Here is a 57,671-nt window from a genome sequence, read left to right on the forward strand (position 1 = left end):
TTTTCTACCCGAGCGTTTGTTGCTCACTGGGGTGGCGATCAGCGCGCTGTTTGACGCTGTGCGCAGCGTAATGCTGGCGGGCGGCGACCCCCGCGGTCAGCAGGTTATCGCCTGGCTAGCGGGTTCCACCTACTACGTGGATATTACCAATGCGGTGGTGGTCGGAGTTGTTGCCGCCGTATTGGCACTGGTCACGCTGCCGTTTACCCGCTGGCTGGATATTCTCCCCCTGGGCGCGCCGACCGCACGCGCGCTGGGGGTGACGCTCAACCGTGCTCGCTTGGCGTTGCTACTGCTGGTGGCGCTGCTAACGGCCTGTGCCACCCTGGTGGTTGGGCCGCTGTCGTTTATTGGTCTGCTGGCACCTCATATGGCGCGCCTGGTGGGCTTCTCCCGCGCAGGGCAGCACCTGCTGGGGGCGGCGTTGATCGGCATGCTGCTGATGGTGCTGGCGGATTGGGTTGGCCGTCAGATTATTTTCCCTTATGAGATACCTGCCGGCTTGGTCGCCTCTCTGATTGGCGGGGCTTACTTTATGTGGGGGCTGCGGCGTCTTTAGGTCATTATAAGTAAAACTGATGCCTTATTAGCAGAATGATTTTTAGTTATTAAGGCTGCCCGTTATCTTAGTGCCAGATTAATCAACACGACGCTTAATTTGACACAGGGAGCTGGGCAATGTGGGAAAGTTATATCACCGGACTGGTGGTGTGCGGCGGGATTATCATGGCGATTGGGGCGCAGAACGCCTACATCCTGGGGCTGGCGATTCGTCGCGAGTATCACTGGTGGTCAGCGGGGCTGTGTATCAGCGCGGATATTATTCTGCTCACGGCGGGAATGTTTGGGGTGAGCGCCTTCCTGCTGACGATGCCCAGTGCTATGGAGGTTATGCGATGGGTGGGCGTGGTGTTTTTGAGCTGGCTGGCGGCGCAGGCGTTGTTCAGAGCCGTTAGTGGTCGGCAGGGGCTAAGCGCTGAAGCGGGCAAAGCGCGCAGTTTAACCAAAGTGATTTTCGCGACCCTTGCCGTCACCGTGCTCAATCCACAGGTCTACCTGGATACGCTGCTGCTGATACCCGCTATTGGCGCCCAGCAGGAGAGCGCCGGTGTGTTTGTGGCGGGGGCCTCTACCGCTTCCATACTTTGGTTTAGCCTGCTGGCCTGGGGTGGCGCCGCGCTCTCACCGTGGCTTTCAAACCCTATCGCGTGGCGCACTATCGATGGCCTGATTGGCTTGATGATGGCCGGGATCGCCGTGCATCTGGCGCTTAATGCCGGCTGAAATAGGCTTCCATTACCGCGATGACCTTATCGATATCCGCATCGCTAATATCTCGATGTGCGACAAAGCGCGTGGCGTAGAGTAGCTCAATCAAAATACCGTGCTCTTTAAGCCAAGTGGAAAGTGGCTGAACGTGTTGATCGGGGAAGTGCGCGAATACCATATTGGTTGCCTGGGAAGTAATTTCGACCCCTGGCAGCTTTACCAAGCCTTCGGCGAGACGCGCCGCTCGGCGGTGATCGTCGGCCAGGTCTGCTACGTGATGGTCTAACGCATGCTGGCAGGCGGCCGCGATAATGCCTGATTGACGCATGCCGCCACCGACGACTTTCCGCCAGCGCCGGGCGCTGTCGATCAATGCTTGCGAACCCACCAGTGCCGAGCCGATGGGCGCTCCCAGGCCTTTCGAGAAGCACAACGAGACGCTATCAAACGGCACGCACAACTGCTTGAGCGAAGTATCCGTGGCGACCGCCGCATTAAACAATCTTGCGCCGTCCAGGTGCGTTGCCAAACCGCGTTCACGGGCCAGTTCAGTGGCGTTTAGTACATACGCCTCGGGCAGCACTTTGCCGCCGATAGTATTTTCCAACGCTAGCAGCTTCGTGCGCGCAAAGTGAAAGTCATCGGCCTTAATAGCAGCGCTGATTTTCTCCAGCGGCAGCGAGCCATCGGCGGCGTTTTCAATTGGCTGGGGCTGGATGCTGCCCAAAACCGCTGCACCACCGCCTTCATAGCGGTAGGTATGGGCTGACTGGCCCACAATGTACTCATCGCCGCGTTCGCAGTGCGCCATGAGCGCCACCAGGTTGCTTTGCGTGCCGCTTGGGAAGAGCAACGCGGCTTCCTTGCCCGCCTGCTCGGCCAGATTTTCTTGAAACGCGTTAACCGTTGGGTCATCGCCCCATACATCATCGCCTACCGGCGCGGCCATCATGGCGTTGCGCATGGCGTCGGCAGGGCGGGTCACCGTATCACTGCGTAAATCAATCATGCGCATCTCCTTTTTTGTGTAAGGGCGACTACTTAAGCAGGCTTTATCAAGCAAGTTCACAGGAACCATCTATGGTTAACAGCATACTGCAAGTCAAACTGGCATAGGCAATCAGATGGATCTGAAAAGTGGTTACCCCTTTTGGGCGGTCAAGAATGGCCTACTTAAAACCTTTCCTCAGCTGACCCGCGATCACGAGAGCGAAGTGGTGGTGATTGGCGGTGGCATTACCGGCGCGCTAATCGCTGATGAACTGAGCCGTCACGGTCACCATGTAGTGGTGCTTGAGCGCCGGGATGTGGGGTGGGGAAGCTCTGCCGCTAGCACGGCCTTGCTGCAGTATGAAATTGATACTCACATGACCGACTTAGCAAAACGCTACGGGGAAGCCGATGCCGTACGTGCCTATCGCGCCTGCGCTGAAGCGATTGGTGAGCTCGAAGCCCTGGCTGCTGGGATGGGGAATGTGGATTTTGAGCGTCAGCAAAGCCTTTACTATGCCAGTAGCGATAACGATGTGGCGTCGCTTCAACAAGAGCTGGCGCTTCGGCAAAAGCATGGCTTCGAAGCAACTTGGCTTGAGCGCGAGACTGTTTTGGCGGAGTACGGTTTTGAGGCGCCGGGCGCGATTCTTACCCAGTTAGCAGCCAGCATGGATCCTTATCGTATGGCGTATCAGCTGTTTGCTCAGGTCTCCGAGCGTGGCGGCGAAGTGTATGACCGCACGCAAATGGAGAAAATTTCGAGTGACGAGCAAGGCGTCACGTTGACGCTTGCCAATGGCGCCACACTGCGTTGCCAGCATGTGGTGATGGCGGCAGGATATGAATCGCAGGCCTGGTTGCCCGAATCGGTGGCGGTTAATCGCAGCAGCTATGCGCTTATTACCGACCCGCTGCCGCCGGAGGCGCTCGGTAAACTTCGTCATACCATGATATGGGAATCTCAGCGCCCCTACCTTTACATGCGTACGACACGCGATGGGCGTTTACTGATAGGCGGCGACGATGATGAGGAGGACATTCCCGAGCGGCGGGATGCTCGGGTGCTGGAAAAAGCTCAAGGGTTGGCGCGCAAAGTAGAAGCATTGTGGCCTGACCTGACGATCAACCCAACGTTCAGTTGGGCAGGAACCTTTGCTGAGACCGAGGATGGCCTGCCCTTTTTTGGCCCCCACGATGCGCTCAGCGCGCGCGTACACTTTGCTATGGCCTATGGCGGCAACGGTATTAGTTACAGCATGATAGGAGCAAAACTGCTGCGCGCATTGATTGAGGGTAAAACGCATCCGTTGGCTGAGCTGTTTTCATTTAAACGCCATACACTAAACAGTCGGTAGGCGTTCACCTAGCTTTGCTTACTAGCTGACATCTATTACCTGTCGTAGGGAAGAGATCACCATGCGAAACACGCTGCATCTGCGGGCGCTAGAGCGCAATGATTTGCGCTTTGTGCATGAGCTCAATAATAACCAAAGCATTATGTCGTACTGGTTTGAAGAACCTTATGAGTCCTTCGATGAACTGGAAGAACTTTATAACAAGCATATTCACGATAACGCCGAGCGCCGCTTTGTGGCCGAAGACGCCAGCGGCAACCCCATCGGCCTGGTTGAACTGATCGAGATTGACTACATCCACCGCAGCGCGGAATTTCAGATCATCATCGCACCGAGCTATCAGGGAAAAGGCTTTGCGCGCACGCTGATTTACCAGGCGCTGCACTACTCGTTCACCATTCTCAACTTGCACAAGGTGTTTTTGATCGTGGCGGTGGAAAACGTTAAAGCCATTCATTTGTATCAACAAAGCGGCTTTGTGGAGGAAGGGCATTTGGTAGAGGAGTTTTTTATCAATGGTCGTTATCGCGACGTAAAGCGGATGTATATCCTACAAGAAGCCTTCTTAGCCCAGTTGACCGATACCGAGCATTCGGAACTCGCAGGGCTATAAAAAACGCCTCATTACGAGGCGTTGGGTGGCTAGCGCAAATAGGCGGCGATGGCCTCAAACGCAGCGTTCTGTTTCTCGGCACGTGCAGCCCATACGTTGAATACATCAACGTCGGCGGCGTTGTTGGGTAACGGCATGGCGTCAACTCCTGGGTGGGAAGGGAAGCGTGTTGTTATAGAAATAGCCGCTATATTGCTTAGCAATATGATTAGCGAGGAAACGATATTAAGGGCTTTTGACCGTTCAATCTAGTGCTTAAGATGTAGTCTTTATGCCTACGTTTGTAAGTATATGCTTACAATTTTGGTCTAAGGCACCCAGGTGTTTGAGCGGAAAAGCTTTTTATAAAATCAAAAAGCCGAGCAACAGCTCGGCTTCGATGACAATCTTTTGGTCTAACGAGGTTAGCAATACGTCAGTGACTCGCAGTAATCCGCGAGGGCCTCACTGGCCGCGCGCTGTAAGTGCGCACGTTGCGTCCAGAAGTTGAGCACTTCGCTATCTCGTGTCGGGCATAAATTGAATGAAGACATGTGTGTGGCCCTCCTATTCGGACAACATAACCAGTATAGCGCTTTTGCTGCGATGCAGCAAAGATTTTTCAAACGTTCGTTTTGGACTGCGGCATATATGGCGGGCGCGCTGTGTTAATGATGACTTGCTGAGTCATATTGAGTGCCGATATCAGTTACACCAGTATTGTATTCAAGCGTTTATCGACCAGATGAGCGCTGAGCTTAAGCATGGAGAAAGCGGATGCGCTTGCGCGTTTTATCAGACCTGCATTTGGAGTTTTTTAATGGCGACCGTGTTTTGCCGGAGGTGATGGCCGATGTAGTGATTCTGGCGGGTGATATTCATCGTCAATGTGAAGGCTTGGCCTGGGCTCGGCAGCGCTTTCCTAAAACGCCAATTATTTATGTACCCGGCAACCATGAGTTTTACGGCACGTGCTTGCCGCTGTTGCGTGAGGAACTGGCGCACGAAGCCAAACGGCTCGACATTGAGCTTCTGGACAATCGTGCCGTCACCCTTCATGGCGTGCGTTTCTATGGCACTACTTTGTGGACCGATTTTGCGTTGTACGCAGACAACCCAACGCGTAATCCAGAAGACACGTACGCCAAAGCGAAACGCTATATGCCTGATTTCCGTATTGTTGAATCAGCTCCCGGCACCACCATGACCCCGGAGGCAAGCAACATACTGCATCAGTACGCTTTACGGTGGCTGACAGAAGCACTTGACGATCCCTTTGATGGGCCCAAAGTGGTGGTCAGTCATCATGCCCCATTGCGCGAATGTATTCCTTCACAGTATGTGGGCGATGTGCTCTCGCCTGCGTTTGCGTCTCACCTTCCGCAGTTCATGGGCAAGATGAATCTATGGATTCACGGTCATGTTCATGAGCCAGTCGAACTCTGGCGTAATGGCACTAAAATCGTTGCTAATCCCGGTGGTTACCCCGATGAGTTTGTACCGCCGAGATTCAAGCCTGATTGGATTGAGAACGTGTAAGCGCTTGGTAATGAAGACAATGCGTCAAAGATAAAAACTGTCTAGACTCGAGTGAGGGCGCGAATCCGGCTGCCCACAAAGCGGGGTAAGGCACTTCCCGCCGCTGTTTAGTAACCTGGAGAGCATGGCCATGGAAATTCTTGAATCTATACTCGGCCCGCTGCGTGATGGCCTTTATGCCGTCATGATGCCGGTCAGCGACTTTATCTGGAGCTATATTCTGGTTTACCTGCTGCTAGGGGCTGGGGTGTGGTTTACGATTATCATCCGTGGAATGCAGTTTCGACTGTTCTCCCACATGGCTCGTGTCACGGTAACCGCCAGGGGGGCTGGTGAAGGGGTGAGCGGTTTTCAGGCCTTTGCCACATCGATGGCCGCGCGTATTGGTACCGGCAACCTCGCTGGGGTGGCACTAGCGCTATGGATTGGCGGCCCAGGGGCGATTTTTTGGATGTGGGTGACCGCGCTGGTGGGCTTCGCGACCGCTTTCATCGAATCGACACTGGCGCAAGTATACAAACACCGCAATGAAGATGGCGTATTTCGTGGTGGACCTGCCTACTATATTGAGCGTTGCCTGGGATGGCGCTGGCTGGGGTCGCTGTTCGCGGTATTTTTGATTATCGCCTACGGCCTGGCCTTCAATGCTGCGCAGTCCAATACCATTGCCCAGGGCATGAGCGGGGCGTTTGGCGTACCCAGTTGGTTAACGGGGGTGGTGATCGCCATCTTGGCGGGCTGTGTGATTTATGGGGGCCTTAAATCGGTGGCGCGTACCGCCGAAAAAATCGTGCCTGTCATGGCGATTGCCTATCTGCTGGTGGCGCTGTGGATTCTAATCGCCAACATCACCGCCGTGCCGGAGATGCTCTCGCTGATCGTGATGAGTGCCTTCGGGTTTGGCCCCGCCGTGGGTGGAGCTGCCGGCTACGCGATTAAAGCGGCGATGGAAAACGGCATCAAGCGCGGCCTGTTTTCCAATGAGGCCGGTATGGGTTCTACGCCCAACGCCGCTGCCCAGGCGACGGTGAAGCATCCCGCCGCGCAGGGGCTGGTGCAATCGTTTGGGGTGTTTGTCGACACCATCGTGATCTGTAGCTGCACGGCGGTGGTGATCCTGCTGTCCGGCGTATACGAGCGGCTGCTGTCTGAATCAGCGGGGGATAGCATCGAAGGCATTCAACTGACACAGGATGCTATGGTCGATCACCTGGGCGGCTTCGGGGAAATCTTTATCGCCTTGGCGATCTTCTTCTTCGCCTTCACCTCAATTTTGGCCAACTTCTCGTTTTCGTCGGTGAATATCGAGTACCTGTTCCGCCGCCATGCGCAAAAAGCGGTCAACGTCTTTAAAGTGATTATCATCGTCATGGTACTGATTGGATCGGTAGCAGAGCTCACCGTGGTGTGGGACTTCGCCGACCTGGCGATGGGGCTGATGGCCACCACCAACCTGTTTGCCATTCTCATCATGGGGCCCATCGCCGTGTCGGTGCTGAAAGACTACGAGCGCCAACGTCGGGACGGCATCAAAGAGCCGGTCTTCGACCCCTCGGTGCTCAAACGCCCCGAACTCGTTGATGACGATGTATGGCCGATCAAGCCAGAAGCGCCTTCAAATCCGCCAGCGCGGGATTCATAACGTTGTAGTAGAACCTCAACGTAATAATAACTTTTAGCGGCCTGCGGGCCGCTTTCTAGTTCACTCCTGGCCATCGGCCTCGATAAACGCCTTGGCTCTTGGATCCTGCATGTAAGCAACATTGAGGCGTAACCAAGAGGTGGCTTGATGATCTGGCAGAAATAAATGCCCAGGCGAAAGTGTAACCCCGCAATGCTTTGCTGTTGCCTCGATTGTATCGAGCCGCGAGGCAGGCGGCTTTGCCCAAATGAACATGCCGCCTGTTGGCTCGGTAAATATTTCCCATTGGGCCTGCTTCAACTGGGTCAGGGCGATAGACATCTGGTTGGAAAGCCGACTACGCAGCCGTTCAGTCAATTTTCGATAGCTGCCATTTTGTAGCATGGTGGTGACTACCTGCTCTGCAAAATGGGGCGCAGAAATGCTGGTTAGCATCTTGATGTCGACCAAGCGCTGAACCCAGGCGGCAGGTGCGGCAATGAACCCGACGCGCAGTGAAGAGGATAGACTTTTTGAAAAACTACCCAGATAGAACACACGATCAAGAGCATCCAACGTCGCTAAACGTGGTGTCGGCGTTTGCTGGAAATCGGCATAGATATCGTCTTCGATAATCTGAAAATCGTACTGGTCAGCAAGTTGTAAAACACGGTGGGCAATGGCGGGTGCTAATGTGCTTCCCGTTGGGTTATGAAACACACTGTTGGTATAGAGCAGCTTAGGGCGGTATTGCTTGAGTAGGTCGGTCAATCGCTCGATGTCTGGCCCATCGGTTAAGCGAGGGACGCCAATAACGCGAACCCGTTGCAAATGCAGCAAACCAAAAAAGTTGTAATAGCCCGGCGATTCAACAAACACTACATCGTCAGGCGCCAGCAATAATCGCACTAATAAATCAAGCGCATGGCTGCCACCGCCGGTGGTGACAACTTGCTGTTCGTTAGCATTAATCCCCAGGGTGCGAAGGCGCTCCTTGATCAAATAACGCAGTACCTGGGGCCCTTGCGGTGTGCTGTACTCGAAAATACCTGAACGGCTCTTGCGCGTGACTTGGCGAATGGCGTAAGTAAGGTCTTCTCCTTCGCGCCAATCGTTAGGTAACCAGCCGCAGCCCAGGTTCAATGACTGTTCATCGGTGTTAAACACGCCCCATAAGCCATTCGTCACTTCTTCCAATGGCGTTGATGACGCGGGTTGAACCAGTTTCAGCGCGTTATCTGCCACATAAAACCCCGAGCCAGGTTGCGAGCGCACAAGCCCTAATGCCACCAGCTGTTCGTAAGCTTCAATGACTGCATTGCGGCTGACGTTATGTGTTGCTGCTAAATGGCGTATCGAAGGGAGGCGACGCCCGCCTGTCGCTGCATGCTGCTGTATCCACTGGCGAATTTCCACCTCAAGCTGTTTAGCCACGGAGATGGGCGCACGGCGGTTAATCGAGAATCTCATAACAAACTTGTCCACCTAAACTGTTCATGAAAACGGCAAAACAGTGTCTTGGTAATTGCGGCTAAGTGTACCTTACTGCTAGCCAGCAGAGCTGCGAGCGTAACGGTTCGATTGATTGCGCCTAGAGGAATAATGCCATGAACCGTTACCCAGCGTTCTGCCTGTCGTTCGCGTTATGCATGATTACGACGGCGGTTAATTTACAAGCACCGCTTTATGACGCGCTGGCAGCGCAGGATGGCCTGGGTGTTGGGGCCACAACGCTTGCTTTTGCTTGTTACGTTGCTGGCATCATGCCGGTGTTGCTGGGGCTTAACGGGCTAGCCGACCGAGTGGGGCGTAAGCCGTTAATCCTTCTGACACTTCTATTGTGCCTAGTCGCTACCACGCTAACGCTAGTGACACCGGGGCTATGGGCGCTTGCTATTGCACGATTTCTGCTGGGCATTGGCACCGCTTTTACGACGGCTATCGCGTCTGGCTATATGCAAATGCTGGTAGGCCGTCACGCTCATCAGAAAGCCACGCATTATGTGACGGCCAGCACGGCATTGGGCTTTGGCTTGGGGGCAGCGGTGACCAGCGTGTTTATCCTTTTTGCACCAAGTGTCACACCACCCAGCCTGTGGCTTTACCTATGTGCTGCTGGCTTAGCGTTGGTGATGGTCATAACTCTGCCAGATGAAACAGTCCGCTCTAACGGGCGTGCCATGTGGCGTTTGCCGGCTTACCCGCACGGTACGCTAGGCTATGGGTTGGCGATTTTACTGGCTTGGGCAACGGTGGGTTTGGTGATCGCCATTTTACCTTCCACGCTTAACCAACACGGATTAAGCGCTTGGAGTGGTTTCGCTACTTTCGGCGTTTGCAGCGGTGGGGTGTTGTTTCAACCCTGGGCGAGAAAGCTTACGCCACATCGCGCGACAGCGCTTGGGTTATGTATTTTACCCTTGGCATATGGACTGATCGCATGGGGCGCTATTGAAGGCTATCTAGTAGCCGTATTAGCGGGCACGCTTGCGGCCAGCAGTGCTTGCTACGGGTTTATTTATTTAGGTGGACTAAGCGGCGTGCTGGCTGTCGCTAAAGACGTACCTAACGAGGCGAGCGCAGGTTATTTTTTAATGGCCTATATAGGATTTAGTCTGCCGGTGGTGGTCACGGGTGTGCTGGTTGATGCCACCGGTCATGCAGCCGCATTAACGCTGTTCGGTGGTGTGTTGCTGGCCGGTGTCAGCGTGGCCGGTTGGCTAGTCAAGCGGTCAGCAAGTCACGCGCATGAGCCGGGGTATGCGGATGGTTGAGTATTTTAATGGGATGTCTCAACCAACAGCCCGCAGGAGGGCGCGGCCCATCGGGTGTCGGCGGTAAATACCACGTCACAAATCACCGGTGAGTAGTAACGGCGCACGTGTTCGTCAATATGCGCTCGCAGGGCGTCTTGTTGAGTAATGGAGGCATTGGGCGACGTGTCGGGGAGCACCACATGGACCATGACATAGAGTAACCGTCCTGGGCGCACTATACGGACGCGCACTTCTTGCGTGTCAGTGTCGGCGAGTGCCCGTGCGACGGCTTGGCGAACCGGCTCGGCAATGGCCTCTTCAGGACTTTTATTGAGCAGTTCCTGCAGCGATTGAGATGCCATTCTCACCGGCACGCCGAGGCAAAGTAGTACGACAGCGATCACCAACACCGAATCCACATACGGCAGCACTGTGTGCCAGCCTAGCTGCTCGAACAGCATGACCAAACAGAACGCGGCGAGCACGGCCGCCGAAATCACGCTGTTAACCACCCAGTTGAGTTTATCCGCACTCACTAATGGGCTGTGTACATGTTGTTGGCTTCGATGCATGACCCAGGCCGTTAGCGAACACACCGCCGTGGCAAATAGCGCGTAAAGTACCGCTAACCCGGCAGCGATCTCACGCCCTCCGCTGAGGAGCGCCGCGATGGCATCCACCAGGGCAAAAATCGAGACGCCTAGAATCAATAGCCCCTTGCACAGGTTTACCAGCGACTCAAAGTAGCTATAGCCAAACGGGTAAGACTCGCTGTCCGGGCGGCTGGCTAATTTGCTGACCTTGATGGTGACCAGCGCAACGCTGAAATAGATAAGGTTGAATAACCCGTCCAGCAAAATGGCCTGGGAGTTGGAAGCCAGCGTCGCGGCGATGCCCGCACAGCCGATCAGCAGTGCCATCAAGGCGGAAAAGGCTAAAGTTCTGGATTCTGTCTTCACGAACGTTTCTGCTCCGATGCCTACCCAACAAAAGGTGGGAAAGCATAGCAATATCATGGGTTGTCTCAAAAGATGAAGGCTAAATAACCTCTTCTGGATGAAAGGCGCTTTTAAAGGCTGTTTTTGTAAGAGATTGCCGACACGGTTTGTAAGATATTAACCCTTTGTGCAGTGAAGGGGTTGCCTTGCTTTCTGGTGCCGCTACTCTGACCGTTTCTCATTAGCAGATAACGATCCAGGGAGCGGCATTATGTCTGTAAAGATGGGGGCGAATAAGACTGGCTTGCAATTCACCCTAACGCTACCTGGCGTTGACGACATCGCGGTGATCGACTTCACCCACCGCGAAGCGCTCTCCCAGCCTTTCGAACTGGCGCTGAACCTGGCCAGCCGCGATGGCAGCCTGGAAGCGTCTGAGCTGCTGGATCGTGAAGCGTCACTGACCATCTGGCAGGACGGCGAACCGCTGCGCAGAATACATGGGATTATCGCTGAATTTGGCCGCGGCGACCGCGGCCACCGGCGTACCTTCTACTCTCTGGTGCTTCGCCCGGCGCTCTGGCGGCTCTCGCTGCGCCACAAATCGCGGATCTTCCAGAAAGTCGATCCGCTCACCATCATCAATACCCTGTGCGACGAGCGCGGCATCCGCGACGTGGCCTTTGCAGTCACCCGTGAGCTCCCCGAACGCGAATACTGCGTGCAGTACCGCGAGACCGACCTCGCCTTTATCGAGCGCCTGGCCGCCGAAGAGGGCCTATTTTATTTTCATGAATTTGAAGCAAGCGACGGCGGCGCCCATCGGCTGGTGTTTGCCGACGACCCGCAGCTACTCACTAGCCTCGGCGAGCGCAGCTATCACAGCCGTGCCGGTGGCACCGCCCCCATGCGCCATGTGCGCAAGCTTAGCCACACCGCGAGGGTGGCGAGTTCATCCGCCACGCTGAAAGACTACAGCTTTAAAAATCCCGCCTATGCTCAATTGCACGACCACCTGGGCCGTGATGTAGAAGACCATGGACAGCAGGTGGATTACGAACACTACGACTACCCCGGCCGCTACAAGCAGGACGCTTCCGGCAAACCCTTTACCCGCATTCGCCTGGAGCAGCTGCGCCGCGAAGCCATCACCGCCAGTGCAGAAAGTGACCTGCCCGAACTGGCCCCCGGCCTGCGCTTTAGCCTGACCGACCACGACACCGATAGCCTCAACCGCGACTGGCAGGCCATTGAGGTGCTTCACCACGGCGAGCAACCCCAGGCGCTGGAAGAAGACGGTATCACTCAAAGTGATTCTGCCGGGATGACCCGCTACCACAATCAGGTCACGCTGATCCCCGGTGATGCCCCCTGGCGAGCAACGCCTAATCCCAAACCCCGCGTCGATGGCCCCCAGGTTGCCTTCGTGGTCGGCCCCGAAGGCGAAGAGATTCACTGCGACGAACACGGCCGGGTCAAGGTCCAGTTCCCCTGGGATCGCTACGCCGAACCCAATGACACCGCCAGCTGCTGGGTGCGGGTCGCCCAAGGCTGGGCAGGCGGCGGCTATGGTAGCATAGCCATCCCGCGCATCGGCCACGAAGTCATCGTCTCCTTCCTGGAAGGCGACCCGGATCAGCCCTTGGTCACCGGGCGCACCTACCACGCCGTTAATACCGCGCCGTATCCATTGCCGGAACACAAGACCCGCACGGTACTACGCACCCAGAGCCACAAGGTCGACGGCTTCAACGAACTGCGCTTTGAAGACGAAGCCGGCGAAGAGCAAATCTGGCTCCACGCCCAGAAAGACCTGGAGTTATTAACCCTTAACGACCGCACTGAAGAAATCCGCCGCGACAGCCACCTCAAGGTGCACAACGACCGCATCAGCGAGATCGATAACGACGATCACCACACGGTGCATAACAACCGCCACACCCAGGTAGACGGCGACGACCACCTGATGATCGACGGCACCCGCCATGAGAAAGTTGGCCGAGCGCACCTGCTGGAAGCAGGACGGGAAGTGCATCAAAAATCTGGCGGCAAAACGGTGATTGATGCCGGGGCCGAGATCACCCTCAAGGCTGGGGGCAGCTTCGTCAAACTTGATCCTAGTGGTATCACCATCGTCGGCGCTCAGGTCAAGATCAACTCTGGGGGTAGCCCCGGTGTGGGAAGTGGGCAGGCGGTAATAGATGCCCTATTGCCAGGGCATGTAGCAACCGAGCGCCATGAGCGTATTGCCCCCTTGCAGCAAGACCAACTGATGACGGCTGCCTTGCAAGGTGCCGCGGTGGTTGAGGTATGCCAACGGCTGAAGGACGGCAATAACGATAGTATTGATCGCTGTGCTTTGGGGGATCAATGCCCATGTCGCTAAGAACGCCGTCGCTATCGGTCTTTTATTTGATTGACTTAGCTCTCTATCCACAGCTGTTACAACAGATGTTCGAAATAGACGAACGCCCCGCCTACGAGCAGCTGTATTTGCAAACGGCCTACGCCCAGCATGCGCAACAAGGGCCAATCCTGATGAGCTTTTCAACGGCTAGCGCCCATGATGCCGCATCACGTTGGGTACAGCAGGGCGCCGCGATCGCACTGTATAGCGATGCAACCCTGGCGGAAGTCGCTGCGCATTACCGGCAATTAACTCATGTCGACCGCCAAGAAGGGCCTCCCGCCCTGTTTCGCTATGCCGATTCTCGGCTATACGGCGGATTGGCCGGGGCATTGACCGAGGGCGAAACGCACGCGCTGCTAGGGCCTATCAAAGCCATAAGTGGCGTTACCAACGGTGAGGCATGGCGGCTTGAGTCGCCAGTGCCTGGGGATGAACCGCTAGGCAAGTTCAGTTTGACAGCTGACCACGAACAGGCCCTGCAACGGACCCGTGATCAAGCGTTCTGCCAGCAGTTGGCCAGTGATCATGGCCTTTCAACTTCGCTCGCGCAGCAATGGCTCCAGCAAATGGAAGCGCTGCCTTTTACGACGGAATCTGCGCGCTGGGAAGGGTGCAACATCCTGGCTGCGTCTGACTATCGTACGCCGCTCTCGCCAAGCCATATGCAGCAACTGAAAGCACATAAGGGTTCCCGGCAAGCACTGCTGGATGAGTTGCAAACGCTGGTCAATGAGCAAGCTCCTTTAGCAGAAACTGATGGTGACCCCCGATGACCGAAACCCTCTCGCCCCCGCGATTACGGCCCAGCCGAACAAGCTTGTCAGGTGTCACGATGCCTGCCCACTGTAGCGTGGGCGTTACCGTCTTGATTGTGCATCGCGATACGCTGGGGCGTTATCTACCGGAAGGCACAAGCGTCAAGTTAGTTGATTCTGCCGGAAAGACCATCACCGCCACCATTGATGCCGAGGGCGTAAGTCGTCATGAAGGGGCAGCGCCTAATAAGGTCGCATGGCAACTAATGGATGCCCATTGTCAGCACCTGGTGGCGGTCGACGATAAGCCTCTGGATCCATGTCGAGCAGCGGCGGCGCCTCCGGAAGTCGATATTGCCATGGATGAAACGACGATCCAGGCCACCTACCTGCCTCCGCCTATCAGCCTCAATCTGCGCGATGAAATGACCTCACCCGAGGCCGACTTACTGAGCGACGAGCAACTGGAACAGCTGCGTTTGGCGGGCAACAACGCCACGCTGTTCTTGCATGGCTACAATGTCCCACTGGGTCAGTACGGGTCGTTTGCCTCCTGGGAAAAGCGCAGCGATATCAGTGCTAAACCGTTATTAACCACTGCCCATACGGCCAGCAGCGCCACCATTCTTCAAGATATCGACAAGGTAAATATCCAAGTACCTGTCACGAGAGGCAAGATAGCCAACAATCTCTATCATACGCCGACCGAAAATGGATCGGATGAATATCGTGAGGCGTATTGTAACGGCAGTGGTGCTTACAACTGGTTCGTTCACATGGAGCATCAGCTCAACCGTGCGGCGGGGATGACCGAAGAAGACTGGCGACCCTACACCCGCATGGTGGGCATCGCCTGGTTTGGCGATACGGGCAGCGTCGACTTCTTCCAGGCCGAACTCAATGCGATGGCAGCAGGGCGGCGGTTGGTCGCTTTGCTTGAACAGCTTGATGAAGCAGGCATTGCCATCAATATCATCAGCCACTCGCTGGGCGCGCGCGTGGTACTCACTGCACTCAATATTCTCGGTGAGCAGGAGCGCCACCAATGGATCGACAATATTTATCTGTGGCAGCCAGCGGTTGCCGATAACGCGCTCGTCAATGATTCCTCTCAGGACAGCCACCCGCTGGGCATGGGCGTCTTCCCCGACGCCCACAAGGCGGTGCGCAAGGTAGTGGTGTTGCACTCCGAGGAAGATGGCATCCTCGGGCCGCCGCCGCAGGATAGCCGCTCCTTCTGGCAACAGGTAGCTGAAGTCATCAGCCCCACCGCAGTGTGGGCACAAGAGCTATTCAGTGCCGATGATATGTTGGATGAACTCATCGGCTCGGCGGGAGGCGCCTACGGTAAAAAGTGGTGGGTATTCCCCGCTGGCCTGTCGACGCCCTTAATCCGCTACTACACCGATAAGGCACCGGACGATACGGTACAACCTCCTGTGCCTCCACCCATACCGGTTGGCCCTGATCCTTATGGCAAGGAGCACGCTGCACGGGCTTGGCAGGCATTCAGAAAGCTGGCGATTGAGGAGGCGCGTGAGGCAATCGCCAGCGCCGACCCCTTGCCCACTTATGACCTGTTGGCACCGCTCGCCCACCATGCCGTGGTGAGTGAAGAACGCGCCGCCTCCTATATCGATACCCTGGAGTGGCTGGTAGGCCGAAACTGGCGAGCGGGGAGAGCGCCGCGCGCAGCGTTGGGGAGTATTGGGTTTGCCGGGGTCAGAATCGAGAATAGCTTCGTAAGAAACAGGCTTGATAGAAAGGTTTTTGATTTCGTCAACCAGACTCTCTGGTTATTTGATCATTCGGGAATGAAAATCCCTAGCGATGAGGTGTTTGAGAAAAGCTATCAGGAAGGGATTGTTGATCGGATCAAGGAGGCATCGCGTTTTGGTCGCTATGAATAAGCAAAAAATTATTGCTCTTGTAATAGGTGTTGGCACTGTATTGGCCTTGGCGTATTACGGCGTACTGATGCTAACAAGGCTTGAACCGGTTACTTCATTAAGCGTGTCTAGCGATGGCCGCTATGTGATCTCTGCCCACGAAGACGGCGCGCTGGTGCTATGGGATATAGACGCCCAGAAGAGAGAGCAACTGTCTGATAATGCGAACCTTTATAGTGCTTATTTTGTCCCCGAAGGCGATGCATTCCTATGGCAGGATCAAGATGATGTAGTGTATGTACAGCGCGTCGATGGCGAGGTGATTGAGGAATTTGAGCACTTCCCGACCTATGGGCATGTGATGTCCGCTGATAGAGAGCACTACCTTTCCAGCAACGAGACCTGGAACATTTACCATGGGCATGGTGATGCGTTGCGCCCTGTTTTGCGCGATAGCCAAAGCCCCAGCTTTACCGGCACCGGGCAAGTCTTGAACCTTTCTATGGGCGAGGGGTTTTTCGTCTCCGGGGGCTCGGGAAGTCCTGGTGGCGAACTCGAAGACTCCTCGCCGGTACGGGAAGAGGACGATTTTCGTTTTTCCTCCAGCTACGGCGGGGTGACGTTATGGAATATTGATACTTTGGAGCCCGTGGCTAAATTGCCGGGCAACTCATCCAAAACCTACGCCACCATTAGCCCGGACGGGCAGTGGGTGGTCAGTGGTGATGAGAATGGTATTGGACTTTTCTGGGATACAAATACGCCAGAAAATCGCAAGCGTCTAGCGGATTATGATCATGGTATTTTTCTCGAAGATCTGCCAGAGGGCTTACCTGAGAACGAGTATAGGGATAAAAGCGAGTTAATCTCGGTGCCCGAGTCCAGCAAACCAGATAAATGGGGGAAAATTCGTTCTTTAGCCACTCCAACAACCATTGCATTGGCCTTTATCAATGGCAGCGAGGAGTTCCTGCGTATTGGTTACAGCCAGTATCGCAGTGATGGCTCCAGCCAAACCTATGCCGCCCTGTTCGAGGCAGGCAACCCCTGGCCCCAAGCGTATCTTGATTTGGGCACTGATCCTTTCCCGTCGGTCAATGATTACTCCCGCAACCTGAGTATCGACTCCGCACCTGACGCCAACTTGTTAGTCACCGGCCATGCCTTTGACGGTGGCATCACCGTGTACCGCTATGACCCGGAAGAGCGCACGCTAGCCAAGGAGTGGGTAGGGCAGTAATGCTGGCAAGCGTCATCGCGAGCGCTAGACACCGCCTCCGTGAGTTGGCCATTATCATGCTGGTGGTCATGGCCGCTGGTGCTTGGCTCTGGTTCACGCTTAGTCGCCTGGAGCCGGTGACCTCGCTAAGCGTTTCCAGCAATGGTCGCTATGTGATCTCTGCCCACAAAGATGGTGCGCTAGTACTGTGGAATATCGAGGACCAAAAACGGGAAGTGCTTTCCAATGAAGCCAATATCTACAGCGCTTACTTTATTGAAGGGGGAAATGCATTCCTATGGCAGGATCAGAATGATGTGGTGTACGTGCAGGGCGTCGATGGCGAGGTGATTGAAGAGTTTGAACACTTTCCCACCTACGGGCATGTGATGGACTCAACCTTTTCCGATTATTTAGCTTCCGATATTGACTGGAACATCTTCCATGGTCACGGGGGCGCCATGAAGCCGGTCATGCAAGATGGTGTCTCTCCCAGTTTTAAAGGGTCGGGAAAGATATTGAAACTAACGCTGTCTGAGCAGGGGCGTAAATTCGTATCAGCAGGGTTGGGAGATCGTGAAAGCCCAAGCGTCGACGAGGTGCCTGCGGTTGCACCTGAACGTCGATTCAGCAACTATACGGGCGTGACACTATGGGATCTTGACACGTTTGAGCCTATTTCCATGCTACCAGGGAACTCGTTTAAGGTAGATGCCGCTATCAGCCCTGACGGGGAGTGGGTAGCTAGCGGGGACGAGAACACTCTGGGCTTTTTCTGGAACACTGAGTTACCAAAAGAGCGCAATCGGATGGCAAGTTACGACCATGGCCTTTTTCGAGAAAATTTGCCGGAGGGTCTGCAGGAAGACGAGTATTGGGATGAAAGTGAATTAATTAATATCCCAAAAAATGGTAAGCCCGATGACCATGGCGTTTATCGCCCGCTAGCTACTCCAACGACCATTGCTATTGCATTTATCAATGGTAGTAAAGAGTTCCTGCGTATTGGTTACAGCCAGTATCGCAGTGATGGCTCCAGCCAAACCTATGCCGGTCTGTTCGAGGCAGGCAACCCCTGACCCCAGGCGTATCTTGATTTAGGTACGGATCCTTTTCCCTCAGTCAATAACTACTCTCGCAACCTGAGTATCGACTCCGCACCTGACGCCAATCTATTAGTCACCGGCCACGCCTTTGACGGTGGTATCACCGTGTACCGCTATGACCCGGAAGAGCGCACGCTAGCCAAGGAGTGGGTGGGGCGGTGACGTTGGCAAGCATTATCGCGAGCGCCAAACACCGCCGCCGCGAGCTAGCCGTTATCATGCTGCTAGTCATCGGAGTGGGTGCTTGGCTCTGGTTGATGCTCATTCTTCGTCTTTACGGCGGCTTTATGTCGGCTAAGCTGCTTGCCCAGTGGAAGTGATATGAAAACGCGATGAAGGAAGGCAGTTCTCTACCTTCCTTCTAATGGTTAGTTATCACGCTTTAATTAATACTTCATCGCCTTTGAAAGCGATCTCCCAGGTGCGTAGTTTGACGTCCTCATCCTCCAGGCACTGGCCATCTTCCAGACGGAAGTGCTGCTTATAGATGGGCGAGGCGACGACTGGGGCACCTTTTAGATCGCCGACAATACCCCGGGCAATGACGTTGGCGTTGGAGAACGGGTCGTGATGGTCGAGGGCGTAAAGCTCGTTGCCATGGCCTGGTAAATAGAAAATGGCCACCTGGGCCGGGGGTTCGCCGCTATCCAGCCAGGCGGCGACACCGGAAAACTCCACCAGGTCAGCTTTGTGACAGACTTTTTGCCAGGTCTTGCTGTTTTCAACACTCACGTTATCCATCTCTTTTTTCATTGCCGTTGCGGTCATGGGATGCCTCGTTGTTTGATCATTGTTTATTCAGTGAAAAGCGTCGCTTAATTAAGCAGGCCGAAGTTGGCCGCGCTCGCTGGTCATGATGATCGACGGGTCCGGGCGCTCGTCGTTGACGAAGCTTCTAAAGCGCTTGAGTTTTTCCGGATCGCTGATGGCATCGGCCCATTCGCACTGATAGTTGTCGATGACGGTTTGCATCTGACGCTCTAGCTCGTCGCCGATATCCAGGCTGTCTTCTAGAATCACCTCTTTCAGGTAATCCAGGCCGCCTTCGAGGTTTTCCCGCCATACGGACGTACGCTGCAGGCGGTCTGCGGTGCGCACATAGAACATCAGGAAGCGGTCAATGGTGCGGTACAGCTGCTCGTCGTCCAGGTCGGTGGCAAACAGCTCGGCGTGGCGGGGGCGCATGCCGCCGTTACCGCACACATACAGGTTCCAGCCGTTTTCGGTGGCGATAATGCCAATGTCTTTGCTCTGCGCTTCGGCGCACTCACGGGTGCAGCCGGATACGCCAAACTTGATCTTGTGCGGCGAGCGTAGCCCCTTGTAGCGATTCTCCAGCTGGATCGCCATGCCGACGCTGTCCTGCACGCCGTAACGGCACCAGGTGCTGCCCACGCAGGATTTCACCGTGCGCAGCGACTTGCCGTAGGCGTGGCCGGTTTCAAAACCGGCGTCGATCAGCTCGCTCCAAATATCCGGCAGGTCTTCCAGGCGGGCGCCGAATAAATCGATGCGCTGGCCGCCGGTGACTTTGGAGTAGAGGTCATATTTCTTGGCCACCGCGCCAAGCGCGATCAGCTTGTCAGGGGTGATTTCACCACCGGCAACCCGCGGCACCACCGAGTAGGTGCCGTTTTTCTGCATGTTGGCCATGAAGGTGTCGTTGGTATCCTGCAGCGGCACATGCGCCGCGTCGGTGATCGGCTCGTTAAAGCACGACGCTAGAATCGAGGCCACGGCGGGTTTGCAGATATCGCAGCCCAGGCGGTGGGTCTCAGGATTGCCGTGCTTGTCGATCAGTTCGCTGAAGGTTTTAATGCCTTCTACGCGCACGATGTCGTAAAGCCCCTGGCGGGTATGGGCGAAGTGCTCGCAAATCGATTTATCGACTTCCACGCCGCGGGCTTCGAGTTCGTGATCCACGACACTTTTGAGCAGCGCCGTGCAGCCACCGCAGCCGGTGCTGGCTTTGGTCTCGCCTTTCACACCCGCCAAATCGACCGCGCCGCCGTCAATCGTGGCGCAAATATCGCCTTTGGTGACGTTGTGACAGGAGCAAATAGTGGCGGTTTCCGGCAGGGCATCGGGGCCAAGCGCCGGGGCGGCACCACTGCTTTGCGGCAGTATCAATGAGGCTGGCTCGTCGGGTAGTTCGATGCCGTTTGAATAGTACTGCAACAGCGTGTCGTAGGCGCTGTTATCGCCCACCAGCATGGCCCCCAGCAGCTTTTTGCCGTCGCTGGAGACGACCATCTTGCGATAAACCTGGGTAAGCGGGTCGAGGTAGCGGAACATGCGCGCGCCCGGGTTCTGATTGCCGTGGGCATCGCCAATTGAACCCACGTCCACCCCGAGAAGTTTGAGCTTGGTGCTCATATCCGCGCCGCCAAAGCGTTCGTCGCCATCGGTTAATGTGGCCATTGCTGCTTTGGCCATTTGATAGCCGGGGGCCACCAGGCCAAAAATGCTCTGGTTCCATAGCGCCACTTCACCAATCGCGAGGATGGCGGGGTCGCTGGTTTGGCATTGGTCGTTGACCACCACGCCACCGCGCTCACCAATCTCAAGGCCGCAATCGCGGGCCAACTGGTCGCGGGGGCGAATACCTGCCGAGAACACAATCAGGTCGGTTTCCAGCACCTTGTCGTCTTGGAATACCATACGGTGGCGGCTCGCGTCGCCGTCTTCGATACGTTGGGTTGCCCGCTCGGTAAGCACCTGCACGCCCAAGGCTTCGATTTTTTCACGCAGCAATTCGCCGCCTTCATTATCCACCTGCATGGGCATCAGCCGCGAGGCAAACTCCACCACGGCGGTATCCAGGTTCAAACCGCGTAGGGCATTGGCGGCTTCAAGACCCAGCAGGCCTCCGCCGACCACCACGCCGTTGGTGGCGTTTTCGGCCGCCGCGCGGATGTCGTCCAGATCATCCAGCGTACGGTAGACCAGGCAGCCGTCGCGGTCGTTGCCGGGAATCGGCGGCACGAAGGGATAGGAGCCGGTGGCCAGTACCAACTGGTCGTAGGGGTAGCGCCCCTGGTCGGTCACCACTTCCTGCTGGTCGCGATCAATGTGCGTCACGGCTTCGCCGGTGCGCAGCGTGACGCCACTGGTGGCGTAGTAGTCGGCGTCGCACAGGGCGAGCGACTCGGCATCGCGGCCGCTAAAGTATTCCGAAAGGTGGACGCGATCATAGGCGCGATGACGCTCTTCGCCAAACACGGTGACCTGATAGCGATCAAGAGCGCCGTTATCTACGAGCTGCTCGACCAGGTGGTGGCCGACCATGCCGTTACCAATAATAATAAGCTGCTGTTGGGTAGACATGCTTAAGCCGCCTCCGACGTTGTATGAGAAGAGTGTTTAGAAGAGGGTCCAGAAGGATCAGGGAGCAGTTGAGATGCCGCTTCACGTAGCACCTCGACATCCGCGGCGCCGAACAGCAGCGCCTGACGACAGGCACTCAGGTCGTTCCCCGCCAGCGCCTGCTCGAAGTACCAGGGGCCGTGTTGGGTGTCGCCATAGAGCACGGCTCCTTCAATGCGGCCGTCGCGCAGTAATAAGCGCCGGTAGTCGCCCCGTTGTGGGTCGTGGTAGCGAAGCTCGTCATGCTCGGGCGAGGCCTCGGTAGGGCCAAACGCGAAAAGCGAAACGCCGCTGACTTTGAGCTTGGTAGCGGTGGGTGCCTCGCGGTAGCCGTCGCCCGCGTCGCCACAAAGCACCGCTGCCAATACCTTGACCTGATGCCAAATGGGCTCGACCAGCCCATAGGTGTGCTGCTCAAACTGGCAGCATTCGCCCAGGGCAAAAATATGCGGGTCGGAGGTGGTGAGATGGCGGTCGACCTTGATCGCACGGTCGGTGGTGAGCCCTGCTGATTGCCCCAATTCGGCGTTGGGGGTGATGCCAGCGGCGATAATCACGCTGTCGGCAGGCAGTCGACGTCCGTCATTCAGCACGGCAGCGCAGACGCGGCCGGTAGGGTCGCCTTCGAGTTTTGCCAACTGCGCTTGGGTGACAATGTTGAGCCCGCGCTCAACGAGTGAGGCTTTCAGCAGGTTGGCGGCGGTGGCGTCCAACTGGCGGTTCATTAGCCGGTCGCTGCGCTGTAAAACGCTAACGTCTAGCCCCTGGCCGCGTTTGCGTAACCCCTCGGCGGCTTCCAGACCCAGCAGGCCACCGCCAATTACCAGCGCATGGCCGCCCTGTTGGGCAATGGCTTCAAGCGCAGCGGCGTCGTCTAAATCACGAAAACCGTGCACGCCATCTAGCGCTATGCCCGGCACCTTGGGAAGCGTCGGACGCGAGCCGGTGGCCAGCACGAGGCGATCATAGCGTATGGTGTGCCCGCCATCGGTTGTCAGTGTACGGTTCTCACGATCGATGGTTTCGACGCGCTCGCCGAGACGTAGCGAGATACCGTTTTCCCGGTACCAGTCAGCGTCGCGCAGGGTTAGCGCATTGTGCTGCATGTCGCCAGCTAACAGTGGGGAGAGCAGAATGCGATTGTAGGCGGGCACCGGCTCTTCCCCAATCACGGTAATTACCTTAGGGCGTTGGGGGGCATTGACCAGGGCTTCCACCAATCGGTGACTGGCCATGCCGTTGCCGATAATGACCAAGTGGTCATCGAGTGAGCACCGGGGAAAGGTTTCCATGGGTGGCTCCTATTCATCTTGCGTGATAGCGATTTGCTCCAAACAAAAACGCCCCTGACACATGCGCTTCCTGCAAGCAGGATGAACAAGGTCAGGGGCGTCGTTGCCCGGTAACGTTGGTTAACGCGTGGCCGCCGCCATTGGCCGCCAACAAGTTATATACTCAATAGCTGCAAATCGACGGCCAATCCTGGGATATTGTTTTTTTTGCTTTATTTTTCATGTCTTTGAATAGAAATTTATAAGAACCTGGTTAGACACTTCCCCGAGCCTATGCACGCTGTTGGTGCGCATGGGGTGTTGGATTGCACTCTCAGCACACAAGCGCGGGGCGTCAGCGGCGTAGCAAATGTCTGAGATGGGCTGTGGTTTTTATTTAAAATATTGTTTTTTAATAATTATTTGTGATTTTTTTGAATAACGGCTTAGCGTTTGCAGTTAACCAAGTACAAGGAACAATCGCGCATTGTATTGCGTTCATTAAAAGCAATGGCAGCGAATAACCCCAAGAAAGCCGTTAAACAATAAGTAGCCGTTAAAAAATACGTTTGGCACCTTTGACGGTGCTCGCTGTGGCAACGACGTCCAGCCTGCTGATCGACTTTTGCGAATTCTGCGCAAGCGATTAGCAGCCTGGGCGTTTTTTTATGGGCGGCGTTTGCAATCTGCCAAGGAGTGATCATGCATCAAGCCAAAACGACCTGTCCCTACTGTGGTGTCGGCTGCGGCGTTAACGCGACCGTGGCGGATAACGGCAAGCTGAGCGCTGTGGAGGGCGACCTTGAGCACCCCGCCAATTATGGGCGGCTGTGCGTAAAAGGCTCGGCGCTGCACGAAACGCTAGGTGATCAAGGCCGCCTAACACGCCCCCGCGTGGATGGCGAGGAGGTCTCGTGGGATCAGGCATTAAGCGCTACCGCCGACCGGTTAACCAGATTGCGCAATGAGCACGGTCATCACTGTGTGGCAGCGTATCTCTCCGGCCAGTTACTGACAGAAGACTATTACGTTGCCAATAAACTGTTTAAAGGCTTTTTGGGCACGCCGCATCTGGATACCAATTCGCGGCTGTGCATGGCTTCGGCGGTGGCAGGATACAAGCGCGCCTTCGGTGCCGATGCGGTGCCCTGCAACTATGAAGATCTGGAAGAGGCCGAACTGGTCGTGTTGGTAGGCTCCAACCTAGCCTGGAACCACCCGGTGCTCTACCAGCGCATCAAGGTCGCCAAAGAGCGTAACCCGTTGATGCGTGTGGTGGTGATCGATCCGCGGGTGACTGATAGCTGCGAGATAGCCGACCTTTACCTGGGCATCAAACCCGGCAGCGACGCGGTACTGTTTAACGGGCTTTTGGCATGGATGGCGGCCAAGCGCAAGCTGGACCACGTCTACCTGGAGCGTCACACCCAGGGGTTTGACGAGGCATTAAAGACTGCGCAACAAACGGTGGGCTCCATCGTCGAGGTCGCGGCAGCCTGCGATGTGGATGTCGAGCGTCTGGAAACCTTTTATTACTGGTTTGCCAGCCAGCTACACGTGGTGACGCTGTATTCCCAAGGGGTCAACCAGTCTTCAAGCGGTACCGATAAGTGCAATGCGATCATCAACTGCCACTTGGCGGGAGGCAAAATCGGCCTGCCCGGCGCAGGGCCGTTCTCGGTCACCGGCCAGCCCAATGCCATGGGCGGGCGCGAAGTGGGCGGCTTGGCCAACCAGCTAGCCGCGCACATGGATTACGATACCCCCGGCGCGCGTGACTTAGTCACCCGTTTTTGGGCTACCGATAACTTGGTGCCCGAACTGCCAGATGGCCCCGGCTACAAAGCCGTTGAGCTGTTTGACGCCATTGAGCGCGGCGAAATTAAAGCGCTATGGGTGATGGCCACCAACCCTGCGATAAGCCTGCCCGATGCGGCCCACGTGCGCGCGGCGCTTGCAAAATGCCCGCTGGTGATTGTCTCGGAGTGTGCGGCGCATACCGATCTGCTGCCCTACGCCGATATTGTGCTGCCGGCTTCCGGGTGGTCTGAGAAAGACGGCACGGTGACTAATTCCGAGCGGCGTATCTCTCGCCAACGTGGCATGTTGCCGCCACCCGGTGAGGCTCGCCACGACTGGCAAATCATCTGCGATGTTGCCAAGCGGCTAGGGTTTACAGAGGCGTTTGATTACGCTCACCCGAGCCAAATATTTGACGAGCACGCACGCCTTTCCGGCTTTGAAAACGCCAGTACCACACAACGGCTATTCGATATTTCGGGGCTTGCCGGGCTGGGCCGTGACGGTTATGACGCGCTTGCCCCGATTCAATGGCCGGTAAATATCCAGGCCCCTAAAGGTACAGCGCGCTTATTTGAGAATGGCCAGTTTGCCACGCCCGATGGACGCGCCAAGCTACTGCCGATTACCCCGCGGGGGCCCGAGCAAGCGCTCAGCCCAGCGTATCCGCTGCGTCTCAACACCGGGCGAATACGCGACCAGTGGCACACCATGACGCGCACCGCCCGTTCGCCGCGGTTGATGAACCACCGCGCCGAGCCGTTTATCGATGTACACCCTGACGACGCTGCCGAGGCGGGTATTAGAGATCAATCACTTGCCGTTTTATCTGCCGCGACGGGTAAGTACCTGGCACGCGCCAGAGTATCTAAGGCTCAGCGACGCGGCGAAGTATTCGTACCTATTCACTGGACCGACTGTTTCAGCCAAAATGCGCGCAGCAGCGCGTTGATTCAGCGTATTATGGACCCGATTTCCGGCCAGCCTGAAGCCAAGCACGGAGCAGTGGCGCTGGTGCCATTAACGCCTGCCTGGGAGGCAACGTTGCTGGTTGCCGACCACGCTAGCGCTATGCCAACGGGGCACCCTGCGTGGTGCGAAAGCGACTACTGGACCCGTATCCCCATGCGCGGCTGCCAACGCTGGCAACTGGCAGGTGCGACGGCCGTCAACGATTGGTTTGCCTCACTGGCGGCGTGGCTGCCCACGTCGCCAGCGCTTTGGTGCGAAGACGTCGCCACGGGTGGCCTGCGCGCGGCAGGTGTGGAAAATGGCCAGCTTAAGTGGTGGTTGATGGTAGGTCCGCCCAATGAACTACCTGGGCTCGCTTGGCTGGAAGCGCGTTTTAACGACGCCCACATCGACGATACCCATCGTCGGCGTTTGTTAGCGGGCTGCGATGACGGTGCGGCGGATACCGGCCCGGTTATCTGTAGCTGTCATCAGGTAGGTCAAACCGCTATTGTTGAGGCCATTCGGGGAGGCGATACCAGCGTTGAAGCGTTGGGCGCACGCCTTGCCTGCGGCACCCAGTGCGGCAGTTGCATTCCCGAATTGAAATCGTTACTTGAAGAGGAGCGCCCCAATGCGCGCGCTAAGCAAAATTCCGCTTATGAAATGGTGTAATGCCTTGGCGCGGCTCGTGAACCGTCTAGATCCAAGCCGTTCTAGGCTCGGAAGCGTCGCCCGCGATACCGCCGATCAGTTGCCGCATAAGGGCGATTGCCAGCCAGGGCATGTGTATCTGGTCGGCGCTGGCAGCGGCGATGTCGAGTTGCTGACGCTCAAGGCGGCGCGCCTGTTGTGCCAGGCAGACGCCGTGGTCTATGACCGGCTAGTGGGCGACGACGTGCTGGCGCTGATTCCCCGCGGTACCCAGCGCTATTATGTGGGCAAGGCAAGCGGACACCACAGCATGCCTCAGGCCGAGATTGGCGCCCTGATGGTCAAGCTTGCCAGGGCGGGCAAGTCGGTGGTGCGTCTCAAAGGCGGTGATCCAGCTATTTTTGGCCGCATGGGCGAAGAGCTGGATGCGCTGGCTGCCGCTCAGCTACCTGCCACGATTGTCCCCGGGATTACCGCGGCCTCCTCAGCGGCGGCGTGCATGGGCATTCCGCTGACCGACCGCGGCCATGCCCAGCAGCTAAGGTTTGTGACTGCCCAGTTGTGCCGTGAAGACGGCACCCCGGATTGGTCGGCGCTTGCCCGGCGCGACGAAACCCTGGTGTTTTACATGGGGCTTTCCAAGGTTGACGCGATCTGTAGTGGTTTGCGTAGCGCGGGGCTGCCCGATGACTGGCCGATTATGCTGGTGGCCAACGCCAGCCAGCCGGACCAGCAGTCGTTAGTGGGTACGCTCGCTGATATGCCCAGCATGCTCGCGGCGCAACCACTGCCGTCACCCTGTGTCATCGTCGTCGGCAGCGTGGTAACGCGCGTAGCGACAAGCCCTGCGGCTCTCGAAATCAATAAAGCCTTTTGCTGAGTATGGCAACGCTGAGCATTTCCCTGGGCCAGTGCTCTGATAAAGGCCGTAAGCCGAGCAACCAGGACTTTTACGGGGCCTATCTGCCCGACGACGCCCAGCGGCGTCATAAGGGCATTGCCATTGCGTTGGCCGACGGCATCAGCAGCAGCACGGTGAGCCGTGAGGCAAGCGAAGCGGTGGTAGGTGGCTTTCTTGGTGATTATTACGCCACGCCAGCTTCCTGGAGCGTTAAAAATGCGGCCCAGCGTGTGCTCCAGGCCACCAATGCGTGGCTGTATGCGCAAACCCGGCAGAGCCAATACCGCTACGATATGGACCGCGGCTATGTCTGCACGCTGAGCGCCATGGTGATTAAATCGGCCACGGCGCATCTGTTTCATGTCGGCGATAGCCGTATTTACCAGTTGGCGGGCAGTTCGCTGGAACCACTGACCGAAGACCATCGCTTTTGGGCCTCTCGGGAGACCAGCCATCTAACGCGCGCCATGGGGGCAAGTCAGCATTTAGAGCTTGATTATCGTGCCGTATCGCTCAGCGAAGGCGATGTGTTTTTGTTGACCACCGATGGTGTTTACGAATGGCTGTCTCCCCACGCCATGGCTTTGATCATTCAAGACAATGCCACCGATCTGGACGCGGCTGCCCGGGCGTTGGTGAACGCGGCGCTTGAGAAAGGCAGCGATGACAACCTGACTGCTCAACTGGTGCGCATCGACACGCTGCCCGACCGGGACGCTGATGAGCTTTACAATGTGCTTGGTGGACTATCCTCACCGCCTGAGCTTCGCCCCAATAGCGAGCTTGACGGCCTGCGCATTATACGCCCGTTGCACGCCAGTGCCCGTAGCCATGTATATTTGGCGCACGACCCGGAAAGCGATCAGCACGTCGTGGTGAAAACGCTATCCACGGAGCTGGCCGAAGACGCTGCCAGCGTCGAGCGTTTCGTGCGTGAGGAATGGATCGCCCGGCGCATCAACAACCCCCATGTGCTTTCCGCGCCCGAACAGCGAAAGCCCCGCCGTTACCTGTACAGCGTCTGGGCATATATCGACGGTCAAACCCTGACCCAGTGGATGCGTGACCACCCTGAGCCGGATCTGGCCGAGGTCCGTGGCATTATCGAGCAGGTGGCCAAAGGCTTGCGCGCCTTTCATCGCCTGGAAATGCTCCATCAGGATGTACGCCCGGACAATATCATGATCGACCATCACGGCACGGCGCGTTTGATTGATTTTGGCGCCGTTCGGGTCGCGGGAATTGCCGAAGCAGACGCGGCCGCTGGGGAGGATATTCTCGGCACGGCGCAATACACGGCACCGGAGTATTTTCTGGGCGAAGGGGGCTCTGAAAGGTCTGACCTGTATTCCCTAGCGGTGATCGCCTACCAGATGCTGACCGGCACGCTGCCTTACGGTACTGAAGTGGCCAAAACCCGAACCCGGGCAGCACAGCGCAAGCTCGCCTACCAGTCCGCGCTCAACGAAGACCGTGCACTGCCCGCCTGGGTGGACGAGGTTCTAAAAAAAGCGCTGCATCCTAACCCCCAACATCGCTATCCTGCGCTTTCGGAATTTATCTTCGAGCTGCGCTCGCCAAGCCCAGGCACTTTGAAGCAATCGAGGCCACCGCTATTAGAGCGTGACCCGGTGCGATTTTGGCAATGGCTATGCGTGCTGCTGGGCCTTATTATCATCGCGTTAATCGCTAACATGCCTCAGTAAGTCGTGAGTTTGAGGTAGGCCTGGACGCCGTAAAGCACCCGCTGCCATTCGGACAGGATGTTTTGGTATTCATCTGCTTCCAGGGTGTAATCACCCCCTTCGTTATGCCACAGCATCAGGAAGTAGTCATCGACCTCGCGCATCACGTCGGCATCGTTGGGGCCTGATATCATCAGGCTGGCCTCGAGGTTGTAGTTATCCAGATTGCGGCTGGTGAAGTTGGTCGAGCCGCTGATGATCGTGCTCTGATTAGCCTGACGGAGCATCATCATCTTGGGGTGGAACTCCTCGACCTCGACGTCATACCAACGCACGCGCACCTCGCCGTCGGTATTTTCCATGAGCTCCTCAACCACTGGGCGGTTAGGTAAACCGGATTTTTTACGGCCAAACGCCTTTTTATTTGGGTCGAGAATCAAGGAAACTTGCGCCCGCCGCCGTGCTGCGTCGGTCAGCGCATTAACCACTTCGCGGTCAGCGAGGTAGTACATGGCCAGCCACAATTCGTCGTCTTCGCCGGCCTGCTCAATGGTGTCGAGCACGTTGTGAAGCGTTTGCCTTTCAGTAGTGTACTGAAGGCTTAATTCCCCGGTGGCAGGTTCCTCTGGCGGTGTGTAGCTGGGCAATTGAATACCGCTGTCGCCCAGATCAATCACTGCCTGCTCGGCGTGGAGCAGGTCGGCGATGATCGGCCCATCGATTTCAAACGCGACGTTCTCATGAAAGCCGGATTCATCGTGGGCATTGGCGGAGGCGACCAGCGCCGTTCGCTCGGTGATAACCACTTTGCGGTGATTGGCCTTGATATTGAACATATCCAGGTAGCCGCCTAGGTTGAACTTGGGCCCCTTCTCTAAAAACGGGTTGGGCCACCACTCACCGCCCAAGTCGCCCAACCACTGCGGCCCCATGCGCCAAAGCGATGAATAGACTGGCGTTGAATCGCGCAGCGGCGTCAGGTTGGAGATCACCACGTCGATGTCAGCGTCGCGCAGGCGGTCGAGCCATTCGGCGGGGTAGGAGCCGTAGCCTGAGTTGATCGCGTCGCTGATAAACACAATTGGCATATCGGGATTGGCGTCGCGTTTGCGAACTAGCTGATCAACAAGGTTATCGCTCAACTGCGGGTAATCTTCGGAGGGATCATTGACCAAGCCATTGACCATGAAATTATCGATCACGATAAAGTCATCGGCGCGTTCGATCATACGCTCGACCTGGTCAAAAATTTCCTGGTCCACGTGCCGTTCGTCATCGGCGTGGTGCGTCAGGTCGCGGAAGAACTCAACATTGTCAGTTTGGTAAACCGGGCTGGCGTGGGAAATGCCTGGTGGCAACGGCTTTAGCTGATGGTACGCCATGAGGGTGAAATAGAAGGTGAGTAAGACCAAAACCACAACGCCCAGACGTCGTAACCAACGAACAAATTGTTTAAAGAATGTCACCCGAATCCCCAACCCAAGAATGTGACAGCAACATCGTTGCTGAGCGTGTCATTAAAGATAGTGGGTTCGGGGGCGTGCGCAATGAAAAGTGTTGAATCAGCAAGGGCTACTGATAACCCTTGGCCTGAAGTCGAAACAGCTTCGCATAGCGGCCGTCTGCCGCGAGCAATTCCCCGTGGGTGCCGCGTTCGATGATGTGGCCCTGATCGATCACCAGAATGAGATCGGCGCTGCGCACGGTGGAAAAGCGGTGGGAGATCAGAATCGCCATCTTGTCCCGGCTGTGCTCGCGGAAGCGGGCGAATACTGCGGCCTCCGCGGCGGCATCCATGGCGGCGGTGGGTTCATCCAGCACGATGATGTCGGCGTTCTCGCGCATGTAGGCGCGGGAAAGGGCGATTTTCTGCCACTGGCCGCCGGATAGCTCCTGGCCGTTTTTGAACCAACGGCCCAACTGGGTCTGGTAGCCGCTGGCCATGGCGCTGATGAAATCATCCGCCATGCCGTGCCGAGCGGCTTGCTGCCAGCGCTGCTCATCCTCATAGGCATGGGTGTCGCCGACGCCCAGATTTTCACCCACCTGTAACTGGTAACGCACAAAGTCCTGGAAAATAACGCCGGTGCGTTCGCGTAGCGCCTGGGTGCTCCAGTCGCGCAAATCGCTGCCGTCGAGCAATATCCGGCCTTCGGTGGGGTGATAGAGCCGTGTTAACAGCTTGATCAAGGTCGTTTTACCCGAGCCGTTTTCACCTACCAGCGCCAAACTCTGCCCAGGAGACAAGTGCAGGGAAATATCGTGTAAGACCGGCGCACTCCCAGGGTAGGCGAAGCTGACATTCTCAAAGCGCAGGCCGTCGCCGGGCAGTACGCCCTGGGTCAGATTGCCCGGAGCGGTCTCGACCGGCTGCTCCAGATACTCATAAAGGTTGGAAAGATAGAGGTTGTCTTCGTACATGCCGCTGATCGCGGTCAGGCTGGCGGAAAGCGCGGCCTGGCCCTGCTTGAAGACCATCAGGTACATGGTCATCTGGCCGAGGGTCAGCGCGCCGGTAATCGTTTCAATCACCACCCAGGCATAGGCCGCGTAAAAGGTAAGCGTGCCAAGCAACCCCAGTACAAAGCCCCAGCTTTCCCGGCGCAGCGTCAGACTACGGTCTTCGGCAAACAGTTGGGTAAAAATATCGCGGTAGCGCTTGAGGAAAAGCTTCTCCAGGCCAAACAGCTTGACCTCTTTTATGCTGTCTTCCCGGGCGAGCACGGTTTCCAGATAAATTTGCATGCGGCTTTGTGGCGAGCGTCGGCGAAACAAGCGAAAGCCATCCCCCGAAAACTTGGCTTCCGACATAAACACCGGCAGGGCACCGGCCACTAAAATCAGCAATGCCCAGGGTGAGAACTGCACCAGTAAGACCCCAAAGCTGCCCAGCGAGATCGCGTTCTGTAATAGCCCAAAGGTTTTATTCACCAGGGCGAGAGGGCGCGTTGAGGCCTCGCGCCGCGCCCGGGTTAGCTGGTCATAGAGCTCGGAATCCTCGAACTGGCTAAGCGACAGCTGGCCCGCCTTCTCCAGGATCATCACATTGACCTTTTGCCCCAGTAGTGCCCGCAGCAGCGACTGCTGAGCCGACAGGCCTCGTTGGGCGAGCGCGATAAGCGCAATGATAAGCGCCTCGAAGGCCACCAGTTTGAGCACCGGCGTGATGGACACCAGCAGGTTGGGGTCGGTGGCTGCTTGATGCGTGTCCATCGCATTGACCACGCCATCGACGATCAACTGGCCGACCCAGGCCGCCACGGCGGGCAGCACCCCGGCGACCAGCGTGCACAGCGCCAGGCCAAGCATCATCCAGCGCGAGGTCTCCCACACCAGGCCGAGCGCCCGGCGGCTATAGCGGAAGACACCAAAAAAGCTGCTGAGCGGCGATGACGAAGAAGCATCGGGGGACGAGGGTGGCGACATAATAGAACGGGCAAGGACCTAGCAGACACGGAGGGTCATGATGCGATGGTTAACCGTGGATAGCCAGTTCAACCCAGAAAAAGCCCGTCATCAGCAGAGAATTAGCCACCCAACCGCCGATTGCCTGCAACGGCAATACGGCGGAGAGGCAGTGTTAGGAGTGAGATATTACCAGGGAAGTACAGCCCCATCGGTGCGTGGCTCGGTGCCGCCTTGGAGCACGCCGGTGTCAGCATCGCGCAGAATGATTTGGCCACGGCCAAAGCTGATGGAATCGGCAACCTTGACGATGTTGTGGCCACGCCGGGCCAGGGCAAGCGCTAAGTGATTGGGGAAATCGGCTTCGACTTCGATGGTCTTGCCGTTAGTCCACTTCCAGCGCGGCACATCGAGCGCCGCCTGAGGGTTGAGTTGATCTTCTAGCATTGCCGTCACCACTTGCACATGGCCTTGGGGCTGCATGTAGCCGCCCATCACACCAAAGGGCCCAACGGCCTGGTTATCCTTGGTAATAAACCCCGGGATGATGGTGTGGTAGGTGCGCTTGCCGGGGGCCAGCGCATTAGGGTGCTGCGGGTCGAGTGAGAACGACCAGCCGCGGTTTTGCAGGCTGATGCCGGTATTCGGTACCACCATGCCCGAACCAAAGCCTTTGAAGTTGCTTTGAATCAGCGACACCATATTGCCGTCGCTGTCGGCAGTGGCGAGATACACGGTGCCACCCTTGATCGGGTTGCCGTGCTTGGGGTCAACGGCCTGCTCGCCGATCAGCGAGGCACGTGATTTTAAGTAATCATCGTCCAGCATCTGATCAACAGTGGGGCGCATGGCATCCAGATCGGTAACGTGCGCGAAGCCATCAACGTAAGCCAGTTTGGTGGCTTCAATACGACGGTGGAGCGTCTCGACCGGGTCTGATCCTGCTTCGCCCAAATGCTCAAGCATACCCAGCGCTTGCAGCACGATCATGCCGCTGCCGTTGGGAGGGATTTCCCAGATGTCGTGGCCTTTGTATTTCACGCTAATCGGATCGACCCACTCCGGCTGGTAAGCCGCAAGATCTTCCTTGCGTAACAGGCCGCCACTTTCGCGGGAAAACGCATCAATGGCGTCGGCCAGTTCGCCTTTGTAAAACGCGTTGGCGTGGGTGTCAGCAATCGCTTTTAGGCTTTTTGCATGACCTTCAGACCGCCAAAGCTCACCGGGCTGCGGCGCTCTCCCTTCGGGTGCAAAGGTGTCGAACCAGGGTTTAAAGGAGGCGTCTTCATAGGCGGAGTAGTTAGTAAAGGCGTCCTTCCACATTTGATGGATGACGGGAGAAACGGGGAAGCCTTCATCGGCCAAGGCGATGGCCGGGGCTAACAACTCAGCAAACGGCAGCTTGCCGAAGCGCTCAGACAATGCCGCCCATGCAGCGGGAGCACCGGGAACCGTGACAGGCAACATGCCGTGGTTGGGTATCGCGTCATGGCCTAGTGCTTTGAGCTTTTCAATGGTTGCCGCTTGAGGCGCAGGCCCACTGGCATTCAGGCCATGCAGCTTACCGTTTACCCACACAATGGCGAAGGCATCGCTGCCAATCCCGTTGGACGTGGGTTCGACCACCGTCAACGCTGCCGCTGTGGCAATGGCGGCGTCAATGGCATTACCGCCTTGTTGCAAAATAGTGATACCCACCTGCGCCGCCAATGGCTGAGAGGTCGCCACCATGCCACGTTTACCGAACGTTGCCATACGTCGCGAGGCGCTGGGGTAGTAGAGTGCATCGTGTTGCATATCAGAGTCCTTTTAACGATCAAACGTTTTCTTGTTGGGCCGCCTGTTTTAAACGCCGTATCTTTCGATCCTGATAGAGAGAAAACAGGATGGAGGCGATGGCCAGTGCCAAGAAAAGAGCCGAGAGAGGGCGGGTTAAGAATGTTAGCCAGCTGTCATTGAGTTCCAGGGCACGAAATAGCTGCCGCTCAAGGTTTTCGCCAAGTACGACGCCCAGTATCAGCGGTGTAAGAGGCACCTCGGCTTTCCAAAGTAGGTAGCCAATAACGCCAAAAATAAACAGCACCCAAATATCAAACAGGTTGTTATTCAGGGCATAAGCGCCAATGGCACACAGCATTAACACAACGGGAACGAGGATCTGTTGGGGGATCAACGATATCTTGGCGAACCAGCGCACCAGTAGCAGGTTACATAGCACCATGACCACCGCACCAATCAGCAGGCTGGCGTAAATGGCACCCACCAATACCGGGTTTTGTTCAAACATCATCGGCCCCGGCGTAATGCCGTGGAGAATCAGTACGCCCATCATGATCGCCATGGGAAGATCCCCAGGGATGCCGAGTGCCAGTGTGGGGACAAAGGCACCGCCCGCCACCGCGCTGTTGGACGCTTCCGAAGCAACGATGCCGCTAGGCGTACCCGTGCCAAATTCTTCCGGATGACGAGAGAACTTCTTGGCTTGGTCGTAGCTTAAAAAGTTAGCCACCGTGCCGCCAGTACCTGGCAATGCACCGACTAAACTGCCTATTAATGAAGAGCGTAGGGTATTTAGCTTTTGCCCCGCCATGTCCTTGATAATTTGGCCGTAGGGAATGGTGACATTGGTGTCGACTTTTTTAGCGTCGTGACCTTCATCTTTTATTTTTTCAATGTTTCCAAGTAACTGAGAAAAAGCAAAAATACCAATCATGACCGGTAGAATTTCAAACCCTGAACCCAAGGCAGGTAGGCCAAAATCAAAGCGAAGGTTGCTGTTTCGATCATAGCCAACGGTGGTGATCAATAGCCCTATGGCGGCGGCTAGCAGGCCTTTGAGTAGCGCACCATTGGATAGCCCCGCGACCAGCGTTAGCGCGAATACAATCAGCGCGGTGATTTCCCAGGGGCGAAAGTTCATGCTGAAGCTGGCAATTAACGGTCCGAAAAAGACCAGTACCGCCACGCTGATGATGGTGCCGAGAAAGGAAGACGCTACGCCGATACCCAGGGCACGGCCCGGCTCGCCTTTTTGCGCCATGGGGTAGCCGTCATAGACGGTGGTGATAGAGGAAGGCGTGCCGGGAATACCGAGCATGACGCCGGATACGATCCCGCCAGAGTACCCCCCAACAAACACCCCGACCATCAACGACACACCGCTAACGGGGTCCATGGCAAAGGTGAACGGAAACACTACCAGGATCGCCATGGTGACCGTAAAGCCGGGAATGCTGCCGCCGATGATACCGAACAGCACGCCGATAAGTATGAGGCCCAAAACCGATGGTGAGCCCACCTCAGTGAGGGCTTGGAGAAAAAAGTTCGTCATTATTGACTCCACGGATTAGGGCAGCCAGACATTCAGGCCATAGCGGAAAATCACAAATATCGCGATAGCCAAGGTGCAACTGATCGTGAGGTTCATCACCCACTTGCGACGTGTATCAATGCCCATGAGTAGCGCAAAAGAGGTGATAAGAAAGCCTATAGTGGCAGCGATATAGCCCACTAACGGAAGGAGTGCTGCATAAAGTCCAAACAGTATAAAGAGTGCAAGTATGGTACGTCGACGTTGAAACCATTCGTTGATGCGGGTGCCCAGCCCCGCCTGTTCAGGCACTTTTACCAATAGGGAACGCACTAAAATCAATAGTGACAACAGCCCAATCACGACCAATAAAATACGCGGAAAAAGTGCTGACCCATAAGGCTGCCAAGCGGTAGGTGGGCGGATATCACCCGATGCGATCCACATGACCGCAACAATAAGCAATAGCGCCAACGCCAAGGCGCGGTCTTTGGTTAGGGTTAGCATGATAGAAGCCTCCCGGCCTCCCTGGCCTTGAATTAGGGCCAGGGAGGACGTCATCAGTTCTGGAATTCAATGTTTTCAGCGGCGGCTGAAAGGGCGGCTTCGTTGTCTTCAAGGAACTCGTGATAGTCCTCGCCGGCAAGAAACTGCACCACAGAGCCAAATTCATTTTCGATACGGCTCTGTACTTCTTCATTTTCCAGTGCTTCGCCGTAGGCGTCGGCGATGGTATCGATTACCTCCTGCGGCGTCCCTTTCGGTGCGAAAATGCCACGGCTGGTGGAGTGATCCATTTCGATACCTTGTTCACGCAGCGTTTCGACATCGGGCATGCTTTCAAGACGCTCAGGGTGGGCAATGCCTAAAGGTCGGAAGCTACCATCTTCGTAGAAAGAACCTCCAGAAGGCAGATTGAACATGGCGAAGTCGACTTCCTCTGCCATTAAAGCAGACACTTGTTCACCAGTGTCGGGGTAGCCGACAAGCCTGACGTCGTCCATATCAATACCTGCCTCCTGGAAAAATTGCGCCCAGAAAAAGTGATCGGTTGAACCGGGGATCATGCTAAAGCGCACTTCGCCAGGGTTCTCACTCACATAATCGGCAATTTCGTCCGCACTTTGGACAGTGTGATCTGAGTGAGCCGTGGGAATATTGATGGTCTGTGTCAGCAGGGCAACAGGTTCAAAGGCGTCGTAGGAATAGTCAACGGTGCCTGCAAGCTTTGATAGGGCAATAGTGTCGTGGCTGCCGAGTACCGTATAGCCATCTGGGTCGGCATCTTTCACATCACGAGACCCGAGAGTTGCCCCTGCGCCTGCCATGTTAACGGGCACAATAGACTCGCCAAGCGTTTTTTCCGCTTCCTGAGAAATGAGGCGGAAAATGATATCAGTGGCACCACCAGGGCCGTAAGGAATGACCAGACGCACATCCTGTTCTGGATAGTCAGCGTGAGAGGTGGTGGCGATTGCCATGCTAGAGGCAAGTCCGATGGCTGTGAGGGTAGAGCGTAGAGTAAATTTTGAACGCGTCATTTTGCTACACCTTTGTGGTTAAGGTTGGTGTGATGATGGCCGTCATAACTGCGACGGTGTGGTGAGCGCGTGATCCCGTTAGGGTTTTTGTTTTCTGAGATAAAGCGGTTAATACTTTTTAGCCGAGAAGCAATCCTCCGTAAGCAAGTGCCCCCAATACCACGAAGGCGGGGTGGATATTGAATCTCACCAACGCAAGTGCCGCTATTGCGCCAATGATCAACGTGTGAACCGCGCCGCTTGAATGCACGCTCTCTAGCAGAAAGCCTAGGGTTAGCCAGGCCATCATCATGGCGATGACCGGGCGAACCCATTGGCTCATGCGTTTGACCCGCGGCGATTCGCGATGGCGATACAGCAGGCCAAGGGCACCGAGCATCAGCAGTAGGGAAGGAATCACCGTGGCGGCTATGGCAACGAAGGCTCCGCCAAATCCTGCCACTTCGTAGCCGATATAACCGGCCATTTTGGTAGCAATAGGGCTGGGTAGCGCGTTGCCTAACGCTAGCGTTTCGGCAAAAGTTTGTGCCGACATCCAGTCATAACGGCCAACCACTTCGGCTTCAATCAGCGGAATGATCGCCGGCCCGCCGCCATAGCCGATAATGTTAGGAATAAAAAACGCCAAAAAGAGGTCCCAATAAATCATGCTGACCCCTTAACGGATTTTTCACGCGATGGACGCAGCAAGGCAGTGATCAGGATGGCTCCGATTACCCAGCCTGGGTGAACGCCTAGCCAATAAATGAGCCCGCCCGCCAACATGGCCATAATGGCGCTGGCGAGCCAACCTAAAGATGCTCGCGATTTTATAAAGAAATCCCATGTCAACTGCGCCATCATTACCATAACCACAGGTACCACTGCCTGACCCATGCCGCGAATCCAGGCAACGTCGCGGTAACGGCTAAAAATGCCTAACATGGCAATCATGGCGACAATCATGGGCAAAATAATGGCTACCAGGGCGGTCACACAGCCAGACACGCCACCAACGCGATACCCTACGTAACCGGGTAACTTGGTGGCGATGGGGCCGGGAAGGGTGTTGCCGATGGCAAGCACATCGGCAAATTCTTCATCGCTTAGCCAGCCGTGGCGGGTGACGACTTCGGCATGCACCAGCGGAATCATGGACGGGCCGCCGCCAAAGCCGAAAATGCCAATGCGAAAAAATGCCCAAAATAAAGGAGGTAGGTTCATGTGGACGGTTTCCATAGCCAATGTAAACGCAGCATGCGGAGGCCTTTATCGTTTGTCTGTTAAAAAATCGATTATCTTGTATAAAATAGACTATAGGCGAGTATTTCCAAAGGCGTCAACTTCTCCCGCGTAAGACGCGCTCGCTAACACCAAAAAGGACCTTTTATGAATCATCATCTCCAACCGGTCATCAGCACGGCTTCCAGTCGCATTTATGAGACGCTACGCCGTGATTTAGTCGGCGGACGTTTTACTGCGGGCGAGAAATTGGCGATCAACACGCTTAAAGAGCATTACAACGTCGGGTTAAGCCCGTTGCGCGAGGCGTTGAACAAGCTGGCTGCCTACGGGTTGTTGATTCAGGAGAACCAGCGTGGTTTTCGCGTGCCGACGTTATCGAGAAATGAGTTGGATGACATCGCCAATATGCGCTTAGAGCTCGAAGGCATGGCCTTTGAGCGCGCCATTCAGCATGGAGATGCAGTATGGGAAGCCGAATTGCTAGCGGCTGCTCATCGTCTGAAACGAGCGGACTTATCGCTGGATAAAGGCGAGGAATGGGAAGTCTTGCACAGCCAGTTTCATCGCACCCTCGTGGCGCCCTGCGGTTCGGTTTGGTTGCTGCGCTTCATCGAACAGTTACACGACCAGTTTGACCGCTACCGTCGGTTAGGCCCGAAAATGCCCACTGTAAGACAAACGCTCGATGATCAACACCACGAGCTGGTGGAGCTTGCCTTGCAGCGCGACAGCAAAGCCGCCCGGGCGCTAATGGACGACCATATTCACAAATCCTATCAGGTGGCGCTCAAGCGTTATCAGGAACACGCTTAAGTTGCGTGTGTGTAAACTAGAGCGCAACAACCGAGTAGGATGGAGAGCAGGCATGCAAGACGCAGATAACACGGTCATCGCGCGGACGTTGAGCTGGGTGAATCACTTTATTGTGGCGCATGATATATGTCCGTTTGCACGCCGAGAGTTGGCGCGCGATGCGGTACGCGTTGAAGTGGTGCGTTCTAAAAAAATTGAAGTAGCGCTAGAAGAGTTGATGGTCGAGGTGCACTGGTTAGACGAGCACCCGGAAACAGAGACCACGCTACTGGTGTTTCCCACGCTATTTAAAAGCTTCGATCACTATCTTGATTTTATTGAGCTCGCCGAAAGCATCCTAGTTGACCAGGGGTATGAAGGGATCTACCAGCTTGCTTCGTTTCATCCGGATTACTGTTTTGAAGACGCTGATGCTGACGATGCTGCTAACTATACCAACCGTTCACCTTATGCCATGGTGCACTTGCTGCGTGAAGAGAGCGTCGAAAAGGCGATTGATTACTATGGCGATACGGCGGCGATTCCCGATCGCAACGTGGCGCTGCTGAATGGCATGGGTACCGAGGCCGTGGAGCAATGTTGGCAACGCAGCTGCCGCGTCGACGATCAAGATTGATGAATCACTCGTTGGTGATTATCTTGAGGGTGGCTGCGCTTGGTGCGGATGAGTTTAATGCTAGGTGCTTAAAGTTCTTTATACATGACGTGGGTATCGACCTTGCCAAGTTGGGCGTGACGGTAAGCGTTAGGCACCGTACCCACAATGGCAAAGCCCAAACGCTGCCAAAGCGCTATTGCCACCTGATTGGTACTGACCACCGCGTTGAACTGCATGGCGCTGAATCCAAGCTTTTGCGCTAGCTGCTGTGAGTGTTCACACATGGCCCGGGCCACGCCTTTCCCGCGAGCCGCGGTGGCCACCATATAGCCGCAGTTACACACATGACTACCTGGCCCTGCGGCATTCGCCTTTAGGTAGTAGGTGCCGAGTATCGTCCCCGTTTCATCTTTGACCGAAAGCGTAGCGCGGGGCGTTTTACACCATAGCTGGTAGGCATCTTCGGCGCTTATATTCGGCTCTATGGCATAGGTTTCCTGGGCCGTGACAATGCCCTGAAAGGTTGGCCAAAATGTCATGAAGTCATCGTATGACATCGGGGTGAAGGTGAGCGTAGACATCGTCCTGGTTACCTGATGATTCGGGTCGGCTCGGCTGCCATGGGCAGCCGTTGGGCAAAAACGAGCGGCAATGGCGTGCTGTTATCGAGCTGCTTCAGCCACAATCTGATAGCTTCTTAGCCGGTCTTGGTGGTCATAGAAATCGCTATTGATCATCAATTCGTTGGCTCCCGTACGCGCTTGGAAATCCTTTAACTGAGCCTTGACGGTATCGGGGCCGCCGATAATCGCCGCGCCTAAAAATTGCTCTACCTGAGCGCGCTCCATGGGCGTCCAGTCCAACTGCTCCACCGGCGGCAGCGATACCGTGGGTTTGCCGCGTATCAGATTGAGAAACTTCTGCTGAGCCGTGGTCGCCAGATATTCCGCCATGGCATCGCTTTCTGCTGCGATTACCGGCAGCCCCACGGTGGCATAAGGAGCATCCAGATGGGCGGAGGGCTGGAAGTTATCACGGTACAAGCGCAACGCCTCAAACAAGTAGCCGGGGGCGAACTGGGCGGCAAAGGCAAAGGGCAAACCAAGCTTGGCGGCCAGCTGTGCGCTAAAGCCACTAGAGCCCAGCAGCCAAATCGGCACGTGGGTGCCCTGGCCGGGGACAGCTTTTACCCGCTGGTGAGGTGAAGCATCGGCCAGATAGCCACGTAGCTCGTTTAACTGGGCCGGAAAATCGTCAACGCCAGCGTGAGCATGGCGGCGCATTGCCTGCATCGTCGCGCCATCTGAGCCGGGCGCGCGGCCAAGCCCCAGGTCGATGCGCCCAGGGTAGAGCGTTTCCAGCGTGCCAAACTGTTCGGCTACCACCAGTGGTGGATGGTTGGGCAACATGATGCCGCCACTACCCACGCGAATGCGAGAGGTTTGCCCCGCGATATGGCCAATCAACACCGCTGTTGCAGCACTCGCGATGCCTTCAATGTTGTGGTGTTCGGCCAGCCAATAGCGGTGGTAACCCAGCTGTTCGGTTAACTGGGCGAGGGAAACGCTATCTTGGAAGGTTTCAGCAGCGCTACCGCCCTGACGAATCGGGGCGAGGTCCAATACGGATAGCGTGGTAGACGCTAGTTCGCTCATGCATCACCTGTAAAGCTGGAATGTGGGGCGGACTAATAACAGGTCGGCGGTTTCGTGCCGACTAATTATTAGCACGCTTGTTAATTACCCGTTATGCGGCCAGCAGCGATGAATTACAAGGCAAAGCAGCTACGAAACATGTTATTCCACTGGGGGAGTAGGGCGAATCAGAATTTCGTTGACGTCGACATGGGCAGGCTGCGATAGCGCGTAAATGACCGCATTGGCGATATCGCGGTCTTCCAGTGCATGCTCTGGGGGTTCGTCAAAGAAAGGGGTGTCGACCATGCCAGGTTCAATCAACGTGACGCGCATGCCGGTGCCGCGCAGCTCTTCACGCAGGTTATAGCCGATACCTGTGACGGCCCATTTGGTCGCGCTGTACATGGAGCCCGGAATGGTCGCACGGCCTGCGGCTGAGCCAGTTAACAGCACGTGACCTTTGCTGCGCTTGAGCGCCGGAAGGCACGCCTGAAGGGTCAAACCCACGCCATATACATTGGTTAGGATCATGTCTTTCCAACGTTCATGGTCGGCGCCGCTAAAGCCACCTGGCGTGCCACCACATCCTGCGTTGGCAAACACAGCATCAATCCTGCCAAAGGTTTCCAGCGCTTCGTCGACCATGGCGTGCTGTTCATCCATGTGGGTAACGTCTAGTTCGCAGGTCAGCACATTTTCTGGCCCAAGCTCCTGGGAAAGTGCGGTGAGTTTATCCGTTGAGCGGGCAGCTAAGACCAGCTTGTAGCCGTCTCTGGCAGCTGCTCGCGCCGTAGCAGCACCGATTCCACTGGAAGCTCCCGTGATAAGTAGTACGCCTTTATGCATCGTTTGCACTCCTTGCGATTAACCATAACTGCTTATTTAGGATGGCTAATCGAGCGAGGTTGTGCAAATCATAAGCCTGCAAACGAAAAGGTCAGGGTGTCAATGATCTACTTCTTTGCGTCTTAGCATGGTGGAGAGGTCAAGAATCGACTGCGCCATGTCGGCCATGCTTTTACTCTGGTTCATTGAAGTGGTGCGCAAAAAGCGGTAAGCCTCTTCTTCTGTCATGTTTTGGTGGGCCATGATAAGGCCTTTCGCCCGCTCAATTAGCTTGCGCTCACGCAGCGCTTTACGGGTGTTTTCCAGCTCGTCGCTCAGGCCCTGCAATCGGCTGGATTGTGCCTGGGTGAGTTCAATGAGCGACCGACCCAATGGTGAGTTAAGCGCACTGGCGGTCAAGTCACCCAAGGGCTCCGTGCTGCTCAACGCCAGCAGTTGCTCGCAAGGCGCTGGGGAAGTACTGCAGGGTTCCGTTTTGGCTTTTTCCAGTGCGGCGCTGGCTTGATGGGTCTTACAATGACACAGTGCGGTGAGCTGAGCGGTGAGGGCATCCTCCACGCTTTTAATGCTGTCGATGCGCAACGTGGTGAGTTCGTACCAAGTTTCACCCAGCGAATCCGGTGTCTCAGGGTGCGTGGTACGTTGGCAGGCAATATCCCGCAAATGGCCAATACCCGAGAGCGTGCGTGGCGACAACTCCTGCTGCCAGTGCTGCTGTGCCTCCGAGGAGGCAAATTCCTCAAAGGTAGCAAAGCAACGTTGCTGATCGTTGATTAACTGACTAAGCAGCGCACTATGCGCATCGTCAAAATACCCTTGGGTAAAGCCAAAGGCACCACAGGCGCGTTCCTGGCCGGCTAATTCTTTGCCCTGCATTAGATGGAAAATGGCCACCAGGGCGCGGGTTATATCGGGGTCAACGGCCGTATCGGCGGCTTCGAAGACAATTGCCAGCAAGCCGCTGGTCAACTGATTGAATGCTTGGGTCGCCGCATCGGGGGTTATCGCAAACGTATCGATGGCGTGGCGCAGCGCGCTGAGCTCATCCAGGGCGGACCACACCGTGGCAATCCGACGTAGTAGGCGTGCGGCAGCCTGGGGGCGGGCTTCCTGGCTTAACGCTTCCAGGCGACGTCGCATCATCGCTTCAGCGTCCTGGCTATGCTGCCGGTAAGTGGCGCGGCGTTCCTTAAAACGGGCGCCATGAGAAACTAAAAAAATCGTCGATGCCCCCCGTTCACGTTGCAACATGTGAATAAAGTGGCTGATGTCGCCGACAATTTCACACGTTGTCGCAAGGTGGGTCAGGTTATCGATATCGCAGCGTTTGGCGGTTAACAGTAGCTGTTGAGCTGAAGACATAATGCGATTCCTTTGTGCTCACCGCCATTAGCTGCGCACTTTCAGAGAAAGTGCGCAGTAGGCGCTTTAGCGTAACGATAGGGCACCGGCCCCGGTGTCGTCGCCCACCGCATCCTGGTAGGCGGCTGCCTCTTCGGCTTCTTGTGCATCGCTGAACCGTACCAGCAAGACACATGAGGCCAACGCCAGTACGGCCAAGCCCAGATAAAAGAGGCCTTGTTGATAGGTCAAGCTTTCACTACGAAACAAGAATGCAGCGGATACCGCCCCCACGTTACCCCCCGCACCGACGATGCCAGCGACAGCCCCGAGAGCCTTTTTATTGATGAAGGGGACCACGCCATAGGTAGCGCCTTCAGCCATCTGCACAAACAGGCTAAAGACCAGCATGATACCAATCGCCCAGCTCAGAATATGCATCTGTGAGAAAGCTAACAACGCGATGCCTTCGCAAATCAGCGCAATAAACAACCAGCGTACGCGACCCTTTAGCCCGCCTTGTTTGGCAAATAAGTCGGAAAATATGCCACCCAGAGTGCGTGCAAAAATATTCATCAAACCAAACAGTCCGGCAATCATACCGGCGGTGGCCAGTGTCAGCTCAAAATTATCAAAAAAGTAGATGGCGGCGATATTGTTGATCGTCAGTTCTACGCCAAAACAAAGGCCATACACCACAAACAACGCCCAAACCCGGATATCTTTCGCCGCTGCGGTAAAGCATTGAAGTGCGCCATGCTCGCCGCTGGCAGGCGGAAGTTCACCTCGAGCGCGAAGCTCGTCAAAATTGCCGTTTGGAGCATCCTGGGTAAATAGCCAATAGGCAATACCGGTGCAGAATAGCACTACGCCCGGCACGACCATGGCCAAACGCCAGCCTAGCGCTTCGTTAACACCCAACATTAACATGCCGGAAAAAATCAACGGCATAACGATCTGGGTGGTGCCGCCGCCTAGGTTGCCCCAACCAGCACTGGTGGCGTTAGCCGTGCCAACCACGTTGGGCGCAAACATGATAGAGGTGTGGTATTGGGTGATCACGAACGACGCACCGATGGCGCCGATGGCCAAACGCGCGATGAGAAAGCTTTCAAAGCTATCGGCCAGGCCAATGCCCATCACTGGAATTGAGCCAAGCAAGAGTAAGCCTGAATAGGTTTTGCGCGGCCCTAAACGGTCACACAGTACGCCAATTACCAAACGTACAATCACGGTGATCGCGACAGAAGCGATGATGGTGTTGCCGATTTGCGTCTGAGTAAGCGCTAAATCTTCCCGCACCACTGCCATGAGTGGGGCGATACCAAACCAGCCAAAAAAGCACAGGTGGAAAGCAAACCAGGAAAAGTGAAACGCGCGCATTTGCGGCGTAGAGAAATTGAGCAACCGAATGCGGTTGGCTTTATTGCGAATATCCATGGGATGGCCTCACGGGTCTTGTTACGAGTTCAATACCCTGCACATCAATTGCACAGCGTCATTGGTTAACGAGAACATGCCTTCGCCATTGAAGGTCAGGTTCGACGCACTCGTACCCGGTTGGGCCTGGTCCACGCCTACCACCACTGGTTAAAACGAAGCAAATTTTTTGCCACTAAATAAATTTATTATTTTTATCAGTAGTTTATTTTTAACAAAAAGATAGGCGTAAGCTTTTTTACAACGCATATGCTGCATTGTTGGGCATTGTTTAACCCGCCATGTCTTATATTGGTGCCGAAGAAGGCGCCGAGCTGTCGTCTAAATAGACATCGTCGAGATCCAGCGTGGAGCGCTTTCCTAGCGCGTCAATATTTTCCTCCAGCCAGTGGTCTGCGGCTGCGCGGCCTTGCTCAAATAGGTGGCGCAGAAAAGGCCACTCGGCGTTAAGCTTGCTGGATACTGAAAGCTTCTGTAATGCGCCTTCGCCGCTGATGCGGTGAAACAATGCCTGCTGATAGCAATTCTCGATACCTTGGGCATCAAGCACCTGCTTAAGCATAGCGATCATGCGCACTTCTTTAATCAGCGCTGAATTGAAGGTGATTTCGTTGAGCCGATTCATAATGCTCGACGCTGTGGTGGGAATGGTATCGCGTCGAATGGGGTTGATCTGGACAAGCAATATATCTCGCGCGTTACATTCCTCCATCAGTGGAAACAGCGCCGGATTGCCCATATAGCCACCATCCCAATAGGCCTCTCCGTTAATTTCAACGGCCTGGAAAACAAACGGCAGGCAGGCGGAGGCCATGACGGCCTCAAGGCTCATCTCTTGCCGACGAAACACTCGCTGCTTGCCAGTACGTACGTTAGTGGCGGTCACGAAGAGCTTCAACTGCTCGCATCGGCGCACCCGCTCAAAGTCGATTCGCTCGGCGACAATTTCGCGCAGCGGATTCACATTAAGTGGATTGAATTGATATGGCGAGACCAGGCGGCTCATAAGGTCCATGGCAATATAGCCAGGTGAATGCTCCAGGCTCCAGTTGCCTGTCAACTTATCCAGCGGTGAGCGGCGAATAGGACTTGACATGCCCGCACGGCTAACGGCTTGCCAGAAATCGTGCAACGCCTCACGGGCGGTTTCTTTGTCGCCCCGCGTAAGCGCGTCGGCCATGACCACGCCGTTCATCGCGCCAGCGCTAGTGCCGCTGATGCCCTCTATCTCGACCCGTGAGTCCGCCAGTAAGCGGTCAATGACGCCCCACGTAAAGGCTCCGTGAGAACTTCCGCCCTGTAATGCTAAGTCTAACGATTTGGGTTGAGCCATCGGCTTGCCTCCCGTGTGGTTGGCAGTAAAAGAAATTGCTAAGCGGCTACCAGCATGGCACATCGCAGCAATTAACCGTTACCAAGCAAGCTATTTAGTCCTTAAGCCTCTTAGCGTATCTGGCAAAGTGAGACGGTGTTCGCCCATATAAAATAAAAACTAATTTTATATTGATGTTGTTCAGTAAGTATCTATTTTTAATGCAAATATATAGGGCCGCACCCAGTCTTGAAGAGTGGGCGTGCTAGGTTTTAGACGTTCAAGCTTTTATTTAGCGTTGGGCGAGCGAAGGCGTGTTAGGACAGTTAATGACCTGGGAGGTGGCCAACCATTCCTGGTCAGGGTAATAGGCAAAGACGTAGTGATCGCCTTTCAGGCTGTCAATCAAGGGATAGGTCACTTCTTCGCGAACCGCTGGGCAACCATGGCTGCGACCCAGCCGGCCAGTTTGATCAATAAAGGCTTCACTGACGTAGTCGGCGCCGTGAATCACGATGGCCCGTTCAAAGGCGTTATCATTAACGTTGGCTTCTAAGCCTTCAAGGCGCAGTGAATAGCCGTTGCGTCCGTAGTAGCTATTCATCGTTTTAAACAATCCAATGCTCGATTGGTGGCTGTTGGGGATATTGGAAAACGTTTCCGCCTCTGCGTCCCCAGAACCTTGCCCGTGGGATACCAGCTCTTGAAACATCAGTTCGTGCTGGGACAGGTCAAACACCCATAGACGGGGCTCGGTTGACGGTAGCGAGTAATCGATCACCGCTAAGCGCTCGGCGTTAGGGTCGCGACAGCTAAGCGCTTGAGCAGCAAGGCGCAGCGCCTCTGGGCTAGCGCTTGGGGCAAGTTGCAGCAGTTGGTGGTGTAACGGAATCACGCCGTTAGGTGGGGCGGCATCAACTTGGCTGAAAAAGGTGGCGGCGTGGAGTGGAAATGTGAAAAGCGTGGCAGGCAGACAAATAAGCCAGGCACGAAACGAAAAAAATGGCACCATTTAAGTCCATCCTGCAAAGTAGAAAGCGAGTAGAAAGCGGTGAGGCAGTCGCTAACCGGCTATGATAACAAGAAAACACAGTATTATCGGGACGACCATAGTAACGCAAGGAGAGGTCAATGGACGAGCGGCAGCCATTAAGACGATGGGCGATAGGGGTGGCGCTTTGCCTGAGCGTAGGCGTGGTCGGCAGCAGTGGGGCAGACACATCACTACCGTTGCAAGAGGCGCTTCAGGCGCGTTTGGCAGCGAGTGACCAGCGGCTGCCGGTCGAGCGTTTCTATGAATATCGCGACCATCAACCCGTGTGGACCACTGCGCAGAGCGTAAAAGCGCTTATGGCAGGGCTCCGCGAGCTTGAGCGAGATGGCATAAACCCTGACAACTACGCGGTAGCATCGCTAATGGAAGCGTTTGAACGTAGCCAGTCAGCGGGCGTATCTGCCCAGGCAGCGTTTGAATTGCAGGCTAGCCAAGCACTATTGCAAGCGCTGGATCATTTAAACCGCGGTCAGGTGAACCCTCGCAAGCTAGCTGCTCAGTGGGACGCTGAACGCCCGTCGCGTGGTTATTCCATGGCGCGGGTTATGGAAGCTGTGAATCAGTTGGATATTGCGGCCGCGCTTGATCAGGCGCGGCCAGACTCGTCGGCGTACCGACAGTTAAGAGCTGCTTTTGCCGACTTCCAGTCGCGTGCCTCGCAGTCGAGCGTTCCTTATCTGGACCGTCGCGACGAGTCGCTGCAGCTTGGTGATCAACATGATGATGTACTGACGCTTCGGCGGCGGTTAACGCGCTGGGGCGAGCCGCAGCTGTTAGCCGCCAATTCTCAAGCTTATCCCCACATAGACGCCGAAGCCCCTGATCAGCGCCAGTTCGATGCTTCACTTGCCGCCGCCGTTAAACGTTTTCAGCGGCGCCATCTGCTCCAGGAGGATGGTGTGGTAGGTGAGCAAACGCGCCGTGCGCTTAACGTTCCGCTTTCATCACGTGTTGAGCAACTCAAGGTGAACCTTGAACGTGCCCGGTGGATGGGGGGGCGGCCGGATGATGCCCCTGGCGTATGGGTAGACTTGGCCGGCTACCGATTACATTACACGCGGCCTAACGGGGAGCACTGGCAGACGCGGGTGGTAGTGGGGTCGCCCCGGCGCGCAACACCGGTGATCCAGTCAGCGATTACCCATTTAACCTTAAATCCGAGTTGGACTATTCCGCCCACCATCTTGCGCGAAGATGTGCTGCCCCGTGTGCGTGAGGATGTTAATTATCTAGACGAGGAAAACATCCAGGTGATTGATTTTGACGGTAACCCTGTGGAGGCGGAGGATGTCGATTGGCAGCGCCCTGGAAGTGTCATGCTGCGCCAGGTGGCTGGTAACGCGAACCCGTTAGGTCGTGTTGTTGTGCGCTTCCCGAATAACCATATGATTTACCTGCATGACACGCCTGCGCAAGGGCTTTTTCAACTGTCTCAACGTGCGTTGAGTTCAGGGTGTGTCAGGGTGGAGGGTGTCACCCAGTTTGCCCAGTTGCTACTTCAGGATACCGGCAGTTCAGCACAGATAACGCGATTAATGGCTGGAAGCCAAAATGATCGACAGGTGTCGTTACCTCAGCGCGTGCCAATTGCGCTGCACTATTTAACGGCCTGGCCTAACGCTGAAGGCGAGGTCGAGTTCCGGCCGGATATTTACGGACACGATGCGGATGTGCAATCGGCGCTTAGCCAGCCCTTGCGGCTATCGGGATAAACGGCATAGGAGGGGTTGGACCATAAAATAAAAAAGCGCCACATAGTGGCGCTTTTTGGCAATGAGCTAGCTGCTTATTCGTCGTTTTCCGGCGCATTATCAACCAAGCTGATGGTGCCTGTTTCTTCGCTATCCAGAGCGGCTATCATCGGCTCTGCCTGGCGTTGGAAGGCCACTAAAGTGTCGCCGTCTAAGCTAGTGTTTTCGGGCAGATCAACGGTCATCGCATTAACCGGTGAGTTGTCAACGATGACTTCGTAATGGAGGTGGGGGCCGGTACTGCGGCCGGTGTTGCCCGATAGTGCAATGCGCTCACCCATTTCGATTCGCTCGCCTTGGCTAACCAAGGGTTCGGACAGGTGCAGGTAGCGAGTGCGGTAGCCGTTGTCGTGACGAATTTCGATGTAGCGCCCGGCAGCATGGTGGTTACCGATGCGTTCAACGCGGCCAGTGGCTGGGGCCGTGATAGGCGTGCCAATTGGCATGGCAAAGTCGGTACCGTTATGTGGACTTGTTCGTCCGGTGACGGGGTGCTTGCGCTGTGGGTTGAAGTTTGAGCTTAAGCGGTAATTGCCTTCGAAGGGGCGACGTGCGAACGCGGGGTCTAAGCTGCCGCCTTCCGGGGTATAAAAGTTATCATCTTTGGCGTTGCGGACCACTGTCAAATCCATGCGTTCGCCCTGGTATTTAACCGCTAGCACGCGCGAGTCAAGCGTTTCGCCTTCAATCATGTCGGACTCGACCAGCACCTGAAAATGATCGCCGCGACGGCTGTCGCGGCGAAAATCGAGTTTTTTCTCCAGCAGGCGCGTCAATTCCGTGACAGCTCCGCTATTAAGACCCGTTGACTGGGCAGAGCGGGCAAAACTACCGCTGACAGTACCAGCGTAAATGCGTTGAACGGGCTCGCCTTTACGCTCAATGCCGGTAATCGCGTACTCGTCCTCTTCGCGCTCTACCAGCACACCCTCTCGGGTGTTTTTCATCATGCGTAGCGACAGTAAACGACCCTCTTCGTCTAGCTGATAGTCAAAGCTGTGACCGGCACGCCAGTGAGTCAGCATTTCAGGGTCCGGCACGTTATCCAGTAGCCTGAGGACTTCTCTGTAACCCAGCCCTAATTGGTCTTGCGCCAGAATAGCAAATGTCTCACCGGATTCGACGATGTGGGTTTCCCACTCAGGCACATATGAGTCTTCAGCCGCGAGCTCTAAGTCAAGAAAGGACACATCACCGAAAAGGTCAGCACCGTAATCTTCATAGGACGTTGCGTCTGATTCGTCTGAAGAGGCCTCGGCAACCTGGGAGGCCGAAGTGCCGTCCACGTCCAGCATACCGTTGGTCAAAGTGCCAACTACAATGGCCATGTGCAATGCACCGTCATTGAAGCCCTTGCTTGATGCTGCATTCAGCACTTCAGAGGCGGGCGTTAGCACGTTCGCTGTTTGGGCATCAATATCAGCTTCTGCGCCTTCGATAACACCCAGGTCGACAATTTCGGTCGCCTTCAAATCGCTAAGTGGGATGTTCTCGCGGGTCGCGTCCAACGCGCGGGAGGCGCGGTCGATAGCGTCAGTAACGGGCGTGCGTTCTTTGTGTAAAGAGGGAACGCCGGGAGTAGAATCGCTTGGAAGGGGGACCAGAACGCTCTCCATTGGAGCGTCGGGTTGGTTCAGGTCGTGATACGTCGTTAATAATTTTTGTGTGCCCAGCACCGTAACCATAGTGGCTACCGGTAACAATAACAATTTATGCGTGCGGGGCAGCGAATGAAGGATTCGCAACATGGGAAAATAGACCGCCGAGTTCGTGATTATAAAGTAACTAAAGCGAATAAACCCATAGACAATACCCCATGATAGCAGGGGTGCATAGACTGTATATCCATACATAAAGGGAACTTACGCCTGAATACGCAAGAACAATGCAGACCTTACTATTTTTGAACGCTGTTTGCTAATAAATGTAACGGTAGGCGATAGTCATCCTTGTAGAGCTTAGTGCTGACCCGAAGGCCATATGCACTTCCATGTGTTTGGTTACTGAAATATAGACGCAGTTTGAATTTTGTAAAGCGCTTATATAAGTCGTGTCTAACACTGCCTAGTGTAAACGATGCCGTGTGGGTGGCTTACAAGGAGGCTAGGTATAACCAGAGAAGATTACCAGACAGAATAGTTCGTTCGGGGTACGGTAATCAATGCCATTTACTGGCATGCTAGGGGTGTTTTTTCGAAAGTTGAGCCGATTGTTTCGCTGTTTTGCGTCGAGGAAATCGAAATGTCTCGGGTAACACTTGCACAGTGGCAGATGCTCGCCGCCGTGGTTGACCATGGAGGGTTTGCTCGGGCCGCCGAGGCCGTACATAAAAGCCCGTCAACGCTAAACCATGCGGTACATAAATTAGAAGAGCAACTTGGGGTTCAGGTGTTGGAGCCTGTGGGGCGTCAGGTCCGCTTAACTGAAGCGGGGGAGTTGCTGCTGCGGCGGGCTCGGCAGCTAATTGAAAGCGCTGAGTCACTAGAGGATGTGGCCTCACGACTGGCGGCTGGGCTAGAAGCGGAGGTGGTGCTTGCTATCGATCAGGTCTTTCCCGCCGCCGCTCAGGCGAAAGCACTGGAACGGTTTTCTGAAACCTATCCTCAAGTACGTGTGCAGCTTTTTGAAAGCGTATTAAATGGCGGCATTGAGATGCTCTACGATGGCCGCGCCGATATGGTGATATCGGGTATCGAGGCTCAGGGGTTTCTTGGCGAACCGCTGGTAATGGTGAGATTTGTAGCTGTCGCCCATCCTGACCATGTGCTGCATCGTTTAGGCCGGTCGTTGGATTTGCGCGATCTGGCTCAGCATCGTCAACTAGTGGTGCGCGATTCTGCACTTCGCCAGTCCACCAATGCGGGCTGGCTTAAAGCCGAACAGCGCTGGACGGTGAGCCACCTTAATACATCGCTCGATATGCTCAAACGCGGCCTGGGGTTTGCCTGGATGCCGGAAACGCGGATTGAAGAAGAACTACGTGAAGGGCAGCTCAAGCCACTACCGCTCGCTGCGGGCAGTATTCGGGAAGTGCCTATTCAACTGATTTTTCGAGACCAGGATCGCGCGGGGCCAGCGGCCCATGCCATGGCTGCTGCGCTTCGCCAAGCCGTTGCTGAATGCGTCCCGGAGGATTCGACTGTGTCGAATGAAAAGCGCTAAAACATCCGCTTGAGTCGCCTGACCTCTGGCGTATGCTGATCCTACGCTAACGCTTTGAGGAGAGGCTCCATGGGCTTGTTGATTGAAGGTAAATGGCACGATCAGTGGTACGACACTAAGAAGCATGGCGGTGAATTTGTTCGCGAGTCAGCTCAGCTGCGCGACTGGGTGGGCGATAAACCCGGCGCTGAGGGGAGCAGTCATCCCGCCGAACGTGATCGTTACCACCTCTATGTATCGCTTGCCTGCCCGTGGGCTCACCGTACGCTTATCATGCGAACGCTGAAGGGGCTTAAGTCGGTGATTGGCACTTCTCACGTCAGCCCGTGGATGCTCGACCAGGGGTGGACCTACCATCAAGATGAAGGGGCCAGCGGCGATCCTGTTAACGGTTTTGAGTTTCATCATCAGCTTTATACGATGACTGATCCCGACTATACAGGACGGGTAACAGTCCCAGTGCTATGGGATAAGCAGCGTAACGCCATCGTCAATAACGAATCTGCCGATCTGGTGCGTATACTCAACGATGCCTTTGATGAGCTGACCGGCAATGATCTGGATTTCTATCCTGAAGATTTGCGCGACGTGATTGATGAGGTCAATGCCGATGTGTATGACCATATTAATAACGGCGTTTACAAGTCAGGTTTTGCCACCGAACAGCGCGTTTATGAAAAACACGTTCAAGCGCTTTTCGACGCTTTAGAGCGCATGGAAACCCGGTTGGGTGAACATCGTTATCTGGCGGGCGAGTGGTTTACCGAGGCAGATATTCGGTTGTTTACCACCTTGATACGTTTCGACGCTGTGTATTACGGGCACTTCAAATGCAACGTTAAGCGTATTAATGATTTTCCCAATCTGGCCAACTATGTGCGGGAGCTTTATCAATGGCCGGGCGTGGCAGACACCGTGAACATGGACCACATCAAACGCCATTATTACTACAGTCACGATACCATTAATCCCACGCGCATCGTCCCGGTTGGACCAGCGCTGGACTTTGAGCGACCCCATGATCGCGAGCGATTGCCAGGAAAAGGGATACGTCGTAAAACCTGATAGGTCGTTAGACACCAAAAAGCCACCTTAAAGGTGGCTTTTTGACGTTAGCCCTTATAAGGTTAACGGTATTCGTACAACCTTTACTCTTCGTCGATATCATCGTCAGGATCGACCGCATCTCGGGTAGACTGCCAAGCGCTTTCAACCCCTTCTTCGGTGCTTTCCCAAGCATCACGGGCATTTGCCTTGGTTTGTTCCCACCAGTCGCGGTCATAAGTGGGGAACGACTGTACTTCGTCTTCGGATGCATTAATGAGGACACGATGGTCCGTATCGTCACCGTCGGTATCGGTTTCTAGGCTGAAGTAATCCGTGTCGACGACAATTTCACGGCCGCCTAACCCTAGGACAGAACCGCTTTCAACCACCAGAGCGCTGACCTTCATGTCTTCATTCAACAGGATGTCGTCAACGTCGCCAATTTCTTCATTGGTGTCACCTTCAAGATAAACCTCTGCATCCATAAGGTCATCGGCGGAATACATGCCTTGGGGCTCATCCGATGCGTTGGCATTAAAGGCAACGCCGCTGAGCAGGGCGGCACTAACGGCAGTAGTAATAATTGATTTACGCATAGCGTCTCTCCTTGTGGCTACGATACTCAATACCTGACCCGTATCACCCTTCAGCATCGCTGAATGGGTAATAGGAAGTATTGAGGAGAAATAGGGATATAATGCTTACATGAGCTGAATGGCTATAGAGAGCTTGCCCATTCGTCAGCTTTGCGCTCGGCTTCATCCTTTGCCAAGCCATATTTTTGCTGCAGCTTACCCACTAGTTGCTCGCGTTTACCGTTGATTTGATCCAACTCATCGTCAGTAAGCTCACCCCAGCTGGCGCGTGCTTTGCCTTTCATTTCGGTCCATCTGCCTTCGACTTGATCCCAGTTCATCGGATCCTCCTTGAGGTGCCATGAAATTGATAAGGCACCTTTCAGGCTAGACCATATATGGCATGGTGCAAGCTAAGCGCCTCAAAAATTTGCGCTGAAATAACTGGTCAGGCACCTATAGCAGTGTTAGGATGCGCGCTCCTCGCATGTGTTGACCCCTCCATCAAGACGATAAGCGTTTGCCTGCTGAGTGGTTTTTTAGAAATAGCCCTCAACGAAGCAACGTTTGCTGGAACATCTCTCTAACGCAGATGTTCATTGCTGTGAAGATGGCGCGCCTCCAGCATTTCACCAAACGGGTGAAATCGGCGCAGTAAGGTCGCCACGGCGGATTGAATCGCCACCAAGGTGATCAATCCGGATGCTAGGTGCGACCGGCGTCTCCGACTCCACTGATGACGATATCCGCTATGCGGAGCCATGTTCTTTGATGCTGCCTTGCAGTGCACATCATTAACTGAGTCAGAGACGCTTACGATGTTTTTTGCCGGAAACCCCGGCCTACCAAGGTGTGATTAATGACCTCGACTTCTGTCGCCTCGCCGAGCTTCGGCGATCTGGCTCTTTTGCCTGCCGTTCTGTCTGCTGTTGAATCACAGGGGTACCTAGTTCCCTCGCCGATTCAGGCGCAAACCATCCCTGCGCTGCTTGAAGGCCGCGATATGCTGGGCCAGGCCCAGACGGGTACCGGCAAAACCGCAGCGTTTGCATTACCGTTACTGTCACGTTTAGAACTGACTCGCCGCGAGCCGCAAGTATTGGTAATGGCGCCAACCCGCGAGTTGGCCCAGCAAGTAGCTGCCTCGTTTAGTAAGTATGGCCAAAACCTCAAAGGTCTCGAAGTTGCCATCCTATGTGGCGGCCAAGAGTACCGTGAACAGTTAGGCGCCCTGAAGCGCGGTGCCCAAGTGATTGTCGGCACCCCCGGCCGGATTATTGATCACCTCGATCGCGGCAGCTTGAAGCTTGACGGCCTTTCTGCGTTGGTGCTGGACGAAGCCGACGAAATGTTGCGCATGGGCTTTATCGACGACGTAAAACGCGTGGTTGCCGATACCCCAAAAGATGCTCAGCGTGTGTTTTTCTCAGCAACGCTGCCGACCGAAATCGAGCGCATTGTTAATCGCTACTTGGTTGACCCGGTAAAAGTTGCGATTGAGTCTGGCACCACCACTGGCGAAAACATTGAACAGCGCATCGTGCGTGTTGACGGTGGCGCCAAGCTTGAAGCCCTGGCGCGTATTCTCGAAGTTGAGCCGGTCGATGGCGCTATTGTCTTTGTGCGTACCCGTGCGGCCTGCACCACTTTGGTTGAACAGCTAACCGCCCGCGGTGTTAACGCTGCAGGTTTGTCCGGTGATCTCGATCAGAGCCTTCGCGAACGGACAATTACGCGCTTGAAGCGTGGCAAGGTCGATGTGCTGATCGCCACTGACGTTGCGGCGCGTGGTCTTGATGTGTCGCGTATCACCCACGTTATTAATTACGATCTGCCCCAGGATGCGGAGGCCTATACCCACCGTATCGGCCGTACCGGCCGTGCCGGACGTAGCGGAATCGCGATTACCTTTGCCGGTTTCCGTGAAGGCCGCAAAGTGGGTTGGATGGAGCAAGCGACCGGTCATAAAATGACCGAAATGCCACTGCCCGACGAAGCCGCTATTCGTGCTCACCGTGACGACGTCTTCCATCATCGTGTCATTGCTTCCTTGACCAAGGGCGCAGAAGAGCAGCGTGCTTTGATTGAGCGCCTTGTTGAAGAAGGTCACGACCCCATTGAGTTGGCCTGCGCCTTTTCCGCTATGGCCCGCGCTGACGAAGCACCAATCGGTCGCCTGCAGGCGCCGCGCAAAGAGAAGCCTTCGCGTGATGGCGCGCAAGGCGGTAAGCCAGGTGCTCGCCGTGAGCGGTCAAGCACGCCTAGCGAGGGCATGACCCGTTATCGCGTCTCCGTTGGCCATAAAGATGGCGTTAAGCCTGGCCAGCTAGTCGGCGCATTGGCTAACGAGGGTGGAATTGAAGGCGCACGTATCGGCCGTATCGATATCCGCAACGCCTTCTCGGTGGTTGAACTGCCGAGTGGGTTGCCGTCCACCATTTTGACTAAAATGGCCCGTGCCCGCGTTGCTGGTCGTCCGCTGGAAATCAGTGAAGACAGCGCGCCTGAGCGTGCTCCGCGTCGTCGCCGTGATGAGGGTGATGCGCCGATTCGTCGCCGCGAACGCGCCTAAGGATTAATCAGCTGCCGCTAAGCGGCCACTGAGAAAATCTCAATGCCCCCGTGCCTTTTCAGGTGCGGGGGCGTTTTTTTGCTACGTTAGTCACTGGCGTTTGTTTGTTTCCAGGGAGGAAAAATGTCGACATCACTACATCCATGGAACCTCGCGCCCAAAGAGGCGATAGCGCTGCAAACAAAGCTGGCAAAGCAATTAGTGCTTACCGACCGTATCGACCCGGTACACCATATTGCCGGGGTCGATATTGGCTTTGAAGAAGGTGGTTCGATAACCCGGGCCGCGGTGGTGGTTTTGCAATGGGACCCCCATGCTGCACCAGACTTACCCATAGTAGAGCAAGTAGTTCACCGTGAACCCACCTGCATGCCGTATATTCCCGGGCTGCTATCTTTCCGTGAAATACCCGCCGCGCTAGGAGCGTTTGCGAAATTGAACACCATGCCTGAATTGGTGATGGTCGATGGCCAGGGCATTGCCCACCCTCGCCGATTAGGCGTTGCCGCGCATTTGGGGTTATGGCTGGGTCTGCCGACCATAGGCATTGCCAAATCCCGGCTATATGGGACGCATGCAGAGGTAGGTGAGCAGCGCGGCGATTGGGTGCCTTTAACTGCCGGTAACGAGATAATTGGCGCGGTACTCAGGTCGCGGGCAAAGGTGAAACCCGTGTTTGTTTCGCCTGGTCATCGTGTTTGCCTCGAAACGTCTCTGGAATGGGTTTTGCGTTGCTTAGGGCGTACCAAGCTTCCCGAGCCGACTCGCTTGGCAGACCGATTGGCCTCGCGGCGCGACGAAAATCGCCCGCCCGCTAGCTAATGGCTCACTAGATAAACGCCATAAAGCGACGCAGCAGGCTCGAGGCCTCAGGGGTATCTTGAACGGCGCTGAGAAGAGCGTCGGGGTCTTCGCCTTGATCGCGCAGCGCTGCTCGCTGGCGTTCGAGGTAGGCGCGCATGACCGGGGCGGT

At 55.6% G+C, this 57,671-nt stretch carries 49 protein-coding genes (2 of these 49 cut by a window edge); 23 read left to right on the forward strand and 26 right to left on the reverse strand.

Translation table 11 applies throughout. The annotated features are described in order from the left end of the window. Positions 1–559 carry the final stretch of a Fe(3+)-hydroxamate ABC transporter permease FhuB gene (fhuB, locus tag CPH17_RS17990; protein ID WP_096300660.1) on the forward strand. It extends 1,442 nt beyond the left edge of the window, so only the last 559 of its 2,001 coding nucleotides appear in the window; its start codon lies beyond the left edge, outside the window; the stop codon is at positions 557–559. A gap of 119 nt (positions 560–678) precedes the next feature. Next, positions 679–1,284 carry a LysE/ArgO family amino acid transporter gene (locus CPH17_RS17995; protein ID WP_096300662.1) on the forward strand — a complete coding sequence of 202 codons (606 nt, stop codon included), beginning with the start codon at positions 679–681 and terminating at the stop codon, positions 1,282–1,284. Here the strand turns inward: CPH17_RS17995 and ltaE are convergent. Beyond that, positions 1,271–2,278, reverse strand: a complete 1,008-nt coding sequence (ltaE, locus tag CPH17_RS18000) for a low-specificity L-threonine aldolase (RefSeq protein WP_096300664.1) — start codon at positions 2,276–2,278, stop codon at positions 1,271–1,273. The genes CPH17_RS17995 and ltaE overlap by 14 nt on opposite strands. Positions 2,279–2,393: 115 nt before the next feature. Here ltaE and CPH17_RS18005 point away from each other — a divergent pair, with 115 nt between their 5' ends. Continuing rightward, positions 2,394–3,617: an NAD(P)/FAD-dependent oxidoreductase gene (locus CPH17_RS18005; RefSeq protein ID WP_096300667.1), complete on the forward strand. Its 1,224-nt coding sequence runs from the start codon at positions 2,394–2,396 to the stop codon at positions 3,615–3,617. A gap of 61 nt (positions 3,618–3,678) precedes the next feature. Continuing rightward, positions 3,679–4,230: a spermidine N1-acetyltransferase gene (speG, locus tag CPH17_RS18010; RefSeq protein WP_096300669.1), complete on the forward strand. Its 552-nt coding sequence runs from the start codon at positions 3,679–3,681 to the stop codon at positions 4,228–4,230. A gap of 404 nt (positions 4,231–4,634) precedes the next feature. Here speG and CPH17_RS20420 read toward each other — a convergent pair whose 3' ends face one another. Next, positions 4,635–4,763, reverse strand: a complete 129-nt coding sequence (locus CPH17_RS20420) for a hypothetical protein (protein WP_269449426.1) — start codon at positions 4,761–4,763, stop codon at positions 4,635–4,637. 223 nt (positions 4,764–4,986) lie between these two features. Between CPH17_RS20420 and CPH17_RS18015 the strand changes: the two genes are divergently transcribed. Together CPH17_RS18015 and CPH17_RS18020 are read left to right on the forward strand one after the other, a co-directional pair. Next, entirely contained in the window at positions 4,987–5,748 is a 762-nt protein-coding gene (locus tag CPH17_RS18015; RefSeq protein WP_096300671.1) for a metallophosphoesterase, read from the forward strand. A gap of 130 nt (positions 5,749–5,878) precedes the next feature. Further along, entirely contained in the window at positions 5,879–7,390 is a 1,512-nt protein-coding gene (locus CPH17_RS18020) for an alanine/glycine:cation symporter family protein (RefSeq protein ID WP_096300673.1), read from the forward strand. A gap of 60 nt (positions 7,391–7,450) precedes the next feature. Here CPH17_RS18020 and CPH17_RS18025 read toward each other — a convergent pair whose 3' ends face one another. Then, positions 7,451–8,839, reverse strand: coding sequence for an aminotransferase-like domain-containing protein (locus tag CPH17_RS18025; protein WP_096300675.1), 1,389 nt, complete (start codon positions 8,837–8,839; stop codon positions 7,451–7,453). A 137-nt stretch (positions 8,840–8,976) separates the two neighbouring features. Here CPH17_RS18025 and CPH17_RS18030 point away from each other — a divergent pair, with 137 nt between their 5' ends. Next, complete coding sequence (locus CPH17_RS18030) at positions 8,977–10,143, forward strand: MFS transporter (RefSeq protein ID WP_074395579.1); 1,167 nt, start codon at positions 8,977–8,979, stop codon at positions 10,141–10,143. Positions 10,144–10,148: 5 nt separating this feature from the next. Here the strand turns inward: CPH17_RS18030 and CPH17_RS18035 are convergent, their stop codons facing one another. Then, a complete protein-coding gene (locus CPH17_RS18035; RefSeq protein WP_074395580.1) occupies positions 10,149–11,084 on the reverse strand; it encodes a cation diffusion facilitator family transporter in 936 nt (311 codons plus the stop codon). A 250-nt stretch (positions 11,085–11,334) separates the two neighbouring features. On the opposite strand from CPH17_RS18035, the gene CPH17_RS18040 reads away from it, so the two are divergent. From CPH17_RS18040 to CPH17_RS20005, 6 genes are all read left to right on the forward strand, one after another. Beyond that, the gene (locus tag CPH17_RS18040; RefSeq protein WP_231898049.1) at positions 11,335–13,449 is read left to right on the forward strand and encodes a type VI secretion system Vgr family protein; all 2,115 of its coding nucleotides are present in this window, start codon (positions 11,335–11,337) and stop codon (positions 13,447–13,449) included. Further along, positions 13,440–14,246, forward strand: a complete 807-nt coding sequence (locus CPH17_RS18045) for a DUF4123 domain-containing protein (protein WP_157742972.1) — start codon at positions 13,440–13,442, stop codon at positions 14,244–14,246. Before CPH17_RS18040 ends, CPH17_RS18045 begins: the two co-directional genes overlap by 10 nt. A 59-nt stretch (positions 14,247–14,305) precedes the next feature. Further along, a complete protein-coding gene (locus tag CPH17_RS18050; protein ID WP_096300679.1) occupies positions 14,306–16,138 on the forward strand; it encodes an alpha/beta hydrolase in 1,833 nt (610 codons plus the stop codon). Continuing rightward, positions 16,131–17,357 (forward strand): WD40 repeat domain-containing protein, encoded by a 1,227-nt coding sequence (locus tag CPH17_RS18055; RefSeq protein WP_231898050.1) that lies wholly within the window; start codon positions 16,131–16,133, stop codon positions 17,355–17,357. The genes CPH17_RS18050 and CPH17_RS18055 overlap by 8 nt, the downstream gene beginning before the upstream one ends. Continuing rightward, positions 17,357–18,415 (forward strand): WD40 repeat domain-containing protein, encoded by a 1,059-nt coding sequence (locus CPH17_RS18060; RefSeq protein WP_096300683.1) that lies wholly within the window; start codon positions 17,357–17,359, stop codon positions 18,413–18,415. Before CPH17_RS18055 ends, CPH17_RS18060 begins: the two co-directional genes overlap by 1 nt. Before the next feature lie 185 nt (positions 18,416–18,600). Next, on the forward strand, positions 18,601–18,762 hold the full coding sequence (locus CPH17_RS20005) for a hypothetical protein (protein ID WP_157742973.1): 162 nt from the start codon (positions 18,601–18,603) through the stop codon (positions 18,760–18,762). A gap of 55 nt (positions 18,763–18,817) precedes the next feature. On the opposite strand, the gene nirD is transcribed toward CPH17_RS20005, so the two are convergent. Genes nirD through CPH17_RS18075 form a run of 3 tightly spaced genes read right to left on the reverse strand, consistent with a single transcriptional unit; the run spans position 18,818 to position 23,100 of the window. After that, a complete protein-coding gene (gene nirD / locus CPH17_RS18065; RefSeq protein WP_096300685.1) occupies positions 18,818–19,210 on the reverse strand; it encodes a nitrite reductase small subunit NirD in 393 nt (130 codons plus the stop codon). A 51-nt stretch (positions 19,211–19,261) separates the two neighbouring features. Then, positions 19,262–21,769, reverse strand: a complete 2,508-nt coding sequence (gene nirB, locus CPH17_RS18070) for a nitrite reductase large subunit NirB (RefSeq protein ID WP_096300687.1) — start codon at positions 21,767–21,769, stop codon at positions 19,262–19,264. Positions 21,770–21,771: 2 nt separating this feature from the next. After that, a complete protein-coding gene (locus CPH17_RS18075) occupies positions 21,772–23,100 on the reverse strand; it encodes an NAD(P)/FAD-dependent oxidoreductase (RefSeq protein ID WP_074395588.1) in 1,329 nt (442 codons plus the stop codon). Positions 23,101–23,781: 681 nt separating this feature from the next. On the opposite strand from CPH17_RS18075, the gene CPH17_RS18080 reads away from it, so the two are divergent. From CPH17_RS18080 to CPH17_RS18090, 3 genes are read left to right on the forward strand one after another with little or no spacing between them, the layout of a single operon-like run. Beyond that, positions 23,782–26,505 carry a nitrate reductase gene (locus CPH17_RS18080; protein WP_074395589.1) on the forward strand — a complete coding sequence of 908 codons (2,724 nt, stop codon included), beginning with the start codon at positions 23,782–23,784 and terminating at the stop codon, positions 26,503–26,505. After that, positions 26,465–27,364 (forward strand): uroporphyrinogen-III C-methyltransferase, encoded by a 900-nt coding sequence (cobA, locus tag CPH17_RS18085; RefSeq protein WP_096300689.1) that lies wholly within the window; start codon positions 26,465–26,467, stop codon positions 27,362–27,364. The genes CPH17_RS18080 and cobA overlap by 41 nt, the downstream gene beginning before the upstream one ends. A 2-nt stretch (positions 27,365–27,366) precedes the next feature. Then, positions 27,367–29,091, forward strand: coding sequence for a bifunctional protein-serine/threonine kinase/phosphatase (locus CPH17_RS18090; protein ID WP_096300691.1), 1,725 nt, complete (start codon positions 27,367–27,369; stop codon positions 29,089–29,091). Here CPH17_RS18090 and CPH17_RS18095 read toward each other — a convergent pair. The 8 genes from CPH17_RS18095 to CPH17_RS18130 form a co-directional block, all read right to left on the reverse strand. After that, positions 29,085–30,536, reverse strand: a complete 1,452-nt coding sequence (locus tag CPH17_RS18095; protein ID WP_096300693.1) for a phospholipase D-like domain-containing protein — start codon at positions 30,534–30,536, stop codon at positions 29,085–29,087. The genes CPH17_RS18090 and CPH17_RS18095 overlap by 7 nt on opposite strands. A 106-nt stretch (positions 30,537–30,642) precedes the next feature. Next, complete coding sequence (locus CPH17_RS18100; RefSeq protein ID WP_096300695.1) at positions 30,643–32,496, reverse strand: ABC transporter ATP-binding protein; 1,854 nt, start codon at positions 32,494–32,496, stop codon at positions 30,643–30,645. A 168-nt stretch (positions 32,497–32,664) separates the two neighbouring features. Further along, the gene (locus tag CPH17_RS18105) at positions 32,665–34,272 is read right to left on the reverse strand and encodes a gamma-glutamyltransferase family protein (protein WP_096300697.1); all 1,608 of its coding nucleotides are present in this window, start codon (positions 34,270–34,272) and stop codon (positions 32,665–32,667) included. A gap of 19 nt (positions 34,273–34,291) precedes the next feature. Further along, the gene (locus CPH17_RS18110) at positions 34,292–35,806 is read right to left on the reverse strand and encodes a tripartite tricarboxylate transporter permease (RefSeq protein ID WP_074395604.1); all 1,515 of its coding nucleotides are present in this window, start codon (positions 35,804–35,806) and stop codon (positions 34,292–34,294) included. Between the two features lie 15 nt (positions 35,807–35,821). Beyond that, positions 35,822–36,292: a tripartite tricarboxylate transporter TctB family protein gene (locus CPH17_RS18115; protein ID WP_074395608.1), complete on the reverse strand. Its 471-nt coding sequence runs from the start codon at positions 36,290–36,292 to the stop codon at positions 35,822–35,824. Positions 36,293–36,345: 53 nt separating this feature from the next. Next, the gene (locus CPH17_RS18120; protein ID WP_231898051.1) at positions 36,346–37,326 is read right to left on the reverse strand and encodes a Bug family tripartite tricarboxylate transporter substrate binding protein; all 981 of its coding nucleotides are present in this window, start codon (positions 37,324–37,326) and stop codon (positions 36,346–36,348) included. Between the two features lie 118 nt (positions 37,327–37,444). Beyond that, entirely contained in the window at positions 37,445–37,975 is a 531-nt protein-coding gene (locus CPH17_RS18125) for a chromate transporter (RefSeq protein ID WP_096300699.1), read from the reverse strand. Beyond that, positions 37,972–38,529: a chromate transporter gene (locus tag CPH17_RS18130; protein ID WP_096300701.1), complete on the reverse strand. Its 558-nt coding sequence runs from the start codon at positions 38,527–38,529 to the stop codon at positions 37,972–37,974. Before CPH17_RS18130 ends, CPH17_RS18125 begins: the two co-directional genes overlap by 4 nt. A gap of 165 nt (positions 38,530–38,694) precedes the next feature. On the opposite strand from CPH17_RS18130, the gene CPH17_RS18135 reads away from it, so the two are divergent. Both CPH17_RS18135 and CPH17_RS18140 read left to right on the forward strand, forming a co-directional pair. Next, positions 38,695–39,363 (forward strand): GntR family transcriptional regulator, encoded by a 669-nt coding sequence (locus CPH17_RS18135; RefSeq protein ID WP_096300703.1) that lies wholly within the window; start codon positions 38,695–38,697, stop codon positions 39,361–39,363. Between the two features lie 52 nt (positions 39,364–39,415). Continuing rightward, the gene (locus CPH17_RS18140) at positions 39,416–39,979 is read left to right on the forward strand and encodes a DUF1415 domain-containing protein (RefSeq protein WP_096300705.1); all 564 of its coding nucleotides are present in this window, start codon (positions 39,416–39,418) and stop codon (positions 39,977–39,979) included. Positions 39,980–40,047: 68 nt separating this feature from the next. On the opposite strand, the gene CPH17_RS18145 is transcribed toward CPH17_RS18140, so the two are convergent. The 7 genes from CPH17_RS18145 to CPH17_RS18175 all read right to left on the reverse strand — a co-directional run bounded on the left by CPH17_RS18145 (position 40,048) and on the right by CPH17_RS18175 (position 47,549). Further along, a complete protein-coding gene (locus CPH17_RS18145; protein ID WP_096300707.1) occupies positions 40,048–40,542 on the reverse strand; it encodes a GNAT family N-acetyltransferase in 495 nt (164 codons plus the stop codon). Positions 40,543–40,623: 81 nt separating this feature from the next. After that, positions 40,624–41,616, reverse strand: a complete 993-nt coding sequence (locus CPH17_RS18150) for an LLM class flavin-dependent oxidoreductase (protein ID WP_096300709.1) — start codon at positions 41,614–41,616, stop codon at positions 40,624–40,626. 141 nt (positions 41,617–41,757) lie between these two features. Next, positions 41,758–42,444: an SDR family oxidoreductase gene (locus CPH17_RS18155; RefSeq protein ID WP_096300711.1), complete on the reverse strand. Its 687-nt coding sequence runs from the start codon at positions 42,442–42,444 to the stop codon at positions 41,758–41,760. Between the two features lie 99 nt (positions 42,445–42,543). Further along, the gene (locus tag CPH17_RS18160; protein ID WP_096300713.1) at positions 42,544–43,806 is read right to left on the reverse strand and encodes a nitrate regulatory protein; all 1,263 of its coding nucleotides are present in this window, start codon (positions 43,804–43,806) and stop codon (positions 42,544–42,546) included. 66 nt (positions 43,807–43,872) lie between these two features. After that, entirely contained in the window at positions 43,873–45,225 is a 1,353-nt protein-coding gene (locus tag CPH17_RS18165; protein ID WP_096300715.1) for a NarK family nitrate/nitrite MFS transporter, read from the reverse strand. Between the two features lie 286 nt (positions 45,226–45,511). Beyond that, positions 45,512–46,558: a patatin-like phospholipase family protein gene (locus CPH17_RS18170; RefSeq protein ID WP_096300717.1), complete on the reverse strand. Its 1,047-nt coding sequence runs from the start codon at positions 46,556–46,558 to the stop codon at positions 45,512–45,514. 271 nt (positions 46,559–46,829) lie between these two features. Next, positions 46,830–47,549, reverse strand: coding sequence for a murein L,D-transpeptidase catalytic domain family protein (locus CPH17_RS18175; protein ID WP_096300719.1), 720 nt, complete (start codon positions 47,547–47,549; stop codon positions 46,830–46,832). A 119-nt stretch (positions 47,550–47,668) separates the two neighbouring features. Between CPH17_RS18175 and CPH17_RS18180 the strand changes: the two genes are divergently transcribed. Beyond that, entirely contained in the window at positions 47,669–49,303 is a 1,635-nt protein-coding gene (locus CPH17_RS18180) for a L,D-transpeptidase family protein (protein ID WP_096300721.1), read from the forward strand. Between the two features lie 74 nt (positions 49,304–49,377). On the opposite strand, the gene CPH17_RS18185 is transcribed toward CPH17_RS18180, so the two are convergent. Next, positions 49,378–51,090, reverse strand: coding sequence for a peptidoglycan DD-metalloendopeptidase family protein (locus tag CPH17_RS18185; protein WP_096300993.1), 1,713 nt, complete (start codon positions 51,088–51,090; stop codon positions 49,378–49,380). Between the two features lie 493 nt (positions 51,091–51,583). On the opposite strand from CPH17_RS18185, the gene CPH17_RS18190 reads away from it, so the two are divergent. Continuing rightward, positions 51,584–52,504 (forward strand): LysR family transcriptional regulator, encoded by a 921-nt coding sequence (locus tag CPH17_RS18190; protein WP_074395640.1) that lies wholly within the window; start codon positions 51,584–51,586, stop codon positions 52,502–52,504. 69 nt (positions 52,505–52,573) lie between these two features. Beyond that, positions 52,574–53,569 (forward strand): glutathione S-transferase family protein, encoded by a 996-nt coding sequence (locus tag CPH17_RS18195; RefSeq protein ID WP_096300723.1) that lies wholly within the window; start codon positions 52,574–52,576, stop codon positions 53,567–53,569. Between the two features lie 83 nt (positions 53,570–53,652). Here CPH17_RS18195 and CPH17_RS18200 read toward each other — a convergent pair whose 3' ends face one another. Beyond that, on the reverse strand, positions 53,653–54,147 hold the full coding sequence (locus CPH17_RS18200; RefSeq protein WP_096300725.1) for a PRC-barrel domain-containing protein: 495 nt from the start codon (positions 54,145–54,147) through the stop codon (positions 53,653–53,655). A gap of 122 nt (positions 54,148–54,269) precedes the next feature. Beyond that, complete coding sequence (locus CPH17_RS18205) at positions 54,270–54,467, reverse strand: CsbD family protein (RefSeq protein WP_027336421.1); 198 nt, start codon at positions 54,465–54,467, stop codon at positions 54,270–54,272. A gap of 518 nt (positions 54,468–54,985) precedes the next feature. On the opposite strand from CPH17_RS18205, the gene CPH17_RS18210 reads away from it, so the two are divergent. Next, complete coding sequence (locus tag CPH17_RS18210; RefSeq protein WP_074395644.1) at positions 54,986–56,698, forward strand: DEAD/DEAH box helicase; 1,713 nt, start codon at positions 54,986–54,988, stop codon at positions 56,696–56,698. A 123-nt stretch (positions 56,699–56,821) separates the two neighbouring features. Further along, positions 56,822–57,520 carry a deoxyribonuclease V gene (gene nfi, locus CPH17_RS18215; protein WP_096300727.1) on the forward strand — a complete coding sequence of 233 codons (699 nt, stop codon included), beginning with the start codon at positions 56,822–56,824 and terminating at the stop codon, positions 57,518–57,520. A gap of 7 nt (positions 57,521–57,527) precedes the next feature. On the opposite strand, the gene CPH17_RS18220 is transcribed toward nfi, so the two are convergent. Then, positions 57,528–57,671: the end of a glutamine amidotransferase gene (locus tag CPH17_RS18220; protein ID WP_074395646.1), read on the reverse strand. Its footprint extends 573 nt past the window's final position; only the last 144 of its 717 coding nucleotides appear in the window; its start codon lies beyond the right edge, outside the window — the gene reads right to left on this strand; it ends in the stop codon at positions 57,528–57,530.

Source organism: Halomonas sp. hl-4, assembly GCF_900215475.1.
GTDB lineage: Bacteria > Pseudomonadota > Gammaproteobacteria > Pseudomonadales > Halomonadaceae > Vreelandella.

What these genes read in the sequence shown, in the direction of transcription:
- CPH17_RS17995 (WP_096300662.1), top strand. Translation starts at nt 679, where the DNA reads ATGTGGGAAAGTTATATCACCGGACTGGTGGTGTGCGGCGGGATTATC.
- ltaE (WP_096300664.1), bottom strand. Translation starts at nt 2,278, where the DNA reads ATGATTGATTTACGCAGTGATACGGTGACCCGCCCTGCCGACGCCATG.
- CPH17_RS18005 (WP_096300667.1), top strand. Translation starts at nt 2,394, where the DNA reads ATGGATCTGAAAAGTGGTTACCCCTTTTGGGCGGTCAAGAATGGCCTA.
- speG (WP_096300669.1), top strand. Translation starts at nt 3,679, where the DNA reads ATGCGAAACACGCTGCATCTGCGGGCGCTAGAGCGCAATGATTTGCGC.
- CPH17_RS20420 (WP_269449426.1), bottom strand. Translation starts at nt 4,763, where the DNA reads ATGTCTTCATTCAATTTATGCCCGACACGAGATAGCGAAGTGCTCAAC.
- CPH17_RS18015 (WP_096300671.1), top strand. Translation starts at nt 4,987, where the DNA reads ATGCGCTTGCGCGTTTTATCAGACCTGCATTTGGAGTTTTTTAATGGC.
- CPH17_RS18020 (WP_096300673.1), top strand. Translation starts at nt 5,879, where the DNA reads ATGGAAATTCTTGAATCTATACTCGGCCCGCTGCGTGATGGCCTTTAT.
- CPH17_RS18025 (WP_096300675.1), bottom strand. Translation starts at nt 8,839, where the DNA reads ATGAGATTCTCGATTAACCGCCGTGCGCCCATCTCCGTGGCTAAACAG.
- CPH17_RS18030 (WP_074395579.1), top strand. Translation starts at nt 8,977, where the DNA reads ATGAACCGTTACCCAGCGTTCTGCCTGTCGTTCGCGTTATGCATGATT.
- CPH17_RS18040 (WP_231898049.1), top strand. Translation starts at nt 11,335, where the DNA reads ATGTCTGTAAAGATGGGGGCGAATAAGACTGGCTTGCAATTCACCCTA.
- CPH17_RS18045 (WP_157742972.1), top strand. Translation starts at nt 13,440, where the DNA reads ATGTCGCTAAGAACGCCGTCGCTATCGGTCTTTTATTTGATTGACTTA.
- CPH17_RS18050 (WP_096300679.1), top strand. Translation starts at nt 14,306, where the DNA reads ATGCCTGCCCACTGTAGCGTGGGCGTTACCGTCTTGATTGTGCATCGC.
- CPH17_RS18055 (WP_231898050.1), top strand. Translation starts at nt 16,131, where the DNA reads ATGAATAAGCAAAAAATTATTGCTCTTGTAATAGGTGTTGGCACTGTA.
- CPH17_RS18060 (WP_096300683.1), top strand. Translation starts at nt 17,357, where the DNA reads ATGCTGGCAAGCGTCATCGCGAGCGCTAGACACCGCCTCCGTGAGTTG.
- nirD (WP_096300685.1), bottom strand. Translation starts at nt 19,210, where the DNA reads ATGACCGCAACGGCAATGAAAAAAGAGATGGATAACGTGAGTGTTGAA.
- nirB (WP_096300687.1), bottom strand. Translation starts at nt 21,769, where the DNA reads ATGTCTACCCAACAGCAGCTTATTATTATTGGTAACGGCATGGTCGGC.
- CPH17_RS18075 (WP_074395588.1), bottom strand. Translation starts at nt 23,100, where the DNA reads ATGGAAACCTTTCCCCGGTGCTCACTCGATGACCACTTGGTCATTATC.
- CPH17_RS18080 (WP_074395589.1), top strand. Translation starts at nt 23,782, where the DNA reads ATGCATCAAGCCAAAACGACCTGTCCCTACTGTGGTGTCGGCTGCGGC.
- cobA (WP_096300689.1), top strand. Translation starts at nt 26,465, where the DNA reads ATGCGCGCGCTAAGCAAAATTCCGCTTATGAAATGGTGTAATGCCTTG.
- CPH17_RS18090 (WP_096300691.1), top strand. Translation starts at nt 27,367, where the DNA reads ATGGCAACGCTGAGCATTTCCCTGGGCCAGTGCTCTGATAAAGGCCGT.
- CPH17_RS18100 (WP_096300695.1), bottom strand. Translation starts at nt 32,496, where the DNA reads ATGTCGCCACCCTCGTCCCCCGATGCTTCTTCGTCATCGCCGCTCAGC.
- CPH17_RS18105 (WP_096300697.1), bottom strand. Translation starts at nt 34,272, where the DNA reads ATGCAACACGATGCACTCTACTACCCCAGCGCCTCGCGACGTATGGCA.
- CPH17_RS18110 (WP_074395604.1), bottom strand. Translation starts at nt 35,806, where the DNA reads ATGACGAACTTTTTTCTCCAAGCCCTCACTGAGGTGGGCTCACCATCG.
- CPH17_RS18115 (WP_074395608.1), bottom strand. Translation starts at nt 36,292, where the DNA reads ATGCTAACCCTAACCAAAGACCGCGCCTTGGCGTTGGCGCTATTGCTT.
- CPH17_RS18120 (WP_231898051.1), bottom strand. Translation starts at nt 37,326, where the DNA reads ATGACGCGTTCAAAATTTACTCTACGCTCTACCCTCACAGCCATCGGA.
- CPH17_RS18125 (WP_096300699.1), bottom strand. Translation starts at nt 37,975, where the DNA reads ATGATTTATTGGGACCTCTTTTTGGCGTTTTTTATTCCTAACATTATC.
- CPH17_RS18130 (WP_096300701.1), bottom strand. Translation starts at nt 38,529, where the DNA reads ATGAACCTACCTCCTTTATTTTGGGCATTTTTTCGCATTGGCATTTTC.
- CPH17_RS18135 (WP_096300703.1), top strand. Translation starts at nt 38,695, where the DNA reads ATGAATCATCATCTCCAACCGGTCATCAGCACGGCTTCCAGTCGCATT.
- CPH17_RS18140 (WP_096300705.1), top strand. Translation starts at nt 39,416, where the DNA reads ATGCAAGACGCAGATAACACGGTCATCGCGCGGACGTTGAGCTGGGTG.
- CPH17_RS18145 (WP_096300707.1), bottom strand. Translation starts at nt 40,542, where the DNA reads ATGTCTACGCTCACCTTCACCCCGATGTCATACGATGACTTCATGACA.
- CPH17_RS18150 (WP_096300709.1), bottom strand. Translation starts at nt 41,616, where the DNA reads ATGAGCGAACTAGCGTCTACCACGCTATCCGTATTGGACCTCGCCCCG.
- CPH17_RS18155 (WP_096300711.1), bottom strand. Translation starts at nt 42,444, where the DNA reads ATGCATAAAGGCGTACTACTTATCACGGGAGCTTCCAGTGGAATCGGT.
- CPH17_RS18160 (WP_096300713.1), bottom strand. Translation starts at nt 43,806, where the DNA reads ATGTCTTCAGCTCAACAGCTACTGTTAACCGCCAAACGCTGCGATATC.
- CPH17_RS18165 (WP_096300715.1), bottom strand. Translation starts at nt 45,225, where the DNA reads ATGGATATTCGCAATAAAGCCAACCGCATTCGGTTGCTCAATTTCTCT.
- CPH17_RS18170 (WP_096300717.1), bottom strand. Translation starts at nt 46,558, where the DNA reads ATGGCTCAACCCAAATCGTTAGACTTAGCATTACAGGGCGGAAGTTCT.
- CPH17_RS18175 (WP_096300719.1), bottom strand. Translation starts at nt 47,549, where the DNA reads ATGGTGCCATTTTTTTCGTTTCGTGCCTGGCTTATTTGTCTGCCTGCC.
- CPH17_RS18180 (WP_096300721.1), top strand. Translation starts at nt 47,669, where the DNA reads ATGGACGAGCGGCAGCCATTAAGACGATGGGCGATAGGGGTGGCGCTT.
- CPH17_RS18185 (WP_096300993.1), bottom strand. Translation starts at nt 51,090, where the DNA reads ATGTTGCGAATCCTTCATTCGCTGCCCCGCACGCATAAATTGTTATTG.
- CPH17_RS18190 (WP_074395640.1), top strand. Translation starts at nt 51,584, where the DNA reads ATGTCTCGGGTAACACTTGCACAGTGGCAGATGCTCGCCGCCGTGGTT.
- CPH17_RS18195 (WP_096300723.1), top strand. Translation starts at nt 52,574, where the DNA reads ATGGGCTTGTTGATTGAAGGTAAATGGCACGATCAGTGGTACGACACT.
- CPH17_RS18200 (WP_096300725.1), bottom strand. Translation starts at nt 54,147, where the DNA reads ATGCGTAAATCAATTATTACTACTGCCGTTAGTGCCGCCCTGCTCAGC.
- CPH17_RS18205 (WP_027336421.1), bottom strand. Translation starts at nt 54,467, where the DNA reads ATGAACTGGGATCAAGTCGAAGGCAGATGGACCGAAATGAAAGGCAAA.
- CPH17_RS18210 (WP_074395644.1), top strand. Translation starts at nt 54,986, where the DNA reads ATGACCTCGACTTCTGTCGCCTCGCCGAGCTTCGGCGATCTGGCTCTT.
- nfi (WP_096300727.1), top strand. Translation starts at nt 56,822, where the DNA reads ATGTCGACATCACTACATCCATGGAACCTCGCGCCCAAAGAGGCGATA.